The organism is Kitasatospora sp. NPDC057692 (assembly GCF_042799475.1).
Lineage (GTDB): Bacteria > Actinomycetota > Actinomycetes > Streptomycetales > Streptomycetaceae > Kitasatospora.
The window spans coordinates 1-53,571 of the sequence record NZ_JBHVIV010000063.1; the positions used below are offsets into that span (position 1 = coordinate 1).

A 53,571-nucleotide genomic window follows, 5' to 3' on the forward strand; every position below is an offset into this window, starting at 1 on the left:
AACATATCTGGCGTTGACTTTTGGCACGCTGTTGAGTTCTCAAGGAACGGACGCTTCCATCAGGCGGCTTTCACACCGGCCCTCCGGGCGCTTCGTTCTTTCGTGTCTCCAGCTTATCAGATGTTTTCCGTGCCGTTCCCGGCACTTCCTTCATCCAACTCGCTGGTGTCTTCTGCGGCTTAACGCCCCGTCCGACGTTTCAAACTCTAGCCGATCCCCGCTCCGAAAAGCGAATCCGGCCGCAATCCCCAAAAATGCACACGCCAAATAAACCCCATGCGGGAAGCGTTGGTATTTCCAGAGGATTGGCCGCCCCGGGACCGTCCGCGCCGATGCGTGTCCGGTGCTCCCTGTCGAGCGACTAGAGAACAGTACGCCGGTTCCCGGCCGAAGGCAAACGGCGGGCAAACACCCGGACACGCCGTAGGCCGGCCCGCAGGTGAGCGGGCCGGCCTACGGCGGTGGTGCGTGTCAGCTGTTGGTCGGGAAGCCGAGGTTGATGCCGCCGTGCGACGGGTCCAGCCAGCGCTGGGTGACGGCCTTGCCGCGGGTGAAGAACTGCACGCCGTCCTGGCCGTACGCGTGGGCGTCGCCGAACAGCGAGGCCTTCCAGCCGCCGAAGGAGTAGTAGGCGACCGGAACCGGGATCGGCACGTTGATGCCGACCATGCCGACCTCGACCTCGTACTGGAAGCGCCGGGCCGCGCCGCCGTCGTTGGTGAAGATGGCGGTGCCGTTGCCGTACGGGTTGGCGTTGATGAGGGCGAGGCCCTCCTCGTAGGAGGCGACCCGCACCACGGAGAGGACCGGGCCGAAGATCTCGTCGGTGTAGACGGACATGCCGGGCTTCACGTGGTCGAACAGCGTGGGGCCGAGCCAGAAGCCGTCCGCGGTCGGGGTGCCGTTGCGGTCCTCGGCGGTGACCGGGTGCTTGCGGCCGTCGACGGCCAGCTCGGCGCCGTCGGCGAGGCCGGACTCCACGTAGGAGGCGACCTTGTCCCGGTGCTGGCCGGTGACCAGCGGGCCCATCTCCGACTCGCCGTTGCAGCCGGGGCCGACGGTGAGGGTGGCCATCCGCTGCTTGATCTTCTCGACCAGCTCGTCGCCGATCGGGTCGACGGCGACCAGGACGGAGACGGCCATGCAGCGCTCGCCGGCCGCGCCGAAGCCGGCGTTGACGGCGGCGTCCGCGCTCAGGTCGAGGTCGGCGTCGGGCAGGACCAGCATGTGGTTCTTGGCGCCGCCGAGAGCCTGGACGCGCTTGCCGTAGCGGGTACCGGTCTCGTAGACGTAGCGGGCGATCGGGGTGGAGCCGACGAAACTGACCGACTTGATGTCGGGGTGCTCCAGCAGGCGGTCCACCGCGACCTTGTCGCCGTGCACGACGTTGAAGACGCCGTCGGGCAGACCGGCCTCCTTCCACAGCTCGGCGAGGAAGTTGGCGGCGGACGGGTCCTTCTCGGACGGCTTGACGACCACGGTGTTGCCGGCCGCGATGGCGATCGGGAAGAACCACATCGGCACCATGGCCGGGAAGTTGAACGGCGAGATGATCGCGACCGGGCCGAGCGGCTGGCGGATCGAGTAGACGTCGATGCCGGTCGAGGCCTGCTCGGTGAAGCCGCCCTTGAGCAGCTGCGGGATGCCGCAGGCGTACTCGACGACCTCGAGGCCGCGGGCGATCTCGCCGAGCGCGTCCGAGTGCACCTTGCCGTGCTCGGCGACGATGATCGACGCCAGCTCGTCCTTGCGCGCGTTGAGCAGCTCGCGGAAGGAGAAGAGCACGGTGGCGCGCTTGGCGACCGAGGCGGTGCGCCACTCGGCGAAGGCGGAAGCGGCGGCGGCGACCGCCTGGTCGACCTCCACGACCTCCGCGAAGTCGACCTGGCCCGTGACCTGGCCGGTGGCCGGGTCGAAGATGTCACCGCGGCGGGGCGCGGTACCGGCGGTGGCGACCGGCCGTCCGCCGATCCAGTGGGTGATGTGCTTGCTCAAGGTCCGTCTGCCTCCGAAGTCGGGGCGGCCTGACGCCACCGCGCTCACGGTCCAGTCTGCTGTCCGGTCCGGGCGGTCTCAACGAACAGGCTGACGGGGATCGGGGATTCAGCCTTACAGGTCGTCGGCGGGTGGGCCCGGCCGGGTGAACCCGGCGGGAAGGGCGACGGCTCAGGCGTCGTCCTGGTCCTCCGGCCGGTCCTCCAGATAGGGGTCGTGCAGACCGTCCGCCGCCTCCTGGGTCTCCAGCAGGTCCAGCCGCAGGTCCTGGGCCCAGGCCAGTGCCCACCGCTTGAGCTCGTCGACGTCCCCGGCGGGCAGGCCGCGGGCCCGGAACCGGCCGTCGGCGGCCTCGGCCAGCGTCTCCAGCCGCTCGGCGAGCGCGGTGGGCTGGAAGTCCGCGTCCAGCCCGGTGGCCAGCGCGAGAAGTTCGCCCTCTCGGTAGCAGGCGGTGAGCGCGTGCACGTCGATGAGGTCGCGGGGCAGCGCGCGGTCGACGAGCAACGCGGTGGTGAGGGCGGCGGCGTCCTCCAGGGCCACGGCGGTCACCGCCGACGGGGTGCCGTCCGGCCCGCCGAGGCCGATCCGGACCGGGCGGTGGCCCAGCGGCTCCTTGCGCAGCTCGACGGTGTGCGTCCGTCCACCCAGGACGAGCCGGACGGAGAGCTGCTCCAGCCGGGGCGTACCGGGGCGCTCCGCGGCCTCGCCGCCCGCCGCCCGGTAGGCGGCGGCCAGGTCGGCCGCGGCCTGCGGCAGGTCGGTGGCGCCCTCGGCGACCAGGGTGAGCCCGTCCTGCTCGCAGGCCGGGAGGCCGTGGGCACGCAGCGCGTGCCCGCCGGCGAGGGCGAGACCGTGCCGGTCGCACACGGGCCGGGCCAGTTCGACGAGGCGCAGCTGGGCCCGGTCCGGGTGGAGGGACGGGCCGACGGCGTCCGGGGCGGTGGTCACCCCTCCAGTCTGGCGCGCCGTGGGCGGCGGCGCGCCCGGCGGACCGGCGCGGGACGGGTGGCAGGGGTGGCAGGGTCCAGCGGGGTGCTCACCAGTCGCCGAGTGCGGCGGCCGCCTCGTGCAGGGCGAGCTCCAGCCTGACCGGGTCGTTGAGCCGTCCGGTGCCGTCGGGCGGGACGAGCCAGCGCACCCCCCGGCCGCGGCGGTCGGGATGGGGGACGACGATCCAGGTGCCCTCGCCCGTGCAGCGCACGCCGGTGCCGATCCAGCGGGCGGCGGTGCCGACGGGCACCAGGAAGCCGACGTGCTCGTCGCCGAAGTCGGCGAGGACCGGTCCGCAGGCGCCGGCGCCGAAGAGGTCGACGGCCGGGCGGCCGAGCCGGCCGGGGACGGAGAGGACGTCCCAGCGCCGCCCGGCCGGGAGCAGCACCAGGCCGAGGCCGCTGCGTTCCCACTGCTCCCGGAAGGCCGCCGGGTCGGGTGCGGCCTGGGCCAGCCAGTCCAGTCCGGTGATCTCCATGTGCTGTCCCCGCTCTGCGCGTCGGTGCGTTCGGTGGCGGCGGGACACGCTGAGACCCGCCGTCACCAACGAGAGGCGGACGGCGGGTCTCTCTTACACGGTTCGACCGATCGCCACCCTCGTGGCGCCGGCGGGGGTCAGCTGTCGAAGCCGAGCCCCATCCGGTCGAGGGTGCGCAGCCAGAGGTTGCGCCGCCCGCCGGTGCGGTCGGCGTGCTCCAGCGAGCGGGTGGTGATCCCGATGCCGGCCCAGCGGACCGGCTCGGGCGGGAACGGCAGCGGCTTGCGGCGGACCATCTCCAGTTCGGTGCGCTCGGTGCGCTCCCCCGCGAGCAGGTCGAGCATGACCTCGGCGCCGAACCGGGTGGCGCCGACGCCGAGGCCGGTGTAGCCGACGGCGTAGGCGACCCGGCCCTGGTGGGCGGTGTCGAAGAACGCGGAGAACCTGCTGCAGGTGTCGATCGCGCCGCCCCAGGCGTTGGTGAAGCGGACGCCCTCCAGTTGGGGGAAGCACTGGAAGAAGTTCCGCGCCAGGGTGCGGAAGGTCTCCGGCCGCTGGTCGTACTCGTGCCGGACGTGTCCGCCGAAGCGGTAGACGGCGTCGTAGCCGCCCCAGAGGATCCGGTTGTCCGCGGAGAGCCGGAAGTAGTGGAACTTGTTGGCGCTGTCGCTGAGTCCCTGACGGCCCCGCCAGCCGATGGCCGCGAGCTGCTCGGCGGTGAGCGGCTCGGTCATCAGCGCGTAGTCGTACACCGGGACGACGTAGGGACGGACCCGCTTGAGCAGGGAGGGGAAGGCGTTGGTGCCGAGCGCGACCTTGCGGGCGAGGACCCGTCCGTAGGGGGTGCGCACGGTCATGCCGCCGCCGTGCTCGCTCAGGCTGCTCGCCGGGGTGTGCTCGTAGATCCGCACGCCCTGGCCCAGGCAGGCCTCCTTGAGGCCCCAGGCCAGCTTGGCGGGGTGGAGCATGGCCACGCCGTCCTTGTCCCAGATCCCGCCGAGGAAGGTCGGCGAGTCGACCTGGGCGCGCAGTTCGTCGCGGTCGAGCACGGTGACGTCGAGGCCGTACCGGGCGACGGCGTCGGCGACCTCCTGGAGTTCGTCGACCTGGTGCGGCTGGGTGGCGATGTCGATCTCGCCGGTGCGCTCCCACTCGGCGTCGATGCCGTAGCGCTCCAGGGTGGCCTCGATGCCGTCCAGGTTGGCGGCACCGAGGCGCTCCAGCTGTCCGAGTTCGGCGGGCCAGCGCTGCAGGCCGTTGCCGAAGCCGTGGGTCAGGCTGGCCGCGCAGAATCCGCCGTTGCGCCCCGACGCGGCCCACCCCGCCTCCTTGCCCTCGACCAGGACGACGTCCAGTGAGGGGTCGCGCTCCTTGGCGACGAGGGCGGTCCAGAGGCCGGAGTAGCCGCCGCCGACGACCAGCAGGTCGCAGGTGGTGTCGCCGACCAGGGCGGGCAGTGCCGCCGGCCGGCCCGGGTCCTCCAGCCAGAAGGGGGTGGGCCTGGCGTCACTGAGTGCGCGGGCGGAATCCATGCATTATCAGCCACTTTCTACACATTGGCGGTGGTGGTCGGCCCCCTCCCGACGGTACGACGGGAGGGCGGCCGGGTCGGTCAGGCGGTGGCCTTGCGGCGGTTCCCCAGCCACTGGCCGGCGACGGTGAGCACGACGGCGGCGATGAACATCGCGGTGCCGATGACGTTCACCTGGACCGGGATGCCGCGCTGCGAGGCGCCCCAGACGAACATCGGGAAGGTGACCGTGGTCGGGCCCGAGTTGAACTGGGTGATGATGAAGTCGTCGAAGGAGAGCGCGAAGCTGAGCAGCGCGCCGGCCGCGATGCCGGGGGCGGCGAGCGGCAGGGTGACCCGCAGGAAGGTCTGGGCGGGGGTCGCGTAGAGGTCCTGGGCGGCCTGTTCGAGCCTCGGGTCCATGCTCATCACGCGGGCCTTGACCGCCGTCACCACGAAGCTGAGGCAGAACATGATGTGCGCGATGAGGATGGTGGTGAAGCCGAACGGGATGCGCATGTTGAGGAAGAGGGTGCCCAGCGAGGCGGCCATCACGACCTCGGGCATCGCCATCGGCAGGAAGATCATCGCACTCGTGGCGGCCTTGCCGCGGAAGCGGTAGCGGGCCAGGGCGAAGGCGACCATGGTGCCGAGGACGGTGGCGCCGACGGTGGCGGCGACCGCGATCTGCAGGCTGAGCGAGAGCGACCGGCACATGTCGGCCACGCCGCAGGGGTCGGTCCAGGCGTCGGTGGAGAACTCGTTCCACTCGTAGTTGAACTTGCCGACCGGCTTGTTGAACGAGAAGGCGAGCACGACGAGGTTGGGGAGCACCAGGTAGGCGAGGGCCAGCAGGCCGGCCAGCACCACCAGGTTGCGGCGCACCCAGGCGATCACTCGGGACATCAGACCAGTTCCTCCGTCCCGGCCTTGCGCATGTAGACCGTCACGATGCCCAGGATCAGGGCCATCAGGATGAAGCTCAGCGCGGCCGCGGTGGGGTAGTCGAGCACGTTCAGGAACTGCTTCTGGATGCCGTTGCCGACCATCTGCTCGCTCGGCGAGCCCAGCAGCTGGGCGTTGATGTAGTCGCCGGAGGCGGGGATGAAGGTGAGCAGGGTGCCGGCGACCACGCCGGGCAGCGAGATCGGGAAGGTCACCTTGCGGAAGGTGGTGAACGGGCGGGCGTAGAGGTCGCCGGCGGCCTCGTGCAGGCGCGGGTCGATCCGTTCCAGCGAGGTGTACAGCGGCAGGATCATGAACGGCAGGAAGTTGTAGGTGAGGCCGCAGACCACGGCGAGCGGGGTGGCGAGCACCCGGTCCCCCTCGGTGAGGCCGAGGGCGGCCGTGACGTCCAGGACGTGCAGGGCGTCGAGCGCGCCGACCACCGGGCCGCCGTCCGCGAGGATGGTCTTCCAGGCGAGGGTGCGGATCAGGAAGCTGGTGAAGAACGGCGCGATGACCAGGATCAGCATGACGTTGCGCCAGCGCCGGTTCACCTTGAAGGCGATGGTGTAGGCGAGCGGGTAGCCGATGGCGAGGCAGAGCACGGTCGCGGTGGCGGCGTAGCCGAACGAGCGGACGAAGTGCCACTTGTACTCGACCAGGGCGTCCCAGTAGGTGGCGAGGTGCCAGGTGACGCGGAAGCCGTCCTCCAGCGAGCCGGTCTGCAGCGAGGTGGAGGCCTGGTAGACCATCGGCACCGCGAAGAAGACGACCAGCCAGGCGATGCCGGGCAGCAGCAGCCAGTACGGGGTGAGCCGGCGACGGGGCCCGGGGGCGGCCGCGGGCAGGGGGACGACCTGCGGCGGCGAGGCCGGGGTGGTGGTGGTCATGCCGCGTCCTCCCCGGTGCCCGCGTCGATCGCCTGGGCGGCGTCCAGGGCGAAGGAGTGGGCCGGGTTCCAGTGCAGGACGACCGGGGCGCCGGGGACGATCCGGGCGTCGCGCTCCATGTTCTGCTCGAAGACGGTGACCTCCTGGCCGCCGTCCGTGCGGACCAGGTACTGGGTGGAGACGCCGATGAAGCTGGAGTCGACGACGGTGCCGGCGAGCCGGTTGCGGCCGTCGGCGACCTCGGCGGAGCCGTGCTCGATGGTGATCTTCTCCGGCCGCACGCCGAGGTGGACCCGGGTGGCGCCGGTGGCGCAGCGGGCCCTGGGGACGGTGAGCCGGGTGCCGGCGGCGGTGAGCAGCAGGTCCTCGCCGGCGCCGCCGGTGACCTCGGCGGCGAGCAGGTTGGACTGGCCGAGGAAGTTGGCCACGAAGGTGGTGGCGGGGTTCTCGTAGAGCTCCGCGGGGGCACCGAGCTGTTCGACCCGGCCGCCGTTCATCACCGCGATGGTGTCGGCCATGGTCATGGCCTCCTCCTGGTCGTGGGTGACGTGCACGAAGGTGATGCCGACCTCGGTCTGGATCCGCTTGAGCTCCAGCTGCATCTGGCGGCGGAGTTTGAGGTCGAGGGCGCCGAGCGGCTCGTCGAGGAGCAGCACCTGGGGGTGGTTGATGAGCGCGCGGGCGACGGCGACGCGCTGCTGCTGGCCGCCGGAGAGCTGGTGCGGCTTGCGCCGGGCGTACTGGCCGAGCTCGACCAGGTCGAGCATCTCGTCGACCTGCTTCCTGACGTCCTTCCTGCCGCGGCGGCGCAGGCCGAAGGCGACGTTCTCGAAGATGTCGAGGTGCGGGAAGAGCGCGTAGCTCTGGAAGACGGTGTTGACGGGCCGCTTGTACGGGGGGAGCCGGGTGACGTCCTGGCCGCCGATCAGGACGGTGCCGGCGGTGGGTTCCTCCAGGCCGGCGATCATCCGCAGGGTGGTGGTCTTGCCGCAGCCGGAGGCGCCGAGCAGGGCGAAGAAGGAGCCCTGGGGGACGGTCAGGTCCAGCGGATGGACGGCGGTGAAGGAGCCGTAGGTCTTGCCGATGCCGGTGAGGCGGACGTCGCCGCCGGCGGCCGCGGAGCTCTGCTGCTCTGTCATGGGTGGTGTCTCTCTGGTTTTCTCTGCCGTCGGTGGGGGTCAGGCGCCGATGAGCTTGGAGAACTTCTCCTCGAAGTCGCTCTCCTCGGTCTCGGTGAGGGTCCGGAAGACGTGCGCCTTGGCCGCCATCTCGGGGGTGGGGACGACCAGCGGATTGGCCGCGCTGTCCGGGGCGATGGCGGCCAGTTCCTCCTTCACGCCGGTGACGGCGGAGACGAAGCCGATGCCTGCGGTCAGCTGCGCCGCGATCTTCGGCTGATAGTAGAAGTCGATCAGCTTCTCGGCGTTCGTCTTGTGCTGGGCCTTGGCCGGGACCAGCAGGTTGTCGGTGCTGCTCACGAAGCCCTTCTCGGGTATCGCGAACTCGATGTCAGGGTTGTCGGCGCGTAGCTGGATCAGGTCGCCGCCCCAGGCGACGCAGGCGGCGATGTCCCCGGAGGAGAGCTCCTGGCCGTAGTCGTTGCCGGTGAAGCGCCGGATCTGCTTGTTGTCGACGGCCTTCTGCAGCCGGGCGACGGCCGCCGCGTAGTCGTCGGCGGTGAACTTCGCCGGGTCCTTGCCCATGTCCAGCAGGGTGATGCCGACGCTGTCGCGCATCTCGGAGAGGAAGGTCACCCGGCCCTTGAGGTCGGGGTCCTCCAGCAGCTGGGCGACGCTGGTGACCTCCTTCCCCCTGGTGGCCTTCCGGTTGTAGGCGACGACCACCTGGATGCCGGCCCACGGGTAGCTGTAGAGCCGCCCCGGGTCCCAGTCCGGGGCGCGGAAGCGGGACTCGACGGTGGTGATCGCGGTGGTGACGTTGGCCGGGTTGAGCTTCTGCGCCCAGCCGAGGCGGATCATCCGGGCGGCCATCCAGTCGGTCAGCACCATCAGGTCGCGGCCGGTGTCCTGGCCGGCCGCGAGCTGGGGCTTGACCTTGCCGAAGAACTCGACGTTGTCGTTGACGTCCTCGGTGTACCTGACCTTGATCCCGGTGGCGGCGGTGAAGGCCTCCAGGGTGCCGTGCTTCTCCTTGTCGTTCTCGTCGGTGTCGACGTAGAGCGGCCAGTTGGAGAAGTTCACCTCCCGCTCGCGGTCCGAGAGGTCCTCGGCGGCGTTCGCGGCAGAGTCGCCGGTCCCGTTGGCGGTCCTGGCCGGCGGGATGCCGCAGGCGGCCAGCGAGCCCGCGCCGGCGGTGAGGGCGGCGGCGCGCAGCACGGTGCGCCGGCTGAGGGCGGCCCGGCCACTGGTCAGACTGCGTTCCCAGGCCTTGCGGACCGGTTCCGACAGTCCGTCGGTGAGCTCGTTGAACGCCATGGGACGGGCCTCCTGGGGGGCGAGGGGGGTGTGGGGGACCACCCGGTCCGGTTATCTGTCTCCGAAGACGGTGCGGTGCCAGTCCTTGCGGGCGACCGCGGTGGTGTCGAACATGACGTGCTTGACCTGGGTGTACTCGTCCAGCGAGTACTGCGACATGTCCTTGCCGTAGCCGGAGGACTTGTAGCCGCCGTGCGGCATCTCGCTGATGATCGGGATGTGGTCGTTGACCCAGACGCAGCCCGCCGCGATCTCGCGGGTGGCGCGCAGCGCGCGGTGCACGTTGCCGGTCCAGGCCGAGGCGGCCAGTCCGTAGGGGGTGTCGTTGGCCAGCCGCAGGCCCTCGTCGTCGCCGTCGAAGGGCAGCACGGCCAGGACGGGGCCGAAGATCTCGCCCTGGACGACCTCGCTGTCCTGGGCGGCGCCGGTGATCAGGGTGGGGCGGTAGTAGGCGCCGCGGCCCAGGTCGGTGCCGTCGTGGCCCTTCCCGGGGGCGGCACCGCCGGTGACCACGGTCGCGTAGCCGCGGGCGCGATCGACGAAGCCGGCCACCCGGTCGCGGTGGGTGAAGGAGACCAGCGGGCCGAGGTCGGTCCGCGGGTCGAGCGGGTCGCCCAGCCGGATCGCGCCGTACAGCTCGGCCACGCCGGCCACGAAGGCGTCGTAGAGCGGCCGCTGGACGTAGGCGCGGGTGGCGGCGGTGCAGTCCTGGCCGCCGTTGATCAGCGAGGCGGCCACCGCGCCGTGCACGGCGGCGTCCAGGTCGGCGTCGTCGAAGACCACGAACGGGGCCTTGCCGCCGAGCTCCAGGTGGGTGCGCTTGACGGTCGCGGTGGCGAGTTCCGCGACCCGCCGGCCGACCGCGGTGGAGCCGGTGAAGGAGACCATCGCGACGTCCGGGTGCGCGACCAGGTGCTCCCCGGCGTCCCGTCCCGCTCCGGTGACGACGTTGACCACGCCGTCCGGGATGCCGGCCAGGGTGCAGGCCCGGGCGAACATCAGCGAGGTCAGCGGGGTCAGCTCGGCCGGCTTGAGGACGATGGTGTTGCCCGCCGCGATCGCCGGCAGGATCTTCCAGGCGGCCATCTGCAGCGGGTAGTTCCACGGCGAGATCGAGCCGACCACGCCGATCGCCTCGCGCCGCACGTACGAGGTGTGGTCGCCGGAGTACTCGCCCGCCGCCTTGCCCTCCAGGTTGCGGGCGGCCCCGGCGAAGAAGGCGGTGTTGTCGACGGTGCCGGGGACGTCGAACTCGGTGGAGAGCCTGATCGGCTTGCCGGTCTGCGCGGTCTCGACCCGGGCGAGGTCGGCGGCCGCGTCGTCGAGGACGGCGGCCAGCCGGGTCAGGGCCTCGGAGCGGGCACCGGGGGTGGCGCCGGCCCACTCGGGCAGGGCGGCCCGGGCGGCGGCCACCGCCTCGTCGACCTGCCCGGTGGAGGCCAGGGCGACCTCCTCGACGACGCTGCCGTCCGCCGGGTTGACGACCTGGAAGGGCGCACCGCTCCCCCGGCTCCACCGGCCCGCGATGTACTGCGCGCCGGCTCCGAAGTCGGTCAGGTCCATTGCTTCCTCCAAGTCCCGGTGGTTCAGGTGCCGCACGGACGGCCGTGCCGGCCCCGCCGTGCCGCACGCGTCGGCGGGCCGGGGCCGCACCGGCGCCGTCCGACCGATCGGGTCGTGCGCGGGGGCGCGGGGTGCGGGGTCCGGTGCGGGGCATCCAACGGCTGATCACCGGTGATGTCCAGGTCTCGCCAGTGCCGACCCGCTGACCATGCCCGCTGCCGCCGGGGCGTGACAAGGGCCACTGCGGCAACCTCGGCGCGAACCGCCTTACAGGGTGGAAGGCTTCGGAGAGGGCAACAGGTCGTCGCCGCGATGGATGATTTGCCTGACACTCTGAACCCTGGAGGCCGCGATGCTCCCCACCGTCGCCCATGTGCTCGACCTGGAGGTGATGCGCCGCGGCCTGCCCCAGGTGGTGGCCGGCGCCGACCACCTGGAACGCCCGGTCCGCTGGGTGCACGTCAGCGAGCTGCCCGACGTCGCGGGCATGCTGCGGGGCGGCGAGCTGGTGCTGAGCACCGGCATCGCCCTGCCCGAGGACCGCGAGGGCCTGGCCCGCTACGTGCGCGAGCTCGCCGACATCGGCGTGGCCGGGCTGGTCATCGAGTACGGCCGGCGCTACTTCGACACCCTGCCGCGCGCCCTGGTGCACGCCGCCGAGCAGCGCGGCCTGCCGCTGATCGCGCTCCGCCGTGAGCTGCGCTTCGTCGCCGTCACCGAGGCGGTGCACGCCCTGGTGGTCAACGCCCAGCTGGAGCAGCTGCGCACCTCCGAGGCGATCCACCAGGTCTTCAACGAGCTGGTCGTGGAGGGCGCCGAGCCGGCCGAGGTGGTCCGCCAGGTGGCCCGGATCGCGGGCGCCCCGGTCGTCCTGGAGAACCTCGCCCACCAGGTGCTGACGCACGACCCCGCCGGGCGGCCCGAGACCGAGCTGCTGGAGGACTGGGAGCGCCGCTCGCGCGGGGTCCGCCCGCCCGGGCGCACCGGGCACGACCCGCGCAGCGGCTGGCTGGTCACCACGGTCGGCGCCCGCGGCCAGGACTGGGGGCGGCTGGTGCTGGTGCAGGAGCCGGGAGCGCTGCCGGAGAGCGGCCCGCACCCGTTCACCATGCTGCTGGAGCGTGGCGCCTCCGCGCTGGCGCTCAACCGGCTGGTGGTCCGCGACCGGGAGAGCCTGGAGCGGCAGACCCACCGCACCCTGCTCTCCGGCATCCTCACCCACGCGCTGACCGTCTCCGAGGTCGCGCTGCGCGCCCAGGCGCTCGGCGTCCCGCTGGAGGGACGGCGGCTGGTCGGCGCGGTGCTGCGCCAGCGGCGCGGCCCGATCCCCGCCGCGCTGGAGGCGCAGGCCCGGCTGCGCGACTTCACCGAACTGGCGGCGAGCGCCGTCCGCGCCTGCCGGCTCTCCGCACTGGTCGGCGCGCTGGACGACGAGGGCGTCGGCGTGCTGATCGCGCTCGGCCCCCAGCAGGACGAGCACGCCGCGCTGGACGCCTTCGCGGCGGCGCTGCGCCGGCTGGCCGCCGAGGCGGCCCGGGACCCCGCCGCGCCGGCGCCGGTGGTCGCGGCCGGCTCCTCGGTCGGCTCGGTCCGCGACGCGCGGCGCACCCTGCTGGAGGCCACCCAGGTCGCCGACGCCGCGCTGCACGACGGACCCGGCGGCCGGACGGCGTCCTACTACCGCCTCCCCGACGTGCGCCTGCGCGGCCTGCTGCACCTGCTGCGCGACGACGCCCGGCTGCAGACCTACGTGGAACGCGAGCTGGGCCCGCTGCTCGCCTTCGACGCCGAGCACAACAGCCAGCTGGTGCAGATGCTGCGGATCTACCTGGAGCAGGGCCGGAACAAGTCCGCGGCCGCGGACGCCGCGCACCTGTCCCGGCCGTCCTTCTACGACCGGCTGCACAAGGTCGAGCGGATCCTCGGGGTCGACCTCGACCAGGTGGAGTCCTGCCTCTCCCTGCACGTCGCCCTGCTCGCGCTGGACGCGGTGCGCCGGTAGCCCGCGGCCCGGCGGAGCGCGCCGCCGCCGGCTACACGCCGGTGATCCGGGTCCAGACCTTGTGCAGGGCGGGCCGCTCGGCGGAGGTGACGTCGCGCATGGTGTGCAGCCGGGCGCGCATCTCCTCGGTCGGGAAGACCAGCGGATGCTCCGCCAGCTCGGCCCGCTCCCGGTCGCCGCCGGCCGCCAGCACCTCGCGGGCGGCCGGCACCGGGCAGATGTACTGCACGGCGGCGGCCAGCTCGGCGGCCACCTCGGGCTGGTAGTAGTGGTCGATCAGCAGCTCGGCGTTGCGCTTGTGCACGGCCCGGTTGGGGATCAGCAGGCTCTCGGCCCAGAGCTCGCCGCCCTCCTCGGGCACCACGAAGGCGATGTCCGGGTTCTCGGCCGTGAGCTGGACGGCGTCGCCGGAGTACGCCTGGCAGGCCAGCGCGGCACCGGAGGCCAGGTCGCCGGTGTAGTCGTTGCCGGTGAACCGGCGCACGTGCCGGCTGTCGACCATCCGCTGCACCAGGTCCATCGCCCGGTTCGCGTCGTCCTCGGTGAAGGCCGTGATGTCGGCGCCGTGCGCGAGCATCAGCAGGCCGAGCGCCTCGTCCAGGCCGGCGAACAGGGTGACCCGGCCCTTCAGGTCGGGCGCCCACAGGTCGGAGACGGACCTCAGCTCGCGGCCGAGCTCCTTGCGGTTGTAGGCGATGCCGGTGATCCCGGACTGCCAGGGCACGCTGTGCCGGCGTCCGGGGTCGACCGCCGGGTCGGCCAGCTGCGGGTCCAGCTGCGCCGTGACGTTGGGCAGGTTGGCCCGGTCCATCGCCTGCACCCAGCCGAGCCCGATGTAGCGGCCGACCATCCAGTCGCTGACCACCATCAGGTCGCGCCCCGGGTCGGTGCCCTGGGTGAGCACCGGCCCCATCTTGCCGAAGAACTCGTCGTTGTCGTTGATGTCCTCGGTGTAGGTGACCTTGATCCCGGTCCGCTCGGTGAAGCCGTCCAGGGTCGGGCGTCCGCCGTCGTCGTCGACGTCGATGTACTGGGTCCAGTTGGAGAAGCCCAGCCGCTTCTCGTCCTCCGAGCGGTCGGGGGCGGAGCGGCGGTCCTCGTCCACGTAGGCGGACGGGATGCCGCAGCCGGTCAGGGCGGCGGTCCCGAGCAGTCCGGCGGTGGCGCCGAGCACCCGGCGGCGGGTCGGGCGGCGGAGCCCGTTCGGACGGCGGGTCGGGGTGGTGCTGGGCATGGTGGGGCCTCCGGGGCGTGGAACGGCCCCGGACGCACGGGGGAAGCGCCCGGGGCCGTCCTGTCGGTGTGTCAGACGGTGTGCGCGTCGGTCAGCGACAGCACCTCGTCGAGGACGGCGAGGCCGGTCTTCGCCTCCTCCTCGGTGACGGTGCACGGCGGGACGACGTGGAAGCGGTTCATGTTGACGAACGGCCACAGCCCGCGCTGCTTGCAGGCGGCGGCCAGTTCGGCCATCGGCGCGTTGGCGGCGCCGGCCGCGTTGTACGGCACCAGCGGCTCGCGGGTGGCGCGGTCGCGGACCAGGTCGAGCGCCCAGAAGACGCCGAGCCCGCGCACCTCGCCGACGGACGGGTGGCGCTCGGCCAGCTCGCGCAGGCCGGGGCCGAGCACGGTCTCGCCGATGTGCCTGGCGTTCTCGACGATGCCCTCCTCCGCCATCGTGTTGATGGTCGCCACCGCGGAGGCGCAGGCCAGCGGGTGTCCCGAGTAGGTGAGGCCGCCGGGGAACGCCCGCTCGGCGAAGGTAGCCGCGATCTCGGCGCTGATCGCCACGCCGCCGAGCGGGACGTAGCCCGAGTTGACGCCCTTGGCGAAGGTGAGCAGGTCGGGGGTGACGCCCCAGTGGTCGGCCGCGAACCACTCGCCGGTGCGGCCGAAGCCGGCCATCACCTCGTCGAGGATGAACACGATGCCGTAGCGGTCGCAGATCTCCCGGACGCCGGCCAGGTAGCCGGGCGGCGGGACGAGGATGCCCGCGGTGCCGACGACGGTCTCCAGGATGACCGCCGCGACGGTGCCGGGGCCCTCGAAGGCGATGACCTGCTCCAGGTGGGCGAGCGCGCGCTCGCACTCCTGGGCCTCGTTCTCGGCGTGGAAGTTGGAGCGGTAGGCGTACGGGCCCCAGAAGTGCACGATGCCGGAGACGCCGGCCTCGTTGGCCCAGCGGCGCGGGTCGCCGGTCAGGGCGATCGCGTTGGCGGTGGCGCCGTGGTACGAGCGGTAGGTGGAGAGCACCTTCTGCCGGCCGGTGTGCAGCCGGGCGAGCCGGATGGCGTTCTCGTTGGCCTCGGCGCCGCCGTTGGTGAAGAAGATCTTGTCGAGGTCGCCCGGGGTGCGCTCGGCGATCAGCCGGGCGGCCTCGCTGCGCGACTCCACCGCGAAGCCGGGGGCGATGGTGCAGAGCTTCGCCGCCTGTTCCTGGATCGCCGCGACCACCTTCGGGTGCTGGTGCCCGATGTTGGTGTTGACGAGCTGGGACGAGAAGTCGAGGTAGCGGTTGCCGTCGTAGTCCCAGAAGTACGAGCCCTCGGCGCCGGCCACCGCGAGGGGGTCGATCAGCGCCTGGGCGGACCACGAGTGGAAGACGTGCGCGCGGTCGGCGGCCTTGACGGCCTGGCCGGCGGCTGAGTCGGCGGTGGGGATGCTCATGCGGAAAGGCTAGGGACTTCGCGGCCCGAAATGCAGGTCCATCCTGTCAGCCGGTCGCACCGACCGCCGACAGGGTGCAAAGACGCAGGGCCCGGGTCGCGAGGACCCGGGCCCATGATCCGATCAGATCAGACCGCCGTCATACACCACCTGATGGCCATGACCCGCTCAGATCGCGGTCATACACCACCTCATGGCCATGACCCGCTCAGATCGCGGTCATGACGTGCTTCACCCGGGTGTAGTCCTCGAAGCCGTACGACGAGAGGTCCTTGCCGTAGCCCGACTTCTTGAAGCCACCGTGCGGCATCTCGGCGACCAGCGGGATGTGGGTGTTGATCCAGACGCAGCCGAAGTCCAGGCGGCGCGACATCCGCATGGCGCGGGCGTGGTCCTTGGTCCACACCGAGGAGGCCAGCGCGAACTCCACACCGTTGGCGTAGCCGACGGCCTGCTCCTCGTCGGAGAACTTCTGCACGGTGATGACCGGGCCGAAGACCTCGTTCTGGATGATCTCGTCGTCCTGCTGCAGACCGGAGACGACGGTCGGGGCGTAGAAGAAGCCCTTGTCGCCGACCCGGTGGCCGCCGGCCTCGACCTTGGCGTGCTCCGGCAGGCGCTCGATGAAGCCGGAGACCTGCTTCAGCTGGTTGACGTTGTTCAGCGGGCCGTACAGCACGTCCTCGTCGTCCACGCCGCCGGTCTTGGTCTCGGCGGCGGCCTTGGCCAGCGCCTCGACGAAGGCGTCGTGGATCGACTCGTGCACCAGCACGCGGGTGGCGGCGGTGCAGTCCTGGCCGGCGTTGAAGAAGCCCGCCACCGAGATGCCCTCGACGGCCTCGGCGATGTCGGCGTCCTCGAAGACGACGACCGGGGCCTTGCCGCCCAGCTCCAGGTGGACGCGCTTGACGTCCTTGGAGGCGGACTCGGCGACCTGGATGCCGGCGCGCACCGAGCCGGTGATGGAGGCCATCGCCGGGGTCTTGTGCTCGACCATCAGGCGGCCGGTCTCGCGGTCGCCGCAGATCACGTTGAAGACGCCGGCCGGCAGCTCCAGCTCGGCCAGCACGCCGCCGATGATCTCGGCCAGCAGCACGGTGGAGGCCGGGGTGGTGTCCGAGGGCTTCAGCACCACGGTGTTGCCGGCGGCGATGGCCGGGGCGAACTTCCAGACCGCCATCATCATCGGGTAGTTCCACGGCGCGACCTGGGCGCAGACCCCGACCGGCTCGCGGCGGACGATCGAGGTCATGCCGTCCATGTACTCACCGGCGGCCTTGCCCTCCAGCAGGCGGGCGGCACCGGCGAAGAACCGGATCTGGTCGACCATCGGGCCGATCTCCTCGGAGAGGGTCAGCGCCCGCGGCTTGCCGGTGTTGCGACACTCGGCGTCCACCAGCTCGTCGGCGCGGGTCTCGACCGCGTCGGCGACCTTGAGCAGCACCTTCTGCCGGGTGCTCGGGGTGGTGTCCCGCCAGATCGGGAACGCGGCCGCGGCGGCGGCCATGGCGGCGTCGACGTCGGAGGCGCCGGACAGCGGGGACGTCGCGTAGACCTCGCCGGTGGTGGGGTCGACGATGTCGAGCGTGCGGCCGTCGGCCGCATCGACGAACTCACCGTTGATGTAGTTGCGCAGCGTGCGAAGGTCGCTCACGGGTCTCTCCTCGGTCTCGGCCTGCGGCGTTGCAGATTCCGGCGCCATGGTACGTCGGCCGGTACGGCCGACGAAGGGCGCCGAGTGGCCGCGCCGCAAGCGCCGCGGTCCACTGGATTGGCGGAATGCACGCAGCGCTGCGGGGCCGCGCGCGTACCGCAGCCAGGGTAGCCCGACGACTGCCGGTATCGACAGGCCGACGGCTCACAGGCGATGAAATCCGCACCCGTTTTTCAAGATCGCGACGAAATCAGCAGCTCCCGCGCTTGCGAACACCGGATCGATCGGGCACAGTGGCGGCGTGGCCAACCGCGACCGGAACGCCAGCGTTCCCCTCGACGCCGCCTCCAAGGCGATCATCGAGCAGCTCCAGGAGGACGGGCGCCGCCCGTACGCCGCCATCGGCAAGGCCGTCGGCCTGTCCGAGGCCGCCGTACGGCAGCGCGTCCAGAAGCTGCTCGACCAGGGCGTGATGCAGATCGTCGCCGTCACGGACCCGCTCACCGTCGGCTTCACCCGCCAGGCGATGGTCGGAATCCGGGTCGAGGGCGACATCGAACCCGTCGCCGACGCGCTGGCCGCCCTCGACGAGGTCGACTACGTCGTCTGCACCGCGGGCTCGTTCGACCTCCTGGCCGAACTGGTCTGCGAGGACGACGAGCACCTGCTCGAACTGATCAACAAGCGCATCCGCGCGCTTCCCGGCGTGCGGAGCACCGAGAGCTTCGTTTACCTGAAGCTCCGGAAACAGACCTACACCTGGGGCACCCGATGACAGCCGACCCGGCGCAGAAGGACCTTTCCAAGACCGCCTACGACCACCTGTGGATGCACTTCACCCGCATGTCGTCGTACGAGAACTCTCCCGTGCCGACGATCGTCAGGGGCGAGGGCACCTACGTCTGGGACGACAAGGGCCGCAAGTACCTCGACGGCCTCGCCGGCCTGTTCGTCGTCCAGGCCGGCCACGGCCGCGAGGAGCTCGCCGAGGCCGCCGCCAAGCAGGCCAAGGAGCTCGCCTTCTTCCCGGTGTGGAGCTACGCCCACCCGAAGGCCGTCGAGCTGGCCGAGCGCCTGGCCAACTACGCCCCGGGCGACCTGAACAAGGTCTTCTTCTCCACCGGTGGCGGCGAGGCCGTCGAGACCGCCTGGAAGCTCGCCAAGCAGTACTTCAAGCTGACCGGCAAGCCGACCAAGTACAAGGTCATCTCGCGCGCCGTCGCCTACCACGGCACCCCGCAGGGCGCCCTGTCCATCACCGGCCTGCCGGGCCTGAAGGCCCCGTTCGAGCCGCTGGTGCCGGGCACCCACAAGGCGCCGAACACCAACATCTACCGCGCCCCGGCCTTCCTCGCCGGCCCCGACGGCACCGTCGACCCCGAGGCCTACGGCCGCTGGTGCGCCGACGAGATCGAGGTGGCCATCCTCAACGAGGGCGCCGAGACCGTCGCCGCCGTCTTCGTCGAGCCGGTCCAGAACGCCGGTGGCTGCTTCCCGCCGCCGCCCGGGTACTTCCAGCGCCTGCGCGAGATCTGCGACCGCCACGACGTGCTGCTGGTCTCGGACGAGGTCATCTGCGCCTTCGGCCGCCTGGGCACCATGTTCGGCGCCGACAAGTTCGGCTACCAGCCCGACATGATCACCTGCGCCAAGGGCATGACCTCGGGTTACTCCCCGATCGGCGCCACGATCATCTCGGACCGCATCGCGGAGCCGTTCTACAAGGGCGACAACACCTTCCTGCACGGCTACACCTTCGGCGGCCACCCGGTCTCCTCCGCGGTGGCGCTGGCCAACCTCGACATCTTCGAGCGCGAGGGCCTGAACCAGCACGTGCTCGACAACGAGTCCGCGTTCCTGGGCACCCTGAGCAAGCTGCGCGACCTGCCGATCGTCGGCGACGTCCGCGGCAACGGGTACTTCTACGGCATCGAGCTCGTGAAGGACAAGGTCACCAAGGAGTCGTTCAACGACGACGAGGTCGAGCGCGTCCTCTACGGCTTCCTGTCGAAGGCCCTCTTCGACAACGGCCTGTACTGCCGCGCCGACGACCGTGGCGACCCGGTGGTCCAGCTGGCCCCGCCGCTGATCTCCGACCAGTCGACCTTCGACGAGATCGAGCAGATCCTGCGGACCAGCCTCACCGACGCGTGGGCGAAGCTCTGATTCCCGGACTTTCCTCCCCACCCTCCGCCGCAGGGCGGTCCCGCTTCGGCGGGGCCGCCCTGCGGCGTTCCTCCGGACCGCTCTTCGGATCAAACACGCCTGATTACGGGCGATTTGCCCCGGATGGCGCAGTGTGCCGCGCCCGCGCCCAGGCCCGATCGTTCTAATCTGACGACTGTCATATCCCTGCGGCCCCCCAGGACGGAACCTCATGGCAGCGGCCCCTCCTGACAATGACGTGCTGTGGGCCCGGGGGATCGTCAAGTCCCATCACGGCACCCCCGCCCTGCGCGGCGTCTCGCTCGGGGTCCGGGAGGGCGAGGTCCTCGCCGTCACCGGCCCGCGCGGCTCCGGAAAGAGCACCCTGCTCGGCTGCCTCTCCGCCCTGCTCCCCGTCGACGAGGGCGAGGTCTGGTTCAACAGCTCCCCCGTGCACACCCTCGGCCGGGCCGGCCGGGAACGGCTGCGCCGCGACCGCTTCGGCTTCGTCGGCTCCGAGCCGCACCTGGTGCCCGAACTGACCGCCCGGGAGAACGTCGCCCTGCCGCTGCTGCTGGCCGGCGCCGGCGGCAAGGCCGCCCACACCGCCGCCGACGAGTGGCTGGAGCGCCTGGACATCGGCGAGATCGCCAAGCTCCGGCCGGACCGGCTGGTGCAGAGCCAGCGCCAGCGGATCGCCGTCGCCCGGGCCCTCGCCCCGCTCCCCCCGGTCGTCTTCGCCGACGACCCCACCGCGCCGCTGCACCGCGAGACCGCCGAACAGGTCCTGCGGATACTGACCAGCGCGGCCCGCTCCCACCAGCTCACCCTCGTGCTGGCCACCCACGACCCCGAGCTCGTCCGGTACGCGGACCGCGCCGTCTCCCTCGTCGACGGACGCCTCACCGGCCCCGTGACGCCCGTGCCGCGCGGCACCACCACCCCCGGCACCGCCGGGGCCGCCGCCGTCCCGGCCGCCGGCCGCTGAGGGGGTCCGACGTGTTCTACCTCCGTCTGGCCCGCGGCTACCGGGCCCTCGACCTCGGCCGCTGGCTGCTGACCGCCCTGGCCGGCGCCGTCGTCGCCGCCTTCCTGCTGCGCGCCCTCGGCCGGGCGATGAGCGATCCGGCGGCCGACTCCGACACGCTCGCCCGACTCCTCTGGTGCCTGCCGCCGCTCGCCGCGGTCGCCTGGTTCGCGGCCGTCGCCGCCCGCGCCCTGCCCGCCCGGCGGGCCGAGCGGATCACCGGCCTCACCACCGCCGGAGCCGGGGCCGGCCGGATCCGCGCCCTGATCGCCGGCGAGGTCGCGCTCGCCTGCGGCACAGGCGCCGGCCTCACCCTGCTGCTCTTCCTGGTCCTGCGCAACGACATCGCCGGGCCCGCGCTCGCCGACGAACTCGGCATGGGCGTGGCCCTCCCGGCCGCCGCCCCGGTCGCCCTGCTCGCGCTCGTCCCGCTCACCGCCGGCCTCGCCGCGGCCGGTGCCGTCCCGCACGCCGAGACGCTGCCCGGCCGCCCCCGGCCCGAGCCCACCGGCTTCGGCCCGTGGCGGCTGGCCCTGCCGATCGGCCTCGCCGTCATCGGCCTCGCCCTGGAGCTCATCGCGCTGCGACCGGGCGCCGCGGTCGACGGGCGCCCGATCCACCTGCCGGCCGGACTCGGCACCACCAGCACCGCCGCACTCGGCGGCTGGGCCGCCTCCGCACTCGGCCTCGCCCTGCTCACCGGCCCGCTGCTCGGCGCGGCCGGCCGACTGCTGGCGGTCGGCCGGCCCACCCCGCTGCGGCTGCTCGCCGGGCGCGGCCTCACCGCGCAGGCCCGCCGGCTCGGGGCACCGCTGGCCGTGCTCGCCCTGGCCGTCGCGGTGGTGCTCACCACCATCCGCTACTGGCTCGGCGAGCCCGGCAGCGCCGATGTGCTGCCCGCGATCGAGGCCGCCCTGATCCTGGGCTGCGCGGCGGGTGCGGTGGCCGTCCGGCTCGCCGAGCTGCGCACCGCCCGCCGGGGCGTCGCCGAGGCGCTGCTGCGCCTCGGCGCGGCGCCCCGGCTGCTGTTCGGCGCCGTCGTGCTGCGGACCCTGATGGCCGGCACCGTCCTGCTGGTCACCGGCGGGGCGACCGCGGCCCTGGCCGCAGCCGGCCTGCGCTGACCCGTCCGGTCAGCCGGCCGCCGCGAGCTGGCCGCAGGCGCCGTCGATCTCCTGGCCGCGGGTGTCGCGGACCGTGGTCGGCACCCCGTGCGACTGGAGCCGCCGGACGAACTCGCGCTCGTCCTCGGGCCGGGAGGCCGTCCACTTGGAGCCCGGGGTGGGGTTCAGCGGGATCAGGTTGACGTGCACCCGGTGGTTCTTGATCAGCCGGCCGAGCAGGTCGGCCCGCCACGCCTGGTCGTTGATGTCCTTGATCAGCGCGTACTCGATGGAGATCCGGCGGCCGGACTTCTCGGCGTAGTTCCACGCCGCGTCCAGCACCTCGGCGACCTTCCAGCGGGTGTTGACCGGCACCAGCTCGTCGCGCAGCTCGTCGTCCGGCGCGTGCAGCGACAGGGCCAGTCGGCAGCTGAGCCCCTCCTCCGCGAACCGGTTCATCGCCGGTACCAGGCCGACGGTGGAGACGGTGATGCCGCGCTGGGAGAGGCCGAAGCCGTCCGGCGCCGGGTCGGTCAGCCGGCGGATCGCGGCCAGCACCCGGTTGTAGTTGGCCAGCGGCTCGCCCATGCCCATGAAGACCACGTTGGAGAGCCTGGCCTCGCCGCCCGGGATCTCGCCGGCCTTCAGCGAGCGCATCCCGGCGGCGATCTGCTCGACGATCTCGCCGGTGGACAGGTTGCGGGTCAGCCCCGCCTGGCCGGTGGCGCAGAACGGGCAGTTCATGCCGCATCCGGCCTGCGAGCTGATGCACATGGTGACCCGGTCCGGGTAGCGCATCAGCACCGACTCAACGAGCGTGCCGTCGAACAGCTTCCAGAGCGTCTTGCGGGTGGCGTCGTCGTCGCAGGACACGTGCCGCACCACCGACATCAGCTCGGGCAGCAGGCTGCCGGTGAGCTTCTCCCGGCTGGCGGCGGGGATGTCCGTCCAGCTCGCCGGGTCGGCGGACATCCGGCCGAAGTAGTGGTTGGAGAGCTGCTTCGCGCGGAACGGCTGCTCGCCCAGCTCGGCGACGGCCTCCTTGCGCTCGGCGGGGCTCAGGTCGGCGAGGTGTCGCGGGGGCTTTGCGCCGCGCGGCGCGACAAAGGTGAGTTCTCCGGGCTTAGGCATGGTTGTTCCAGTGTCGCAGACGCACGGAGGCCCCGGACGCCGTGCGTCCGGGGCCCCTGTGCGCGAGGAGGGTGGCTCAGCTGCCGACGAAGGCCGCCAGCAGCAGCCAGACCACCGGGGCGGTCGGCAGCAGCGAGTCCAGCCGGTCCATGATGCCGCCGTGGCCGGGCAGCAGCGTGCCCATGTCCTTGATGCCCAGGTCGCGCTTGATCATCGACTCGCCCAGGTCGCCCAGGGTCGCGGTGACCGCCGCGCAGCCGCCCAGGATCAGGCCCTGCCACCAGCTGCCGCCGTCGATGATCAGCTCCATCAGCAGCGCGCCCGCCAGCATCGACAGGCCGACGCCGCCGGCCAGGCCCTCGCGGGTCTTGCCCGGGCTGATCGTCGGCGCCAGCTTGTTCCTGCCGAACTTGTAGCCCACCGCGTACGCCCCGGTGTCACTGCACACCGTGACGATGAGGAAGAGCACGATCCGCTGCGGACCGTCGTCGGCCGCCAGCATCATCGCCACGAAGGTGGCGAGGAACGGGACGTAGAAGGCGGTGAAGATGCCCGCCGTTATGTCCCGCAGGTAGTTCTCGGGGGGCTCGGCCATCCGCCAGACCATCACCGCGAGCCCGGTGAGCGCGAGCGAGGCCGCCGCCCACTGGATCCCCGACCAGTAGCCGGTGGCGACCATCGCGACGCCGCCCACGACCAGCGGGACCAGCGGCGCCTTGATCTCCTTGCGCTCGGCCAGTCGGCTGGTCAGCTCCCAGACGCCGACCGACACCGCCGCGATCACCACGACCAGGAACAGCGCCTTGACGACGAACAGCGAGGCGACGATCACCGCGCCGAGACCGACGCCCACGCCTATCGCGGCCTGGAGGTTGCGACCACCGCGCTGTTTGCGCTGCGGAGGCTGAGGCTGCGGATCGGCCTGGGCCACGGGTGTCTCCTGCCCTGGGTGGGACGACGGCACGAGGAAGGGCTGCCCCGCCGCCGGTCCACCCGGCGCGCCGGGGTACGGCCCGCCGGGGTACGGCCCGCCGGCCGGGGCGGGCGGGGCGGCGTCGGTGATCGCGCGCAGCACGACCGTCTCCGACGCGCCCGGCTCCGCCGCTCCGGGCCGCTCGTCGCGGAACAGCGGTCCGCTCAGCCGACCCGCCTCCCGGGCCGGCCCCTCGGCGGGGTCGGCGCCGGGCGGGGGCGCGGGCTGCGGGCCCGGGTCGGCCGGTACGGGAGGCATGACCTGAGTCTCCTCCGCGTCCGGGTCCCAGTACACCGGAGGCTGCTGGGAGTGACCCGTTCGGTGGCCGGGGTCGTTCGCGCCGTACGACCCGTACGGCGCGGGCCGGCCGGGCGGCTGCGCCGGGTGCCCGGGTATGCCGCCGGCCTGCGCAGGAGCGGCGGGTCCCTGCGCAGGCTGGTACGGCTGGTACGGCTGGTACTGCTGGTCGGACGGGCCCCAGTAGCCAGGGGCGTCAGGGGCGTCGTTCATCAGACCTCGAGCAGCTCGGCTTCCTTGTGCTTCAGCAGCTCGTCGACGGAGGCCACGTACTTGGCCGTGGTGTCGTCGAGCTCCTTCTCGGCGCGGCGGCCATCGTCCTCGCCGACCTCGCCGTCCTTCACCAGCTTGTCGATGGCGTCCTTGGCCTTGCGGCGCACGGCGCGGATCGAGACCTTGGCGTCCTCGCCCTTGCCGCGGGCGATCTTGATGAACTCCCGGCGGCGCTCCTCGGTGAGCTCGGGGAGCACGACCCGGATGATGGAGCCGTCGTTCGACGGGTTGACGCCCAGGTCGGAGTCGCGGATCGCCTGCTCGATGGCCTTCAGCGCGGTCTTGTCGAACGGCGAGACGACCGCCATCCGGGGCTCCGGCACGGAGAAGGAGGCCAGCTGGTTGATCGGCGTCACGGCGCCGTAGTACTCCGCGACGATCTTGGCGAACATCGCCGGGTGCGCACGGCCCGTGCGGATGGCGGCGAAGTCGTCCTTCGCGTGGGCGACGGCCTTCTCCATCTTCTCCTCGGCGTCGAGGAGGGTCTCTTCGATCACTGTGATCTCCCTGTCCGGTTCATCTGCTGTTGTCCCGACCGGTGTCGGCGCCGGGGCCTCGCGGCGACGGCGCCGTCCGGTGCGGCTGGTTGCTGCTCAGGCCCGGACAGAATCCTGGCTGATGAGTGTGCCGATCTTCTCACTCTTCACCGCCCGCGCGATATTGCCCTCCGCGAGCAGCTCGAAGACCAGCATCGGGAGGTTGTTGTCCTTGCACAGCGTGATCGCGGTGAGGTCGGCGACCTTGAGGTCGCGCGCGATGACCTCGGAGTACTCCAGCGCGTCGAACTTGACCGCGTCCGGGTTGGTCCGGGGGTCGGCGTCGTAGACGCCGTCCACGCCGTTCTTGCCCATCAGCAGGATGTCGGCGTGGATCTCCAGGGCCCGCTGCACGGCGGTGGTGTCGGTGGAGAAGTAGGGCATGCCCATACCGGCGCCGAAGATCACCACACGGCCCTTCTCCAGGTGCCGGACGGCGCGCAGCGGCAGGTACGGCTCGGCGACCTGGCCCATCGTGATGGCGGTCTGGACCCGGGTCTCGATGCCCTCCTTGACCAGGAAGTCCTGGAGCGCGAGGCAGTTCATGACCGTGCCGAGCATGCCCATGTAGTCCGAGCGGGCCCGGTCCATGCCGCGGACCTGGAGCTCGGCGCCGCGGAAGAAGTTGCCGCCGCCGATCACCACGGCGACCTCGGTGCCCGCGCGGACGACCGTGGCGATCTCGCGGGCGATCGCGTGCACGACGTCCGGATCGACGCCGAGCCCGCCGCCGCCGGCGAAGGCCTCACCGGACAGCTTCAGCAGCACCCGGCGGCGAGCGCCGTCGTGGGTGTCCTGTGCGGTCTCCTGCGTCTCCTGCATGGACTTCTCCTTCTACACCTACTGGTTCACAGGCGCGGACGTGCGGATCCCCGGCCTGCGCGTACACGAGAGGAGGCCACTGCCGCGGGAACCGGTTCGGTGTCCTGCACGGCAATGGCCTCCTCGTCGTTCATGCTGCCGACGCGGCTCGCCCATGGACGGATGGCGCTGGGTGAGCCCGTACGGCGCGTTCCCTGCCGCCCTGGTCAGCGGGCGGGGACGGTTTCCAGCCTACGGCCGGAAGCCCGGATGGAACGTGGCTCAGGCGCCGACGCGGAAACGGGCGAAGCGCTTGAGGGCGACGCCGTTCTCCTCGAGCACCTTGGCGACGGTCTTCTTGCTGTCCTTCGCGAAGGCCTGCTCCAGGACGGAGTTCTCCTTCACGAAGCCGGTGACGCGACCCTCGACGATCTTCGGCAGGGCGGCCTCCGGCTTGCCCTCCTCGCGAGCGGTGGCCTCGGCGACGCGGCGCTCGTTCTCGAGCTCCTCGGCCGGGATCTCCTCGCGGGACAGGTACTTCGGGGCGAAGGCGGCGATGTGCTGCGCGACGTCCTTGGCGACCTCGGCGTTCTCCTTGTCCAGCTCGACCAGGACGCCGACGGCCGGCGGCAGGTCGGGGCTGGTCTTGTGGAGGTAGACCGCGACGAAGCCGTCGCCGTCGAACTGCGCGAAGCGACGGAAGACGATCTTCTCGCCCAGGGTCGCGTTGGCCTCGTCGACGTACTGCTGGACGGTCTTGCCGGCCTCGATCTCGGAGGCGAGGGCGGCGTCCAGGTCGGCCGGGGCGCTCTTGGCCACGTGGGCGGCGATGGCGTCGGCGACCTTGACGAAGTTGTCACCCTTGGCGACGAAGTCGGTCTCGCAGTTCAGCTCGACCAGCACGCCGGACTTCTTGTCCTCGGCGATGAGCGCGGCGACGGCACCGTTGGAGGCGTCGCGGCCCTCGCGCTTGGCAACGCCCTTCTGGCCCTTGATGCGAAGGAGCTCGACGGCCTTCTCGACGTTGCCCTCGGCCTCGTCCAGGGCCTTCTTGCAGTCCATCATGCCGGCGCCGGTGAGCTCACGGAGCTTCTTGACGTCCGCGGCGGTGAAGTTCGCCATGGTGTGAATCTCTTCTCGCGTCTCGCGTGTCTGCGTGGGGTAGCGCCGGGGCCGATGGTTCGGCCCAGGCACGGGAGAGAGGGGCACCGACCGGTGTCGTACCGGTGGGTGCCCCTCACCCTTGGTACGTCAGGCCTGCTCGGCCGGAGCCTCGGCGGCCGGCGCCTCGGCGGCGGGGGCCTCAGCAGCCGGAGCCTCGGCAGCGGGGGCCTCGGCGGCGGCCTCAGCGGGAGCCTCGGCGGCCTTCTTCTCGCCCTCCAGGAGGTCCTTCTCCCAGTCGGCCAGCGGCTGGTCGGCGCCCGGCTCGGCCTTGACGTCGCCCTTGGCGACACCCGCGCGGGCCTTGAGGCCCTCGGCAACGGCGTCGGCGATCACACGGGTCAGCAGGGTGACGGAGCGGATCGCGTCGTCGTTGCCCGGGATCTTGTAGTCGACCTCGTCGGGGTCGCAGTTGGTGTCGAGGATGGCGACGACCGGAATGTTGAGCTTCCGGGCCTCGCCGACCGCGATGTGCTCCTTCTTGGTGTCCACGATCCAGACGGCGCTGGGAACGCGCTGCATGTCGCGGATACCGCCGAGGGTCTTCTCCAGCTTGTCGTGCTCGCGCTGGAGGACCAGGAGCTCCTTCTTGGTGAGGCCGGAGCCGGCCACGTCCGCGAAGTCCAGCTCGCCGAGCTCCTTGAGGCGCTGCAGGCGCTTGTAGACGGTCGAGAAGTTGGTCAGCATGCCGCCGAGCCAGCGCTGGTTCACGTAGGGCATGCCCACGCGGGTGGCCTGCTCGGCGATGGCCTCCTGGGCCTGCTTCTTCGTGCCGACGAAGAGGACGCTGCCGCCGTGGGCAACGGTCTCCTTGATGAACTCGAAGGCGCGGTCGATGTAGTTCAGCGACTGCAGGAGGTCGATGATGTAGATGCCGTTGCGCTCGGTGATGATGAAGCGCTTCATCTTCGGGTTCCAGCGGCGGGTCTGGTGACCGAAGTGGACGCCGCTCTCCAGCAGCTCCCGCATCGTGACGACGGCCATGGCCGTGCTCCTCAGGTGTTACGCCCGGCTCCGGCGCAGCGGCGTCGCGGTCGGCGCGCGGTGGCGCTCCCCGCTCGGCGCGTGCGAACGGCCGGGTCAGGCTCGGTTTGTCCGTGGCGGCCAGGTGACAGCCACGCCTGACGCCCCGAACGTGCCGAGCCGCTTCGGCCCGGTGGTCCTGGGACCGGCCGGGCTCGGCGGACCGAGCGGCACTCGCACCTGGCGGAGGTGGCGGCGAGGCCGCTTCCGTCCACCGGTGGCGGGGCGTGCGAAGTCGACCCGGCGGACCAGGTCGCGTGTGAAGTGTACGGGAAGCGCCGAGCGCGGGGCGACTCCGCGGCGGGCGGGCGGCCGGGGACAGGCCTGGTCCGGGGCGCCCGGACGGCCCTGTTGGGCCCCTGTAAACCCTGCGGGGTACACCCGTTGGAGGGACAGCCACGGTCCACAGGGGCCGGTTGTCCACAGGAATCGGGGCGGGGGTGGCCGGGTCGGCGCGGGCCGGGGAGCCTCGGCGGTATGAGTGCTGCTGCGCGGGTTGCGGGCGGCCCCGGGGGGTCGTACGGGTGCCGACGGTCGTCCTGTTGTTCGTCGGGCCGGTCGCCCTGCTGTTCGTCGGTCGGATCGCGGGTCCGGCCGCGGGTCCGGCCGCGGGTCCGGCCGCAGGTCCGATCACCGTCCGGACGGCGGGTCCTGGTGGTCGTCCTGGTGGTGCTGGTCGCGCTGCTGCCGGCCGGGTGGGCCGGGGCGCTCGGGCCCGGGGCGCGTGCCGACGGCGGGGACGGCGGGCACGGCGGCGGGAGCGGTGGTGTCGGCGGCGAGCGGGCGTGGCCGGTGGACGGGCCGGGCGGCGGGCCGGGAGCCGTGGTCCGCCGCTTCGAGGCACCGGCGCGACCATGGGGCGCCGGGCACCGGGGCGTCGACCTGGCCGCCGTCCCCGGCGCCGAGGTCCGGGCCGCGGCTCCCGGGGTGGTGACGTTCGCCGGGCCGGTGGCCGGACGGCCGGTGGTCACCGTCACCCACCCGGCGGCGGGCACTCCCCCGGCGCCCCCGCTGCGGACCACCTACCTGCCGGTGACCGGCACCGTCCCGGTGGGCACCGCGGTGGCGGCGGGCCGGGTGGTCGGACGGCTCGCCGACGGGACCGGTCACTGCGCCGAGGGCGCCTGCCTGCACTGGGGGCTGCTGCGCGGACGGCGCTACCTCGATCCGCCCTCCCTGTTCGGTACCGGCCGGGCGCGGCTGCTGCCGCTCACGGACCCGCCCTCTCAGGACCCGCTCCCCTCGGACCCACTGTCTCAGGACCCGCCGTCCCAGAACCCGCTCCCCTCGGCCTCGGCCCGGCCGGTCAGCTCGGGCCGAGACCGTGCAGCGCGAGGGCGACGGCGGCGTCCGCGATCACCTCGGGGCTCTCGGCCCTGCCGCCCGCCGCCCGCTGCTCGGACTGCCGGACGGCCGCCTCCACGATGCCCTGGAGCAGGGCGGCGGCCAGCCGGGGCTGTTCGTGGCCGAGGTCCTCCAGGGCCTGGACCACCAGCCCGACGAGCGTCCCGTGCGCCGCCCGGATGCGCTCGCGGGCCGCGTCGTCCAGCTCCAGCGCGGAGATCGCGGCCACCGCCCGGTGGCGCGGGTCGGCGGCCAGCGCGAGCTGGCCGCGGACATAGGCCTCGATCCGCTCGGCCGCGGTGTCCCCGCTCGCCATCCCGGCCTCGATCTCGGCCGCCCAGAGCGGGAAGTCGGTCTCGCAGAGCGCCTCGACCACGGCCGCCCGTGAGCGGAAGTACTCGTACACCGAGGAGCGCGCGAGCCCCGTGCGCGCCGCGAGCGCGGGGAAGGTCAGGGCTTCCATGCCTCCCTCGGTGAGGAGACTGCGGGCAGCGTCGAGGAGGGCTGCCCGCTGCATCTGACGGTGCTCGGCCACACTGGCCGCTCGGATCTTCGGCACGCACTCCACTGTACGGAGCCCTACATCCCGGCGGTACGGTGCCGCGCACCGCTGCGATGCGGAGGGTTGCGTACCGGGGCGCGGGGTGCGGGCCGGGCGTGCGCGGCGCACCCCGGTCGGGGTCCCGCACCGCCGGGCCGCTACCGGATGTCCGACAGCTTGGCGCGCAGCTGGAGGACCGACTTGGTGTGGATCTGGCTGACCCGGCTCTCCGTCACCCCGAGCACCTGGCCGATCTCGGCGAGGGTCAGGCCCTCGTAGTAGTAGAGCGTGACCACGGTCTTCTCCCGCTCGGGGAGGGTGTTCACGGCCTGCGCCAGCAGTCGGCGCAGCTCCCGGTCCTCGGCCACCTCGACCGGGTCGTCGGCGCCGTGGTCCTCCAGGGTGTCCATCAGGCTGAGCCGGTCGCCGCCCTCGCCGACGGGGTGCAGCAGCTCGTCCAGCGCCACCACGTTGGCGAGCGAGAGCTGACTGAAGATGGCGTGCAGGTCCTCGATGGCGATACCCATCTCGGCCGCCACCTCGGGCTCGTTCGGCGTCCGCCGCAACCGGGCCTCCAGCGTTGCGTACGTCCGCTCGACGGCCTTCGCCTTCTGCCGCACCGAGCGCGGGATCCAGTCGAGCGCCCTCAGCTCGTCGATGATCGCGCCGCGGATCCGGCTGATGGCGTACGTCTCGAACTTGATGGCGCGTTCGATGTCGAACTTCTCGATCGCGTCGATCAGCCCGAAGACCCCGGAGGAGACGAAGTCGGCCTGCTCGACGTTGGAGGGCAGACCGACCCCGACCCGGCCCGCCACGTACTTGACGAGCGGTGAGTAGTGCAGGATCAGCTGCTCCCGCAGCCGCTGGTCGGCCGTCTCCTTGTAGGCGCGCCAGAGTTCCTCGAGCGCCGTGCGCTCCCGGCCGGCCGCCTCCCGGCGGGGGCCCGGCGCCTCGGCCGGCGCGGGGGCGACCGTGTCGGCGGACGCGCCGGGCGCGTCCGGCCGGTCGTCGTGAGCCCCCGGGTGCGCCGGTCGGCCGCCCTGCCGCGCGAGGGCCCCCATCCCGCCCGCGGCCTTGGGCGGGATCTCGGTCACGGTGCGCCGCTCGGTGCGCGGCCCTCCCGAGGACCGGGCGCCACCGGTCACTCGGTGTCCGGGAATGTGTGTGGGCATACGTTGGTCTGCGCCGTTCTGCCGAGTCATGTGCTGATAGGGAAGGCATGGCGAGCGTAGCGTGACCGACTCGCTGCACAGTGCTACCGCCACCCGGTCGTCCCCCGATCCGGTGGCGTTCCTGTCACCGCCCCGGGGTACTCGCGGGACGGACGAACCGGGTGCCGGGCCCCGGCGTACGCCCTTCCGACTCCCCGGACCGTCAATCCCCGCTCCTCCTCCCACTCGTCCGAGTGGCCGTCCCGCGCCGTCGACCCCCGGCGGCCGCCGTCACCTCCTGCGCACCAGGCGCCAGTGCGCACCGTGCCGCTCGACATGGCCGAGCGAGCCCAGCTCGTAGAGCCGCTGGAGCACCTCGTCCGGCGGGAGCCCGGACTGCCGGGCCAGCCGCTCCACCGGCGCGCCGTCCGGGGTGGCGGGCACCGCCTCCAGGACCCGGGCCGCCGCCGGCTCCAGGAGGTCCCTGGGCAGCACCGGCCCGCTGCGGTGCGGCGCGAGGTCGTCGCCGATCGCACCGATCAGCTCGCCGACCTCGGCCGCGTCGGTGACCACGGTGGCGGCGCCGCTGCGGATCAGGGCGTGCACGCCCGCGGACAGCTCCGATGTCACCGGTCCGGGCACGCCCATGGTGTGCCGGTTGAGGTCGCGGGCGCGTCGGGCAGTGCTGAGCGCCCCGCTGCGCAGCGCCGCCTCGACCACCACGGTGCCGCGGGTCAGCGCCGCGATCACCCGGTTGCGCAGCACGAACCGGAACCTGGTCGGGTGCTCCCCCGGTGGGAGCTCGCTCAGCAGCAGCCCCTGCTCGCCGATCCGGCGGATCAGCCCGGTGTTGCCCCTCGGGTAGGCGACGTCCACCCCGCAGGCGAGGACGGCGACGGTCGGGGCGCCGACCGCCAGTGCGCCCCGGTGGGCGGCCGCGTCGATGCCGTAGGCCCCGCCGGAGACGACGACCCAGCCGCGTTCGGCGAGCTGGGCGGCGAGGTCCCCGGCGACGTGCGCGCCGTACGCCGTGCAGGCGCGGGCGCCCACCACCGCGACCGAGCGCAGCGCGAGCAGTCGCAGCGAGCCGGTGCCGACCACCCAGAGGCCGGTGGGCCGGCTCTCGCCGAGGTCGTCCAGCTGGCTCGGCCACTCCGTGTCGCCCGGAATGATGAAGCGACCGCCGGCCGCCCGCACCCGCTCCAGGTCGGCGACCGGGTCGAGCCCGGGCAGCCGGGCCCGGTAGGCCGCCAGCCGGGCGTCCTTTGGCCCCGGTCGGCCGGTGGCCGTGCCGTCCCGGATCGCCCGGACCACATCGAGGGCGTCGGAGTCGGCGAGCCAGCGGCCGAGCGCGGCGTCCCTGGGTTCGCCGAGGCGGCTGAGCACCGCGCGGGCGAGGCGCTCGGGTTCGGGTTCGGGCTGTGCCCCGGACCCCGGGGCGGCCCCCGGTGCGGTGGGCGGGCCGGGGGTGAGGTCGTTCGCAGTACGGCTCACGGGGCGGCCTCCTCGGGCTCGGATGCGGACAGGGGGCGCGGACCGGCGATCCTGCGGGCGGGCCGGGAACGCGCTGCGCGGGACTCGGCCCCGGTCGCGGCCCCGGCCCCGCCCGGTCCGTCGCCGTCGCCCGTCCGCTCCGCGGCGGTGTCCGGCCGGCCGAAGAAGCGCTCCGTCAGCGGGAGCCCCTGCTCGACGCCGGTGCGCAGGACGAGGGCCGTCCGGATGTCGCGCTGTTCCGGGCGGTCCCGGCCGGCCAGGTCGGAGACCGTCCAGGCGACCCGCAGCACCCGGTCCAGACCGCGGGCCGTCAGCAGGCCCCGCTCGAGCTGGCGCGCGGCGTCGTTCAGCGCGCCCGGCGCCAGCTGCCAGCGGGTGCGAAGCTCGTGGCCGGGGACCTCGGCGTTGGTCCGCCACGGTGTGCCGGCCAGTCGGGCCGCCGCGCGCTCGCGGGCCGACAGCACCCGGGCCGCGACGACCTCGGTGGTCTCCGCCGAGGTGTCGCGCTGCATCAGCTCGGCCCTGGTCACCGGGGCGACCTGGACCTGGAGGTCGACCCGGTCGAGCAGCGGCCCGGAGAGCCGGCCCTGGTACCGGCTGACCATGGCGGGCGTGCACTCGCAGCCCTCGCCCCGCCGCGAGTGGCGCCCGCACGGGCACGGGTTGGCGGCCAGGCAGAGCAGGAACCGGGCCGGCAGCCGCATCGATCCGGCCGACCGGGCGATCACCACCTCTCCCGATTCGAGCGGTTGGCGCAGCGCGTCCAGCACCCGGACGGGGAACTCCGGCGCCTCGTCGAGGAACAGGACGCCCCGGTGGGCCAGCGAGACCGCACCCGGTCTCGGCAGCCCACTGCCCCCGCCGACGATCGCCGGCATGGTGGTCGAGTGGTGCGGGGCGCAGTAGGGCGCCCGGTCGACCAGCGGCCGCCCGGCCGGGAGCAGCCCCGCCACCGAGTGGACCGCGGTGACCTCCAGCGCCTCCTTCTGGGTGAGCGGCGGCAGCAGCGACGGCAGCCGCTCCGCCAGCATGGTCTTGCCCGCGCCGGGCGGTCCCTTGAGATAGAGGTGGTGGCCGCCGGCGGCGGCGATCTCCAGGGCCCGGCGGGCCTCGTACTGGCCGGCGACGTCGGCGAGGTCCATCCGGGCGGCCGCCTCGTCGGGCAGACCTCGCACCCCCGCGCTGGGGAGCATCAGGCCCGCCATGAGCGGATCCGGGTGACCGGCGGAGCGGTCGGCGGGCTCCTCCGGCTCGGGGGCGCCGGTGAGCAGCGCCATCAGCTGCCGCAGGCTGCGCACGCCGAACACGGTCACCCCGGGGACCAGCTCGGCCTCGGCGGCGGTCTGCTCGGCGACCACGACGCGCCGGTAGCCGGCGTCGGCGGCGGCCAGCACCGACGGGAGCACCCCGCGCACCGGGCGCACCCGCCCGTCCAGCCCGAGCTCGCCGATGAGCAGCAGGTCGGCGATCGCGGACGGGTCGAGCCGTTCGGCGGCCGCCAGCACGGCGCAGGCCACCGCGAGGTCGAAGCCGCTGCCGCTCTTGGGCACCGAGGCCGGGCTCAGCCCGACGGTCAGCTTCCGCTGCGGCCAGGCCTCGCCGCTGTTGACGACCGCCGCCCGCACCCGGTCGCGGGCCTCGGAGAGCGCCTTGTCGGGCAGGCCGACCAGGGTGAACGCCGCTACCCCGGGCTCCAGATCGGCCTGGACCTCGACGATCACCCCGTCGACGCCGACCAGGGCCACCGAGCACGTCCTGGCGAAGGCCATCTCAGACCACCCCCCGCAGGTGGTCGACCGAGGCGGCGCCACGGGTCCGGTTGATGACGGCGACCAGGTCGATCCGGACGCCGCCGGGCGGTACCGGCGCCCACGGCGGGTCGGTGGCTCCGGGCCGGTACTCGGGGCCGGCCAGCCGGGCGAAGTGGCCGGGCCAGCGCTCGGTCATCCAGCGCTCGGCCAGTCGGCGCAACCGGTCCGCCTTGGTCGGGCCGATGGCCTCACTGGGCTGCTGGAAGCCCCGCTCGGAGCGGGTCTTGACCTCGCAGACCGCCACCGTGTCGCCGTCGAGGGCGACGATGTCCAGCTCGCCCTCGACGCAGCGCCAGTTGCGGTCGAGGATGCGCAGCCCGTCCTCGGCGAGCCGGCGGGCGGCGACCTGCTCGCCGTAGCGGCCGAGGCCGGTGTTGGTCGGCCGCCCCGGTCCCGGCGCGGCCGCCGGGGGCGGGCCGTCCGCCGGGGGGCGCGCCGCCCTCCGGCGCGGCTTCCCGTCCTGCCGGGCCTTCGCGGTCTGCTTGCGTGTGGCGTGCTCGATCTCCTGCACGGTGACCACCTCCGCCGGGGAGGTTGCCGTGCGGTCCGGGATCGGGCCGGGGAGTTCTTTTTCCCTGTGGACAACTCGGGCCTGTGGATAACTCCTGTCACCCTCGGGAGTGATAAACCCGGAATACCCGGAAATCCCCTGGACATCCGGGGACCGGGCGGTCCAACGTCAGTTCCCGAAGCCGGACTCGTCCGAGGGCAGCTCCAGGTCGCTCTTCGCGAGTTCCTCGATGTTCACGTCCTTGAAGGTCAGCACCCGGACCTTGCGGACGAACCGGGCCGGCCGGTACATGTCCCAGACCCACGCATCCGCCATCGACACCTCGAAGAACACCTCGCCCTGTACCGAGTGCACCTGCAGCTCGTAGTCATTGGTGAGGTAGAACCGTCGCTCGGTCTCGATCACGTACTTGAACAGGCCGACGACGTCCCGGTACTCCCGGTAGAGCTTGAGCTCCATCTCGGTCTCGTACTTCTCGAGATCTTCGGCACTCATCCAGGTGTCCCCTCAACTTGTCACGTCCACCCATTGTGGACCACCGCACTCACCCTCAGAGCCTTACCGGGACGGCCGGCGGACCTTCGGCCAACAGCCGCTCCAGAAAGTCCACCAACCCGAGCGGATAGACCGTCTCGGTGGTGGCCCGCAATTCCCCGACCGTCCACCAGCGTGCCGCGAGCAGTTGGGCGTGCTCGTCCTCGCCCATGCCCGAGTGGTCCAGCGCCGTCTCCGACGTGCGGGCCAGATGGAACCACTGCTCCTGCTCGTAGCGCCGCCCCCGATAGGAGAACGAAGCCGTGCCGTACGCCACCACCGGTCCCAGTTCCACGCCGCGCAACCCGGTCTCCTCCAGGAGCTCGCGCTCGGCGGCGTCCCGGAGGTCCTCCCCCGGTTCCAAGCCGCCGCCGGGGGTGAACCACCAGGTGACGCCGGAAACCGCCGGGTCCGACCCGTGGAAGAGCAGCAACCGGTCCCGCCCGTCGAGCAGCAGGATCCGCGAGGCCCTGCGCCGCTGTGCCGCCATGACGAGCCTCCACGTTCCCTTCGTCCGCCCCGGTCGTTCCCCCGATCCTGCCACCCGGCGCGGCCGTCCGGGGCGAGGTTGGGCAGAGCGGTCCCGGTGCGCACCGCGCCGACCGGGGTCAGGCCCGGCGACGGCGGCGGCGCGCCAGCCCCGCCACCCCGCTCACCACCGTGGTCACGAGGATCGTCGCCGCGCCTACAACGCTCGCCCAGAACGAGGGCTCCAACGGTCCCGGGCCGGCCGGGCGCTCCCCGCCGACCACCTCGAACGCCGAGGTGCCGGCCAGCAGGCCCGACCTGCCGAGCGGAAGCACGGTGGCCTCGACCCTGGCCTGCACCTCGGCGGCCGGGACGGTCCCGCCGTCGACCTCCAGGTGGACGCGGGAGTCGAGCGAGCCGAGCCGGTTGTCGCCGAGCAGGAAGAGGCGGCCGGGCGGCACCTCCACGCTGAAGGCCGCACCCTGGGCGCCCTGGGCCGCGAGGTAGGGCTCGTCCACCGGCTTGCCGTTGACGATCAGCCGCTGGTCGCCGGTACCGACCGCGACGGTGTCGCCGCCGACCGCGACCACGCGCTTGACCATGAGCCGGCCGCCCCAGGCCTGGTCGCGGAAGACCACCACCTCGCCGCGCCGGACGTCCGCGCCGTCGGTCTTGCGGGCCAGGACGGTGTCCCCGGCCCGGACGGTGGGCTCCATCGAGCCGGTCGGGATGCCGTAGGGCCGGTAGCTCACCGCGATCACCGCGAAGCCTCCGATGAGGAGGACCAGCCCGAGGGCGAGCAGCACGCCCTGGACGACGGCACCGGGCCCGCGCCGGGGGCGGGCGGCGGTCGGCGGATCTCCGGTCGGCCGTTCCGCGACACTGCTCATCGACACCGTCCAAACCCTGACCGACCCGGAAACGCTCACGGCGGCGCGCCGGGGCCGCGGGCGGAAAACCCGGCGGGCCGTGGCACGTCCGAGCAGATTACTCGTCGGTACCACGGCCCGCGCAAGACCCGGGAGCCCCCGGTACGGCTCAGGACCGCCGGTCGCGGTCCGGCCGGTTCCGCAGTCGGCGGACCAGCGGGAGCAGGGCGACGGCGCCCACGGCACCGGCCGTGGCCGGCACCGCCGGCACGGCCGCCGCCAGGCCCTTCTGATCGAAGGTGTCCGGCACCGGCAGCGTCGACCAGTGGTTGACCGGCCAGGCCACCACGAAGGCCCGCCCGATCACGTCGTCCACCGGAACCGAGCCGCCGCCCGGCTGGTCCATGTGGAAGCGCGAGTCGAGCGAGTCCGCGCGGTGGTCGCCCATCACCCAGATCCGGCCGTCGGGGACCTTCAGCGGACCGAACGGCTTCGTCCCGCAGGGAGTGTTGCCGGGGTAGACGTACGGCTCGTCGAGCGCGATCCCGTTGACCTTCACCGGGCCCTCGCCCTCGCACTCGACGGTGTCCCCGCCGACCGCGATGACCCGCTTGATGAGGTCCTTCTCGTTGTCGGAGGGCATCAGACCGACAAAGCTCAGCACGTCCTGGACACCCCGGACGAAGGCGTTGCTGCTCTCCGTGGTGGGCTCGTCGCCCAGCCAGCCGCCCGGATCGTGGAACACCACGACCTCGCCGCGCTCGGGCTCGGCGCCGAACCACGGGGTGAGCTTGTCCACCAGGACGCGGTCACCGACCTGCAGCGTGTTCTGCATCGACTCCGACGGAATGGAGAACGCCTGGACGAAGAAGGTCTTGATCACCAGCGCCAGGACGAGGGCGATGCCGATGAGGATCGGCAGCTCCTTCCAGAACGAACGCTGCTTGCGCTCCTTCTGCGGCGGCTGCTCCTCGGTACCGTCCGCCGGCCCGGGCTCTCCCGGGAGGGGCGGCGGGGTGTCACCCGTGCCGTCGCCGTGCCCGTCCGCGGACTGGGCCGCCGACTCCTCGGCCGAGGCCGAGGGCGCCGCGGTCTCCGCGGATCGGGCCGCCCGGCCGCCGGAGCCCTCGGGCTCGCCGGCGCCTGAGCGGGCGCCGATCACCAAATCCCCCACAACGTCTCCTCCCTGCTGTGCGGACGCCCGTGCGTCCGCGCTCACAGTGCCGCACAGCGGGCACCACGTTCCACCACCGGCCGTACCCCGCCGGGTCCGACCCGGGACGGGTCCGCCTGACACCGGCACAGCCTTCGGGCGCGGCCCCTCGACAGGAGTCGGCCGCACCCAGCACTTCTCTATCACTCCACGGCATCCGGCTCGCGGTCCCACACGCGCGGTCCGGCGGTCCACCGGCCCTCCCGGGCCTACAACCGGGCCCGTTCCACCCGGCGGCCGATGATCGGAAGGATGCCCAACACACCCATAACGAGCGGCGGTTCCTCAGGAACCGGCCTCCCGTCCGCCGAGTTCGGCGCGATTCCGCCGTCCGCCGGAGCCCGCGCCACCGAGGAGAGTGAAACCGGCACCTCAAGTTGATGAACCCGGCCCGGTGGCCAGGCGATCATGAACGCCCTTCCCACCACACCGCTCACCGGAACGGTGCCCTGCCCCGGATTGCCCATGTGGAAACGGGAGTCGGCGGAAACGTCCCGGTGGTCGCCCATCACCCAGAGGCGTCCCTGGGGCACCTTCACCTTGAACGGCTGCCGGGACGGCGGGTTGCCCGGCGCCAGGTAGGGCTCGTCCAGCGGGCTGCCGTTGAGGCTGACCCTGCCCTGGTCGTCGCAGCACTCCACGGTGTCGCCGCCGACCCCGATCACCCGCTTGATGAGGTCCTGCTCGCTGTCGGAGGGCAGCAGTCCGACGAAGGTCAGCACCTGCTTGGCGGCGCGCAGGACCGGCCCGTCCGTCGAGGCCCCGTGCTCGCGCTCCAGCCAGCCGCCCGGATCCTTGAACACCACCACCTCGCCGCGCTCCGGCTCGGCGCCGAACCAGGGGGTGAACTTGTCCACCAGCACCCGGTCCCCGATCTGGATGGTCTGCTCCATCGAGCCGGAGGGGATCACGAACACCTGCACCAGGAAGGTCTTCATCACCAGCGCCACGACCAGCGCCACCACGACGATCAGCGGGATCTCGCGCAGGCGGGAGCGCCGGCGGCGACGGGCGGCCCGGCGGGCGGTGCGACGGCGCTCGGCGCGCCCGCGCACCGCGGGGGCGGGGCCGGCGTCCTCCTCCGCCCCGGTCGCGAGGCCGGCCACCGGGCCCGCCACGGGGCCGGGCGGGGTGTCCGGGGCCGGTCCGGCGGGCGGGCGGTCGGCGAGCCGCCCCCTACCTCTGGTCCCCATGGCCACCGGTCCCCCCTGCCGCGGCAAACGCCGCCGACCGGTCCACGGTGGCCCAGCGTCCGACCGGATAGACCACCCAGGCGGCCCGGCCGATCACCTTGGACTCGGGGACGAACCCGCCGCCCGGGTCGCCGAGGTGGTCGCGGGAGTCCCGCGAGGCACGGCGGTGGTCGCCCAGCACGAACAGCTTTCCGGACGGCACCACCACGTCGAAGGCCACGGCGGACGGCTCGTCCCCGGGGAAGAGGTAGCCGGACTCGTCGACCGGCACGCCGTTGACGGTGATCGGGTGGCCCGGTCCCGCACTGGTGACCCGGTCCCCGCCGACGCCGATGACCCGCTTCACGTAGACCGAGTCACCGGCCGGGACCAGCCCGACGTCGCGGCCGAAGGAGCGCAGCGAGGTCCAGAGGCCGTCGCGTTCCAGCGGCTTGCGCAGGAAGGAGCCCGTACCGTCGAACACCACCACGTCACCGCGCCGGGGATGGCCGCCGAAGGCGTAGGACAGCTGGTTCACCACCAGCCGGTCGCCCGGACGCAGGGTGTTCTCCATCGACCCGGAGGGCACCGAGAACGGACGCGCCACGAAGGCGTTCACCAGCAGCAGCACGGACAGGCAGATCCCGGCGAGCAGCAGCAGCTCCCGCGAGCGCGAGCGCCCGACCGACCGCTCCGCGTCATCGGCCTCCGCGTCATCGACCTCCGCGACCAGGGTGTCTTCCGAGCCGGTCACGGAGCCCGCCGCGGATCCGGCCTCGGAGCCGGTCTCCGGGCCGGCCTCGGAGCCGCCCCCGGGGGCGGCTCCTGAGCCTTCCGCGGAAACGACCGCGGACCGCGTCGGCGAGTCCGCACCGGTGGGTGCGGGACGGCCGTCGCGGTCCGCGGGTGGTTCGTGCGTGCTCATCGGGGGCTGAGCCTACCGTGCGGCAGCCCGGCCCCCCAGAGCGATCCGATCCCCCGGCGCTGCCGGGGGCCGGTGGATCAGCGGTCGCGCTTCTCCTTGATCTTCGCGGCCTTGCCGCGGAGGTCACGCAGGTAGTACAGCTTGGCGCGGCGAACCGCACCGCGGGTCACGACCTCGATCTTCTCGACGACCGGGGTGTGCACCGGGAAGGTGCGCTCGACACCGACGTTGAAGCTGACCTTGCGAACGGTGAAGGTCTCACCGATGCCGGCGCCGTGACGGCGGATGACGACGCCCTGGAAGACCTGGACACGGGAGCGGTTGCCCTCGATGACCCGGACGTGCACCTTCAGGGTGTCACCGGCGCGGAAGGCCGGGATGTCGCTACGCAGCGAGGCCGCGTCGACAGCAGCGAGCTTGTTGCTCATGTTGCTCTCCATCGCAGGCGCCACGGGCCGCCCACGGAAGTCGTCACAAATGGGGTCTGCTGCGGGCCGCACCGGCTACCGACGATCCCCCCGTGGCGGGGGCGCCGAACCACGTGACCCCTACGGGAGGAGCCCAGCGACAGACAGCAGCGGCCTATTCTTCCACACCACCGGCCGCGGACCGAAATCGGCCGAGCCCCTCGTCCCAGGCGAGGCCGAGCACGTCGAGCGCCGCACGGTCCTTCTTGTCGAAGTCCGCGTGCCGCCAGCGCGCCACCAGGTCCGGCCGGTTGGCCAGGGTTCGGGCGAAGGCCTGCTCGCGGCGCCAGCGGGCGATCTTGCCGTGGTTCCCGCTCAGCAGGATGTCCGGCACGGTACGGCCGCGCCACTCGGCGGGCTTGGTGTAGACCGGGCCCTCCAGCAGGTCGGCCATCGCGCCGGGCGCGAAGGAGTCGTCGCGGTGGGACTCGGCGTTGCCGAGCACGCCGGGCAGCAGCCGGGCGATCGCCTCGACCATCACCAGCACCGCGACCTCGCCGCCGGCCAGCACGTAGTCGCCGATCGACGCCTCGACCACCGGCATCCGGGTGGCCGCCTCCTCGATCACCCGCCGGTCGATGCCCTCGTACCGGGCCGGGGTGAACGCGAGCCACGGCCGCCCGGCCAGCTCCTGCGCGAGCTCCTGGGTGAACGGCCGGCCGCTGGGGGTGGGCACCACCAGGGTCGGCACCTCCCCCTCCGGCCCCCCGGCGAGCACCGCGTCGAGGGCCTCGCCCCACGGCTCGGGCTTCATCACCATGCCCGGGCCGCCGCCGTACGGGCTGTCGTCGACGGTCCGGTGCACGTCGTACGTCCAGTCGCGCAGGTCGTGGACGTGCACGTCGAGCTGGCCGCGGGCGCGCGCCTTGCCGACCAGCGAGATGTTCAGCGGCTCCAGGTACTCGGGGAAGATCGACACGACGTCGATCCGCATCCCGTGCCGCACGGCGGCCGCCCCCGCGGGCCCCGCCGCCTCCGCAGCCCCTGCCGCCTCTGCGGCGTCCACCGCTTCCACGGCCTCCTCGGAGCTCACTGCGAGTCCTCCGCGTCGTCCTCGTCGTCCGCGCCCGGCTCGGCCTCGCCGCGTGCGACCTCGGCGCTCTCCGGGTCGATCAGCCCGGCCGGCGGGTCGATGACGGCGCGCTGGTTCTCCAGGTCCACGGTCGGAACGATCCTGGTGACGAACGGCACCAGCACCTCCGTCCCGTCCGGCTTCGTCACGGTGAGCAGGTCCTGGTAGGGCAGGTGGACGACCTCGGTGAGCTCACCGACCGGGGTGCCGTCGAGCAGGACCACGTCCAGGCCGATCAGCTGGTGGTCGTAGTACTCCTCCGGGTCGTCCGGACGCTCCTCCGGGTCGACCTCGGCGATCAGGATCGTGCCGCGCAGCGCCTCGGCGCCGTTGCGGTCCTTGACGCCGGCGAAGCGCAGCAGCAGCCTCCCGCTGTGCACCTTGCCGGACTCGACGGTCAGCGGACCGGCCGAGGCCGGGTCGGTCAGCAGGACGGCACCGGGGCCGAGCCGGAGCTCCGGCTCGTCGGTGCGCACCTCGACGCTGACGTCCCCCCTGATGCCGTGGGCGCGGCCGATCCTGCCGACGACGAGCTGCACGGTGATCGTTCTCCTGACGAGTGCTGCGGAGCGCTGCTGAGAGCTATGGAGTGCTGCGGAACCACCACGGAACCGCAGCCGGGAACGGCGAAGGCCGGCCGGGACGACATGCGTCCCGACCGGCCTCGAAAACCCTGACGGCTGAACGAGCAGCCTGGTCAGCGAATGTTGTCCACGTCGACCAGGTCGACCCGGACGTTGCGACCGCCGAGGGCGCCGACCACGGTGCGCAGGGCGCGCGCCGTGCGGCCACCACGGCCGATCACCTTGCCGAGGTCATCGGGGTGCACCCGCACCTCGATGGTGTTGCCCCGACGCAGGTTGCGCGAGCGCACCTGCACCTCGTCGGGGTGCTCGACGATGCCCTTCACCAGGTGGTCGAGGGCGTCCTCGATCACGCTCAGGCCTCGGCGGCGGCGTCGGCCTCAGCCTCGGCCTTGTCCGACTTCTTGGCCTTCGGGGTGATGGCGACACCGGTGGTGGCGTCCTCGAAGCCGGCGACGGCCTTGGCGAACAGGTGCGAGAAGTCCTCGACCTTCGGCTCGGCGACCTTCAGCGGCTCCGGAGCCGGCAGGCCCTTGAACTTCTGCCAGTCACCGGTCAGCTTGAGGATGGCGAGCACCGGCTCGGTCGGCTGGGCGCCGACGGACAGCCAGTACTGGGCGCGGTCGCCGTCGACCTCGATCTTCGAGGGGTTGTAGGTCGGCTGGTAGATGCCGATCTCCTCGATCGCGCGGCCGTCACGCTTGGTGCGGGCGTCGGCGACGATGATGCGGTAGTGCGGGGAGCGAATCTTGCCGAGACGCTTCAGCTTGATCTTGACTGCCACGGGAGTGGATTCTCCTGGTGTTGACGTGGGTGAGCGGCCGCGTCCTCGCGTGGGGTTGCGCGGTGGGCCGTTCAAGGGACACGCCAGCCGAAGGAGAGAGGGGTCCTGCCCGGCTGCCGAGTACTCAGCGGTCCATTCTGCCACACGGGGCGCCCACCCCCGAAAACAGGTCGACCGGGAGCCCCCGCTCCCGGTCAGCCCAACACGCGCACCTACGCGGTGCACCTCACTGGCGAATCATCGGTGGATCAGTGTGGATCGGTGTGGATCAGTGGTGCATCAGGTGGAACTGTGTGGATCTGTGGATCTGTGCATCTGCGTGGATCGGTGGTGCATCGCTCCGGCCGGCCACTGCCCGCACAGCCGCCCGCCGGTTCTCCCCCGGTTCCCCGAGCCGTGAGGCTCCCCGGGTTGTCGCGACGAGACGCGAGCCGAGCTACGCGATCTTGAAAGGCTGCTGGCACGCACCGCAGACGATGGACGCCTGCGCGAGCACCGACGGCACGACCCGGACGTTGCGCCCGCACCCGCAGACCGCCTTGACCCGGACGCCGCCCCCGGAGGAGCCGTGCCGGGCCGCCGGGCCGCGGAAGGCGCGCGAGGCCCCCTCGCCGGCCACCGCTTCCTGGTGCGCGCCGAGGGCGCGATCCAGGCGCTCGATGGTCTCGGCGTACCGCTCCCGGGTCTCCTTGAGCATGGTCACCTGGGAGAAGCCGCTGCTGGCGTGCGGCTCGACCGGGTGCGCCAGGCCCAGCTCGGAGGCCAGGAGCAGGAAGCGCCGGTTGTGGTAGCGGCCGGCCCGCGAGGTGTCCCGGATGTCCCGGGCCGCGGCCAGACCATGGGCAGCCTCGTGGAGGAGCCGCTCGAAACCGAGCCGGGTGCCACAGGCCGAGGAGGACTCGCCGATCAGCGCCTCGGGCGAGGCGAGGTCGGGGAGGTCCTGGTGGTAGGCCTGGATGTCACTCCAGGCGGCGGCCAGTTCGGCCGCGAGAACGAGGGGCTGTGTCGTGCTCACGCTAGACCAACGATGGAGTAGGAGCTGATGTTCCGCGTGTTCCGGTTCCCCGGGAATTCCCAGGAAACTCTCAGGAATGTGCGGCCGCGCGCGAAATGCGCGTTCCGGATCTGACGCAAGACCAACCCCCTGCAGGTTTGGGGCCCGCCGCCTCGGCGGGCGCCTCGTCATTTCCGTCCAGGGGCGGGCTGTCGCCCCCAGGACGTACGGCCCGTGGTCCTGTCGAGTTGACAGGGCCACGGGCCGTACACCGTACCGCTATTCCGTTAATACCGGCAGTTGACCGACCAGTAGGGATGTCGACATGTGAGACATGTTCGGAACAAGGCCGGTCAACGGCCGTCCGAATTTCCCCTCAGACAGGTCGACAACCGTCAGAACGCGTCACCGAACCTCGTTTTACGGCGACATCCTTCGTGATCGTCCACTGCCCGGGGAACCCGTCGGACGGTCAGTAGGCGCGCGCCACGAGCGCGACGTTGCCCTCCTGGTCGTCCGTCTGCGGCACCGAGCCGTCGGCGGCCACGATGCAGCGCACCGACACGCCCTGCTCGGCCAGCTTGGCCTCGCCCTCCGGACCCAGCTCGGCCCAGGAGATCCGACCCCAGCCGGTGGCGGCGGCCTCGGCGGCCTCGTCGATGGTCTTCACGTCGACCGTGCGGGACTCGCGGCGCTCGCGCGACTGACGCAGCAGCAGGGCCTGGTCCTCGTCGAGGATGCCGGGGAGGGTCGCGGCCAGGGCGTCGATCGAGACCGGCTCCTTGCCGCCCGGGATCCGGCGGGCCAGCATCGCGGTGCCGTTCTCCAGGTCGCGCGGGCCGACCTCGATCCGCAGCGGAACGCCCTTGAGCTCCCAGTCGACGGCCCGGCGGCCGAACGGGGTGTCGGTGCGGTCGTCGACGACCACGCGGATGCCGGCGGCCTCCAGCGCGGCCCCGATCTCGCGGACCTTGGCGATCACCGCGTCGTCGCCCTTGATGGCGAGGACGACGGCCTGGACAGCGGCCAGCCGCGGCGGGACGCGCAGGCCGTTGTCGTCGCCGTGGGACATGATCAGGCCGCCGACCATGCGGGTCGAGACGCCCCAGGAGGTCTGCCAGACGTACTCGCGCTCGGCGCCCTGCAGCTGGTAGGTGGTGTTGAACGCCTTGGCGAAGTTCTGGCCCAGCTCGTGGCTGGTGCCCATCTGCAGGGCCTTGCCGTCGCCCATCATGCCCTCGAGGGTGAGGGTGTTGATGGCGCCGGCGAAGCGCTCCTTGGCGGTCTTGCGGCCGAGCACCACGTCGATGCCGAGCACGTTGGTCATGAAGTCGCCGTAGACCTGGGTGTGGATCATCGAGGCGTAGTCACGGGCGTCCTCGTAGGTGGCGTGGGCGGTGTGGCCCTCCTGCCAGAGGAACTCGGTGGTGCGCAGGAAGACGCGCGGGCGCAGCTCCCAGCGGACCACGTTGGCCCACTGGTTGATCAGCAGCGGCAGGTCGCGGTGGCTCTGGACCCACTTCGAGAAGTACTCGTTGATGATCGTCTCGGAGGTCGGCCGGACGACGACCGGCTCGTCCAGCTGCTTGCCGCCGCCGTGGGTGACCACCGCGAGCTCCGGGGCGAAGCCCTCGACGTGCTCCGCCTCCTTGGTCAGGTAGGACTGCGGGATGAACATCGGGAAGTAGGCGTTCTGGGCGCCGGCCTTCTTGATCCGGGCGTCCATCTCCTGCTGCATCCGCTCCCACAGACCGTAGCCGTACGGTCGGATGACCATGGTGCCGCGCACCGGACCGTTGTCGGCCAGCTCGGCCTTGTTGATGAGGTCCTGGTACCAGCGCGGGAAGTCTTCCGCCTGGGGGGTGAGAACGGGTGCCTTAGCCATGGGCGAATCGTACGGGGAGCGGGCCCCCGACTTCGAATCCGTTGCGGACGACGGACCGCCCGGGGCGCACGCCCCCGACACGCGCGCACCACCCCGCACCCCTCTGGACGCCGCGCCCGAGCCGCTGTTCGCTGGAGTGGGGGCGGGACGTCGAGGGGGGTCGGAGCAGCACACCGAAGGACCGGATGGGAGGCCGCGATGGCTTCAGCGCGGGTGACCGGCACGACCTCAGCACCCCCCGGCGCCGGGCGGACCACCGCCCGGGCCCGGGACTGGGCGGAGATCCAGGAGCGGATGCTGGTGCCGCTCTACGAGGCCGTCCACGACCGCCTGGAGGTCGGTCCGGCGACGAGCCTGCTGGGCCTGGGCTGCCGCTCGGGCCTCGCCCTGCTCCTGGCCGCTGGCCGGGGCGCTCAGGTGGCCGGGCTGGAGCCCGACGAGGAGCTGCGCGGGCTGGCCCGGGAGCGCCGGCTGCGGGTCGGCGCGGAGCATCCGCCGGGGGCGGACGTCGCCCGCTCGGCCTATTCGCTGGTCACCGTTTTCGAGCAGCCGCCGCCGGACACGGAACCGCGCCGGACGGTGGCCGGGGCGGCCCGGCTGGTGCTGCCCGGCGGGCACGTGGTGCTGGCCGCCTGGGGCCCGCGGGAGCGCTGCGAGAGCGCGGCCGTCCTGGACGTCGCCCGGCGGATGGCCCGGCGCAGCGGGGCGCGCGACCCGTTCGAGCTGAGCCCGCCCGGGGCGCTGGAGGACCTGCTCGCCGGGACCGGCCTGCGCCCGGCCGGCGGCGGCCGGGTCGGCTGCCCGTTCGCCTACCCGGACCTGGGGAGCGCGGTGCGCGGGCTGCTCTCCACCGGGCTGTACGACGCGGCGGCGGAGTTCTCCGGGCCGGCGCTGGTGACGAAGGAGCTGGAGGAGGCGCTGCAGCCGTACCTGCGGCCGGACGGCACGGTGCGGATGACGAACGTCTTCCGCTACCTGATCGCCGAACGGCCCCGCTGAACCCCGCCGGCCCCGCCGGGGAACGGCCGCAGCGCGGGACGGCGAAGGGGCGCGCGCCATCACGGCACGCGCCCCTCGCCGCGGGCCGCCGGGCCCGCCGGACATCAGGCCTCGGGCCTCAGGCCTCAGGCCTCGGGCCTCAGGCCTGGTCGAGCGCCTTCCGGGGCACCCCCGCCGCCCGGTAGGCTTCCTCCTCGTCCAGCGTCTCCGCCTCCAGCAGCGCCGCCGCCAGCGCGTCCAGCCGCTCCCGCTGCTCGGTCAGCAGCCGCACCGCCTCCTCGTAGCACTCCGCGACGATCCGCCGGGCCTCCTCGTCCACCGCGTCCAGCGTGGTCGGCGCCGCGGAGAGCCCGTACGCGCCCTGCGGGTCGGACGGGACCGCGGTGAGCCGGCCGACCCGCTCGCTCATGCCCCACCGCCCGGCCATGCCGCGGGCGATGTTGGTGACCTGCTCCAGGTCGCTCTCGGCCCCGGTGGTGATGACCCCGTAGACGACCTGCTCGGCGGCCATCCCGCCGAGCGCGCCGATGATCCGGCCGCGCAGGTAGGGCTCGGTGTAGGAGTACCGGTCGGCCTCCGGGGTGGAGAGGGTGATGCCGAGGGCGCGGCCGCGCGGCACGATGGTGACCTTGCGGACCGGGTCGGCGCCGGGCTGCAGCATGCCGAGCAGGGCGTGGCCGCTCTCGTGGTACGCCGTCCGCTCCCGCTCGGCCTGCGGCATCACCAGCGGCCGGACGGCGCCGAGCTGGACCTTCTCCAGCGCGTCCGAGAGGTCCCGCTCGTTCACCGCGTCCTGGCGGCGCTTGACCGCCAGCAGGGCGGCCTCGTTGACCAGGTTGGCCAGTTCGGCGCCGGTCATCCCGGGGGTGACCTTGGCGAGCCGGTTCAGGTCGGCGTCGCCGGCCAGCGGGACGTCCCGGGAGTGGATGCGCAGGATGGCCGCACGGCCGTCGCGGTCCGGCGGGCTGACGGTGATCCGCCGGTCGAAGCGGCCGGGGCGCAGCAGCGCCGGGTCGAGCACGTCGGCCCGGTTGGTGGCGGCGATGACGATGACGCCCTCGGAGCCGGTGAAGCCGTCCATCTCGGTGAGGATCTGGTTGAGCGTCTGCTCGCGCTCGTCGTGGCCGCCCATAGCGCCGCCGCCGCGCTGGCGGCCGATGGTGTCGATCTCGTCGATGAAGATGATCGCCGGGGCGACCTTGCGGGCCTCGGCGAACAGCTCGCGCACCCGGCTGGCGCCGACGCCCACGATCATCTCGATGAACTCGGAGGCGGAGGCGGAGAAGAACGGCACGTCCGCCTCGCCTGCGACGGCCCGGGCCAGCAGGGTCTTGCCGGTGCCGGGCGGGCCGCTGAGCAGCACGCCGCGCGGCATCTTGGCGCCGAGCCGGCGGTACTGCTGCGGGTTCTTCAGGAAGTCGACCACCTCGGTGAGCTCGGCCTCGACCTCGTCGATGCCGGCCACGTCCGCGAAGGTGGTGCGCCGCCCGGCCTCCGCGGTGACCGGCTTGGGCGGGGCCTTGCGGCCGAGCGCCCCGCCGCCGATCCCGCCGGCCATCCGCCGGGCGAGCAGCACCCAGACCAGGATCAGCAGCAGCATCGGGGCCAGCGAGATCAGCAGGTTGGCGAGGAAGCTGCGCTGCTGGACGACGGGCTCGGCGGTGACCTCGACGCCCTGCTGCTGGAGGGTGGTCCAGAGGTTGTCCCCGGCGAAGACCGGCCGCTGGGTCTCGAAGTCGGTGTACGTCCCCTTGCCGCCGTCCGGCTTCGGCTCGGCGTTCTTGAGGGTGCCCTCGATCGAGTCGCCCTTGGAGTAGATCTTGGTGACGTTGCCCTTGTTCAGCTGGTTGTTGAACTCGGTGTAGGAGATCGTGGTGGCGCCGCCGGGGCCGAAGAAGGACAGCAGCACGTCGCTGATCAGGAACACCACGAGGGCGGTGAGGACGAGGCCCAGCCAACCGCCGGGCATCTTGCGCCGCGGGGGCGGCGGGGGCGGGGCACCCTCGGATCGCCACGGCTGGTCCGGGGTCTGGCGCGGCGGCACGGGATCAGTCACCCATCGGACAATACGGACATCTGCTCGGCTCCTCCAACCGCAACGCCGCGCCGTCCGCCCCGCCCGGACGCGGGCCCGGACGGTGGAGAGACCGGCGGAGAGACCGGCGGAGAGAACAGCCCTCAGGACGCCGGACGGACCCCGGGCGGAGGACCCGCCCCGCCGGATCAGCCCCGTTCCTCCGCGGCGGCCGAGCCCGGCCACTCCTCGGCGGTCAGCGCGAACCGCTCGTGGTCCCGCCAGGAGCCCTGGAGGAACAGCATCCGCGGGGTGAACCCCTCGTGCCGGAAGCCCAGCCGCTTGGCCAGGGCGATCGAGCGGTCGTTGTCCGGCTGGACGTTGATCTCCAGTCGGTGCAGCCCGAGCCCGCCCTCCGACTGCGTGGCGAAGCAGCGGTCCAGCACCAGCCGCAGGCCCTCGGTCATCCTCCCGGTGCCGGCGAACGGCAGGAACGAGTCGTAGCCGAGCGCGCCGTTGCAGAACCGGCCCATCACGATGTTGGCCACGTTGACCTTGCCGACCAGCCCGCCGGTCTCCCGGTCCACGATCAGGAAGGTCCGCAGGGCCGGCCCCTGGCGCTCCATCAGGTCGGGCAGCGCGTCCGGCTCCACCGGGTTCCACCGGCCGATGTGCTCGGCGGACCGCCGGACCGCCTCGGCGTACGCCACCTCGTCCCCGGCCCGCGGGGCCCTGATCGTCACTCGCATCGGACCATCATCTCGGATGACCATCGGGCATGCGAACGGCCCGCCACCCGGAGGCAACCGGGTGGCGGGCCGTTCAGTGCACGTCTCGGCGCACGTCTCCGTACGCGTCCGCTCCGTACGCGTCCGCCCTGTGCGCGTCCGCGGACCGCACGGAGTCCGGACGGACTACAGCAGGTCCTTGAACTCCTTGGGCAGCTCGAAGTCGGCCGGGCCCTTGCCCGCGCCGAGGCCGAACGCGCCGCCCTCGGCGGGCGCCTGGCCGCCGCCGGGGCCGAGCGCGCGGCGCTCGGCGGCCGCGGCCTCCTCCTGCGCCCGCTTCAGCGGGTTGCCGCTCTTGCGCTTGCCCTTCGCGGCCGGGGCCTTCTTGGCGGACTTCTTGCCGCCGCCGCCCATGCCCGGGATGCCCGGCATCCCCGGGACGCCCTTGCCGGAGGCCATCGCCGACATCATCTTGCGGGCCTCGAAGAACCGCTCGACCAGGTTCTTCACCTCGCCGACCTGGACGCCCGAACCCTTGGCGATTCGGGCCCGGCGGGAGCCGTTGATCAGCTCCGGCTCGGCGCGCTCGGTCGGGGTCATCGACTTGATGATCGCGCCGACCCGGTTGACGTCCTTGTCGTCGATGTTGTTGATCTGCTCGCGGATCTGGCCCATCCCCGGCAGCATGCCCAGCAGCTTGGAGATCGAGCCCATCTTCTGGACCTGCTCCAGCTGGGACAGGAAGTCGTCCAGGGTGAACTGCTTCGGACCGCCGCGCAGCTTGGCGGCGATCTTCTCGGCCTCGGCCTGCGAGAAGGTCTGCTCGGCCTTCTCGATCAGCGAGAGGACGTCGCCCATGCCCAGGATGCGCGAGGCCATCCGGTCCGGGTGGAAGGCGTCGAAGTCGTCGACCTTCTCGCCGTTGGAGGCGAACATGATCTGCCGGCCGGTGACGTGCGCGACCGAGAGCGCGGCACCGCCGCGGGCGTCGCCGTCGAGCTTGGAGAGCACCACACCGGTGAAGTCGACGCCTTCGAGGAAGGCCTGCGCGGTGGTGACCGCGTCCTGGCCGATCATCGCGTCGACGACGAACAGGACCTCGTCCGGGTTGACGGCGGCCCGGATGTCGGCGGCCTGCTGCATCAGCTCGGCGTCGATGCCGAGGCGGCCGGCGGTGTCGACGATGACGACGTCGTACTGCTTCTGCTTGGCGTACTCGATCGAGTCCCGGGCCACCTGGACCGGGTCGCCGACGCCGTTGCCCGGCTGGGGGCCGTAGAACGCGACGCCCGCGCGCTCGGCGACGACCTGCAGCTGGTTGACGGCGTTGGGGCGCTGGAGGTCGCAGGCGACCAGCAGCGGGGTGTGCTTCTGCTGCTTCAGCCAGTGGCCGAGCTTGCCGGCGAGGGTGGTCTTACCGGCACCCTGCAGACCGGCGAGCATGATCACCGTCGGGCCGCTCTTGGCGAACCGCACCCGTCGGGTCTCGCCGCCGAGGATGGCGATGAGCTCCTCGTTGACGATCTTGATGATCTGCTGCGCGGGGTTCAGCGCGCCGGAGACCTCGACGCCGAGCGCGCGCTCCTTGACCTGCTTGATGAAGGCCCGGACGACCGGCAGCGCGACATCCGCCTCCAGCAGCGCGATGCGGATCTCGCGGGCCGTGGCGTCGATGTCCGCCTCGCTCAGGCGGCCCTTGCCCCGGAGGTTCTTGAACGTCGCTGCGAGGCGATCGGAAAGGGTGTCGAACACGTCGTCGCGGGTCCTCTGCGGCATCGGTCTGAGTACGGTCGTCGCCCCCAAGGGTATCCGGCCGCCCCGGGGACGGTCTCCACCCGGGTTCGACCGAACCTCCGCGGGCCTCGGGAGCGGTCCCGGGAGCAGCCCGGCGGACGGCTCGGCGGACGGCTCGACGGACGGCCCGACGGACGGCTCGGCGGGACGGCTCGACGGACGGCCTCAGCCCAGCGCCGCCCGGACCGCCGCCGCCACCTCCCCGGCCCGCCGCGCGCCCAGCGGACGGCCCGCCGCGTCGGTCAGGTAGAAGGCGTCGACGGCCTCCGCGCCGAGCGTCGACACGTACGCGGTCCGCACCCGCACCCCGGCGCCGTCCAGCGCCCGGCCGATCCGGTGCAGCAGCCCGGGGGCGTCGTGCGCGCGCACCTCCAGCACGGTCGCGCTCGCCGAGGCCACCGGCGGCGCCACCGAGACCACCGGCGGCGGCACCGGGACGCCGCGCCGACGCGGGGCCGCCGCGTCGCGCTCGGCCAGCCGGCGGGCGACGTCCAGCGAGCCGTCCAGCGCCCGGCGCAGGTCGGCCCGGAGGCGGGCGGCCTCCGGCAGTCCGCCGAACTCGGCGGCCACCGTCCAGGAGAGCAGCAGCACCGGCCCGGCGCCGATCGGGTCCAGCTCGCGCAGGCCCGCCGAGCGGACCGCCAGCCGGTGCAGGGCCAGCACCCCGGCGACGGTGCCCAGCAGGCCCGGCCGGTCCGGGACGGCCAGCAGCAGCCGCACGCCCGTCGACCCGGCGCCGGCCGGCGGTGACGACGCCGGCAGCGACAGCGCCGGTCCACCGGTCCGGGCCGCCTCCACCGCCAGCCGCTCCTGCTCCGCGGTCGGCTCGCTCTCGGCGGCGCCGCGGCATCCGCCTGGCGCCCCGGACAGCCGGGCCGCCGCGCGGTCGGCCAGGGCGTCCACCAGGGAGGCCCGCCAGGCGCTCCACGCGGCCGGGCCGGTGGCCAGCGCGTCCGCCTCGGTCAGCGCCCGCAGCAGCTCCAGCCGCGGTACCGAGCCGACCGCCTTGGTGACGGCCTCCACGGTGGCCGGGTCGTCCGGGTCCCGCCGGGTCGCGGTGTCCACCAGGGTCAGGTGGTGGCGGACCAGCACCGCCAGGGTCTCCACCGAATCCGGGTCGAAGCCCATCCGCACGGCCAGGGCGCGGACGGCCGTCTCCCCCGCCTCGCTGTGGTCGCCCGGCCCGCCCTTGCCGATGTCGTGCAGCAGCGCGGCGACCAGCAGCAGGTCCGGCCGGGCCACCCGACGGGTCATCGCGGCGGCCCGCACCGCGGTCTCCACCAGGTGCCGGTCCACCGTCCAGCGGTGCACCGCGTTGCGCTGCGGGCGGCAGCGCACCCGCTCCCAGTCCGGCAGCAGCCGGGTGATCAGCCCCCGCGCCTCCAGCGCCTCCCAGACCGGCAGGCAGGCCTCGCCCGCGCCGAGCAGGGTGACCAGCTGCTCGCGCGCCTCGTCCGGCCAGGGCACCGGCAGCGGACGGCACTCCGCCGCCAGCCGGCGCACCGTCGCGTCCGCGAGGGCGAGGCCGTTCTGCGCGGCGGCGGCCGCGGCGCGCAGCGGCAGCACCGGGTCCGCGGCCGGGCGGGCACCCTGCGCGAGCACCGCCTCGCCGTCCTGCTCGACCACGCCCTCGGCGAGCGGCCGGCGCTCCACGGCGCCCCTGGCCGCCGCTCCCCCGGCCACCGCGACCGCGCCCCGTCCGGCGGCGAACGGGAAGCGCCGGTGCGGGCGGCGGCCCCGGCCCGACCGCGCGGCCAGCACCCGCTCCACCGACCGCCAGGCGACGTCGGAGGCGTAGGCGACGGTCCGGGCCGCCTCGTAGACCCCGCGCAGCAGGGCGTCGGCGTCCGGCGCGCCCAGCCGCTCGGCGACCTGGTCCTGGTCCTGCAGGGCGAGCCGGTCGGTGGCCCGGCCGGTCACCAGGTGCAGGGCGTCGCGGACGTCCGCCAGCCGGAGCCCGGCTGCGGCCAGGCCCTCCCGGGGCGCGTCGGCCAGCCAGCTCGCGGCGATCGCGCCGAGCGCCACGAGGTCCCGCAGACCGCCGCGGGCCTCCTTCAGGTCGGGCTCCAGCAGGAACGACAGCTCGCCGTGCCGCTCGGCCCGCTCCCGGCCCAGCTCGCGCAGCTCGGGCAGCCGCCGCGGGGCGCCCGCCCGCCAGTCGGCGAGGACGGCGGAGCGCAGCGCGGCGGTGAGCGCCGGGTCACCGGCCACGTGCCGGGCGTCCAGCAGGCCGAGCTGCGCCCTCAGGTCGGCGGCGGCCACCGACCTGGCCTCGGCCGGGGTGCGGACGGCGTGGTCGAGCGCGGCTCCGGAGTCCCAGACCGGGTACCAGAGGCGCTCGGGCAGGGTCGGGTCCAGCCGGCCCTCGTGCAGCAGCAGGACGTCGAGGTCGCTGCGCGGGGAGAGCTCGCCGCGCCCGTAGCCGCCGACCGCGACCACGGCGGCCCCGGCGGGGGCACCGGCCGCGGCGAACAGGCCGGCCAGCCAGTCGTCGGTGAGCGCGGACAGCGCGGCGCGGCGCCCCCGGCCGCCGGGGCCGGGGGCGGCGAGCAGCCGGGCCCGGGCGGCGGCGGGGCCGTCGGGGCCGGGGGCGTTGGCGGCGGGGCCGTCGGAGGCGG

Annotated in this window: 47 protein-coding genes and 1 pseudogene; 7 read left to right on the forward strand and 41 right to left on the reverse strand. The window is 73.0% G+C overall.

Going from position 1 to position 53,571, the window contains the following annotated elements:
* Positions 1–471: 471 nt before the first annotated feature.
* The 9 genes from ACFVFS_RS28955 to ACFVFS_RS28995 all read right to left on the reverse strand — a co-directional run bounded on the left by ACFVFS_RS28955 (position 472) and on the right by ACFVFS_RS28995 (position 10,806).
* A complete protein-coding gene (locus tag ACFVFS_RS28955; protein WP_380627664.1) occupies positions 472–1,995 on the reverse strand; it encodes a CoA-acylating methylmalonate-semialdehyde dehydrogenase in 1,524 nt (507 codons plus the stop codon).
* Between the two features lie 171 nt (positions 1,996–2,166).
* Positions 2,167–2,943 (reverse strand): hypothetical protein, encoded by a 777-nt coding sequence (locus tag ACFVFS_RS28960; RefSeq protein ID WP_380627665.1) that lies wholly within the window; start codon positions 2,941–2,943, stop codon positions 2,167–2,169.
* Positions 2,944–3,031: 88 nt separating this feature from the next.
* Positions 3,032–3,463, reverse strand: coding sequence for a hypothetical protein (locus ACFVFS_RS28965; RefSeq protein ID WP_380627666.1), 432 nt, complete (start codon positions 3,461–3,463; stop codon positions 3,032–3,034).
* 137 nt (positions 3,464–3,600) lie between these two features.
* The gene (locus ACFVFS_RS28970; protein ID WP_380627668.1) at positions 3,601–4,995 is read right to left on the reverse strand and encodes an NAD(P)/FAD-dependent oxidoreductase; all 1,395 of its coding nucleotides are present in this window, start codon (positions 4,993–4,995) and stop codon (positions 3,601–3,603) included.
* An 80-nt stretch (positions 4,996–5,075) separates the two neighbouring features.
* The gene (locus ACFVFS_RS28975) at positions 5,076–5,879 is read right to left on the reverse strand and encodes an ABC transporter permease (RefSeq protein ID WP_380627669.1); all 804 of its coding nucleotides are present in this window, start codon (positions 5,877–5,879) and stop codon (positions 5,076–5,078) included.
* Positions 5,879–6,808 (reverse strand): ABC transporter permease, encoded by a 930-nt coding sequence (locus tag ACFVFS_RS28980; RefSeq protein ID WP_380627671.1) that lies wholly within the window; start codon positions 6,806–6,808, stop codon positions 5,879–5,881. Before ACFVFS_RS28980 ends, ACFVFS_RS28975 begins: the two co-directional genes overlap by 1 nt.
* Entirely contained in the window at positions 6,805–7,947 is a 1,143-nt protein-coding gene (locus tag ACFVFS_RS28985) for an ABC transporter ATP-binding protein (protein ID WP_380627673.1), read from the reverse strand. Before ACFVFS_RS28985 ends, ACFVFS_RS28980 begins: the two co-directional genes overlap by 4 nt.
* Before the next feature lie 39 nt (positions 7,948–7,986).
* Positions 7,987–9,243, reverse strand: a complete 1,257-nt coding sequence (locus tag ACFVFS_RS28990) for a PotD/PotF family extracellular solute-binding protein (protein WP_380627675.1) — start codon at positions 9,241–9,243, stop codon at positions 7,987–7,989.
* Between the two features lie 51 nt (positions 9,244–9,294).
* Entirely contained in the window at positions 9,295–10,806 is a 1,512-nt protein-coding gene (locus ACFVFS_RS28995; RefSeq protein WP_380627677.1) for a gamma-aminobutyraldehyde dehydrogenase, read from the reverse strand.
* Positions 10,807–11,158: 352 nt separating this feature from the next.
* Here ACFVFS_RS28995 and ACFVFS_RS29000 point away from each other — a divergent pair, with 352 nt between their 5' ends.
* The gene (locus tag ACFVFS_RS29000; protein ID WP_380627678.1) at positions 11,159–12,808 is read left to right on the forward strand and encodes a PucR family transcriptional regulator; all 1,650 of its coding nucleotides are present in this window, start codon (positions 11,159–11,161) and stop codon (positions 12,806–12,808) included.
* A 31-nt stretch (positions 12,809–12,839) separates the two neighbouring features.
* Here the strand turns inward: ACFVFS_RS29000 and ACFVFS_RS29005 are convergent, their stop codons facing one another.
* The 3 genes from ACFVFS_RS29005 to ACFVFS_RS29015 all read right to left on the reverse strand — a co-directional run bounded on the left by ACFVFS_RS29005 (position 12,840) and on the right by ACFVFS_RS29015 (position 17,174).
* On the reverse strand, positions 12,840–14,042 hold the full coding sequence (locus ACFVFS_RS29005) for a spermidine/putrescine ABC transporter substrate-binding protein (RefSeq protein WP_380627680.1): 1,203 nt from the start codon (positions 14,040–14,042) through the stop codon (positions 12,840–12,842).
* A gap of 71 nt (positions 14,043–14,113) precedes the next feature.
* Positions 14,114–15,472 carry an aspartate aminotransferase family protein gene (locus tag ACFVFS_RS29010; RefSeq protein ID WP_380627682.1) on the reverse strand — a complete coding sequence of 453 codons (1,359 nt, stop codon included), beginning with the start codon at positions 15,470–15,472 and terminating at the stop codon, positions 14,114–14,116.
* A 208-nt stretch (positions 15,473–15,680) separates the two neighbouring features.
* Complete coding sequence (locus tag ACFVFS_RS29015; RefSeq protein WP_380627684.1) at positions 15,681–17,174, reverse strand: gamma-aminobutyraldehyde dehydrogenase; 1,494 nt, start codon at positions 17,172–17,174, stop codon at positions 15,681–15,683.
* A 253-nt stretch (positions 17,175–17,427) separates the two neighbouring features.
* Between ACFVFS_RS29015 and ACFVFS_RS29020 the strand changes: the two genes are divergently transcribed.
* The 4 genes from ACFVFS_RS29020 to ACFVFS_RS29035 all read left to right on the forward strand — a co-directional run bounded on the left by ACFVFS_RS29020 (position 17,428) and on the right by ACFVFS_RS29035 (position 21,422).
* Positions 17,428–17,901, forward strand: coding sequence for an Lrp/AsnC family transcriptional regulator (locus ACFVFS_RS29020; RefSeq protein ID WP_030243538.1), 474 nt, complete (start codon positions 17,428–17,430; stop codon positions 17,899–17,901).
* A complete protein-coding gene (locus ACFVFS_RS29025; protein WP_380627685.1) occupies positions 17,898–19,292 on the forward strand; it encodes an aspartate aminotransferase family protein in 1,395 nt (464 codons plus the stop codon). The genes ACFVFS_RS29020 and ACFVFS_RS29025 overlap by 4 nt, the downstream gene beginning before the upstream one ends.
* Positions 19,293–19,503: 211 nt before the next feature.
* Entirely contained in the window at positions 19,504–20,259 is a 756-nt protein-coding gene (locus ACFVFS_RS29030; RefSeq protein ID WP_380627687.1) for an ABC transporter ATP-binding protein, read from the forward strand.
* An 11-nt stretch (positions 20,260–20,270) separates the two neighbouring features.
* Entirely contained in the window at positions 20,271–21,422 is a 1,152-nt protein-coding gene (locus ACFVFS_RS29035) for a hypothetical protein (protein WP_380627689.1), read from the forward strand.
* A gap of 9 nt (positions 21,423–21,431) precedes the next feature.
* Here ACFVFS_RS29035 and rlmN read toward each other — a convergent pair whose 3' ends face one another.
* From rlmN to ACFVFS_RS29070, 7 genes are all read right to left on the reverse strand, one after another.
* Positions 21,432–22,532, reverse strand: coding sequence for a 23S rRNA (adenine(2503)-C(2))-methyltransferase RlmN (rlmN, locus tag ACFVFS_RS29040; protein ID WP_380627691.1), 1,101 nt, complete (start codon positions 22,530–22,532; stop codon positions 21,432–21,434).
* A gap of 76 nt (positions 22,533–22,608) precedes the next feature.
* Positions 22,609–24,015 carry a phosphatidate cytidylyltransferase gene (locus ACFVFS_RS29045; protein WP_380627692.1) on the reverse strand — a complete coding sequence of 469 codons (1,407 nt, stop codon included), beginning with the start codon at positions 24,013–24,015 and terminating at the stop codon, positions 22,609–22,611.
* A complete protein-coding gene (gene frr, locus ACFVFS_RS29050) occupies positions 24,015–24,572 on the reverse strand; it encodes a ribosome recycling factor (RefSeq protein ID WP_350568693.1) in 558 nt (185 codons plus the stop codon). Before frr ends, ACFVFS_RS29045 begins: the two co-directional genes overlap by 1 nt.
* Positions 24,573–24,668: 96 nt before the next feature.
* The gene (gene pyrH / locus ACFVFS_RS29055; RefSeq protein WP_380627694.1) at positions 24,669–25,433 is read right to left on the reverse strand and encodes a UMP kinase; all 765 of its coding nucleotides are present in this window, start codon (positions 25,431–25,433) and stop codon (positions 24,669–24,671) included.
* Positions 25,434–25,694: 261 nt separating this feature from the next.
* Positions 25,695–26,534, reverse strand: a complete 840-nt coding sequence (tsf, locus tag ACFVFS_RS29060) for a translation elongation factor Ts (RefSeq protein ID WP_380627696.1) — start codon at positions 26,532–26,534, stop codon at positions 25,695–25,697.
* Between the two features lie 129 nt (positions 26,535–26,663).
* Positions 26,664–27,557 (reverse strand): 30S ribosomal protein S2, encoded by an 894-nt coding sequence (gene rpsB / locus ACFVFS_RS29065; RefSeq protein WP_380627698.1) that lies wholly within the window; start codon positions 27,555–27,557, stop codon positions 26,664–26,666.
* Between the two features lie 669 nt (positions 27,558–28,226).
* A complete protein-coding gene (locus ACFVFS_RS29070) occupies positions 28,227–28,577 on the reverse strand; it encodes a hypothetical protein (RefSeq protein WP_380627700.1) in 351 nt (116 codons plus the stop codon).
* Between ACFVFS_RS29070 and ACFVFS_RS29075 the strand changes: the two are divergent.
* Positions 28,479–28,706: pseudogene (locus ACFVFS_RS29075) on the forward strand (M23 family peptidase); the annotation flags it as partial. The gene ACFVFS_RS29070 and the pseudogene ACFVFS_RS29075 overlap by 99 nt on opposite strands.
* A gap of 196 nt (positions 28,707–28,902) precedes the next feature.
* On the opposite strand, the gene ACFVFS_RS29080 reads toward ACFVFS_RS29075, so the two are convergent.
* From ACFVFS_RS29080 to proS, 18 genes are all read right to left on the reverse strand, one after another.
* Positions 28,903–29,475: a TetR/AcrR family transcriptional regulator gene (locus ACFVFS_RS29080; protein ID WP_376093970.1), complete on the reverse strand. Its 573-nt coding sequence runs from the start codon at positions 29,473–29,475 to the stop codon at positions 28,903–28,905.
* Between the two features lie 164 nt (positions 29,476–29,639).
* On the reverse strand, positions 29,640–30,545 hold the full coding sequence (gene whiG, locus ACFVFS_RS29085) for an RNA polymerase sigma factor WhiG (protein WP_380627729.1): 906 nt from the start codon (positions 30,543–30,545) through the stop codon (positions 29,640–29,642).
* A 381-nt stretch (positions 30,546–30,926) separates the two neighbouring features.
* Positions 30,927–32,129 carry a DNA-processing protein DprA gene (gene dprA, locus ACFVFS_RS29090; protein ID WP_380627702.1) on the reverse strand — a complete coding sequence of 401 codons (1,203 nt, stop codon included), beginning with the start codon at positions 32,127–32,129 and terminating at the stop codon, positions 30,927–30,929.
* A complete protein-coding gene (locus ACFVFS_RS29095) occupies positions 32,126–33,898 on the reverse strand; it encodes a YifB family Mg chelatase-like AAA ATPase (RefSeq protein WP_380627704.1) in 1,773 nt (590 codons plus the stop codon). The genes dprA and ACFVFS_RS29095 overlap by 4 nt, the downstream gene beginning before the upstream one ends.
* A gap of 1 nt (position 33,899) precedes the next feature.
* Complete coding sequence (locus ACFVFS_RS29100) at positions 33,900–34,451, reverse strand: YraN family protein (RefSeq protein WP_380627706.1); 552 nt, start codon at positions 34,449–34,451, stop codon at positions 33,900–33,902.
* A 168-nt stretch (positions 34,452–34,619) separates the two neighbouring features.
* A complete protein-coding gene (locus ACFVFS_RS29105) occupies positions 34,620–34,946 on the reverse strand; it encodes a DUF2469 domain-containing protein (RefSeq protein WP_030056781.1) in 327 nt (108 codons plus the stop codon).
* A gap of 55 nt (positions 34,947–35,001) precedes the next feature.
* Positions 35,002–35,475, reverse strand: coding sequence for an NUDIX hydrolase (locus ACFVFS_RS29110; protein WP_380627708.1), 474 nt, complete (start codon positions 35,473–35,475; stop codon positions 35,002–35,004).
* Positions 35,476–35,593: 118 nt separating this feature from the next.
* Positions 35,594–36,343, reverse strand: a complete 750-nt coding sequence (lepB, locus tag ACFVFS_RS29115; RefSeq protein ID WP_380627710.1) for a signal peptidase I — start codon at positions 36,341–36,343, stop codon at positions 35,594–35,596.
* 148 nt (positions 36,344–36,491) lie between these two features.
* Positions 36,492–37,496, reverse strand: a complete 1,005-nt coding sequence (gene lepB, locus ACFVFS_RS29120; protein ID WP_380627712.1) for a signal peptidase I — start codon at positions 37,494–37,496, stop codon at positions 36,492–36,494.
* A gap of 248 nt (positions 37,497–37,744) precedes the next feature.
* Positions 37,745–38,728 carry a signal peptidase I gene (gene lepB / locus ACFVFS_RS29125; protein WP_380627713.1) on the reverse strand — a complete coding sequence of 328 codons (984 nt, stop codon included), beginning with the start codon at positions 38,726–38,728 and terminating at the stop codon, positions 37,745–37,747.
* Positions 38,712–39,461 (reverse strand): signal peptidase I, encoded by a 750-nt coding sequence (gene lepB / locus ACFVFS_RS29130; RefSeq protein ID WP_380627715.1) that lies wholly within the window; start codon positions 39,459–39,461, stop codon positions 38,712–38,714. Before lepB (ACFVFS_RS29130) ends, lepB (ACFVFS_RS29125) begins: the two co-directional genes overlap by 17 nt.
* Before the next feature lie 248 nt (positions 39,462–39,709).
* Positions 39,710–40,060 carry a 50S ribosomal protein L19 gene (rplS, locus tag ACFVFS_RS29135; RefSeq protein ID WP_030306736.1) on the reverse strand — a complete coding sequence of 117 codons (351 nt, stop codon included), beginning with the start codon at positions 40,058–40,060 and terminating at the stop codon, positions 39,710–39,712.
* Positions 40,061–40,214: 154 nt separating this feature from the next.
* Entirely contained in the window at positions 40,215–41,033 is an 819-nt protein-coding gene (gene trmD / locus ACFVFS_RS29140) for a tRNA (guanosine(37)-N1)-methyltransferase TrmD (protein WP_376093964.1), read from the reverse strand.
* 95 nt (positions 41,034–41,128) lie between these two features.
* Positions 41,129–41,710 carry a ribosome maturation factor RimM gene (gene rimM / locus ACFVFS_RS29145; RefSeq protein ID WP_380627717.1) on the reverse strand — a complete coding sequence of 194 codons (582 nt, stop codon included), beginning with the start codon at positions 41,708–41,710 and terminating at the stop codon, positions 41,129–41,131.
* A gap of 158 nt (positions 41,711–41,868) precedes the next feature.
* On the reverse strand, positions 41,869–42,108 hold the full coding sequence (locus ACFVFS_RS29150; protein WP_030056773.1) for an RNA-binding protein: 240 nt from the start codon (positions 42,106–42,108) through the stop codon (positions 41,869–41,871).
* Between the two features lie 2 nt (positions 42,109–42,110).
* A complete protein-coding gene (gene rpsP, locus ACFVFS_RS29155) occupies positions 42,111–42,539 on the reverse strand; it encodes a 30S ribosomal protein S16 (protein WP_344337896.1) in 429 nt (142 codons plus the stop codon).
* A gap of 436 nt (positions 42,540–42,975) precedes the next feature.
* The gene (locus ACFVFS_RS29160; RefSeq protein WP_030306744.1) at positions 42,976–43,554 is read right to left on the reverse strand and encodes a hypothetical protein; all 579 of its coding nucleotides are present in this window, start codon (positions 43,552–43,554) and stop codon (positions 42,976–42,978) included.
* A gap of 451 nt (positions 43,555–44,005) precedes the next feature.
* Complete coding sequence (gene proS, locus ACFVFS_RS29165; protein WP_380627719.1) at positions 44,006–45,418, reverse strand: proline--tRNA ligase; 1,413 nt, start codon at positions 45,416–45,418, stop codon at positions 44,006–44,008.
* A gap of 198 nt (positions 45,419–45,616) precedes the next feature.
* On the opposite strand from proS, the gene ACFVFS_RS29170 reads away from it, so the two are divergent.
* Positions 45,617–46,417 (forward strand): class I SAM-dependent methyltransferase, encoded by an 801-nt coding sequence (locus ACFVFS_RS29170; protein WP_380627721.1) that lies wholly within the window; start codon positions 45,617–45,619, stop codon positions 46,415–46,417.
* A gap of 139 nt (positions 46,418–46,556) precedes the next feature.
* Here the strand turns inward: ACFVFS_RS29170 and ftsH are convergent, their stop codons facing one another.
* From ftsH to ACFVFS_RS29190, 4 genes are all read right to left on the reverse strand, one after another.
* Entirely contained in the window at positions 46,557–48,473 is a 1,917-nt protein-coding gene (gene ftsH, locus ACFVFS_RS29175) for an ATP-dependent zinc metalloprotease FtsH (RefSeq protein WP_380627723.1), read from the reverse strand.
* Between the two features lie 167 nt (positions 48,474–48,640).
* Positions 48,641–49,180 (reverse strand): GNAT family N-acetyltransferase, encoded by a 540-nt coding sequence (locus ACFVFS_RS29180; protein WP_380627725.1) that lies wholly within the window; start codon positions 49,178–49,180, stop codon positions 48,641–48,643.
* Between the two features lie 165 nt (positions 49,181–49,345).
* The gene (ffh, locus tag ACFVFS_RS29185) at positions 49,346–50,911 is read right to left on the reverse strand and encodes a signal recognition particle protein (protein WP_380627731.1); all 1,566 of its coding nucleotides are present in this window, start codon (positions 50,909–50,911) and stop codon (positions 49,346–49,348) included.
* A gap of 207 nt (positions 50,912–51,118) precedes the next feature.
* A partial coding sequence (locus tag ACFVFS_RS29190) for a [protein-PII] uridylyltransferase (RefSeq protein WP_380627727.1) occupies positions 51,119–53,571 on the reverse strand: 2,453 nt, incomplete at its 5' end.

What these genes read in the sequence shown, in the direction of transcription:
- ACFVFS_RS28965 (WP_380627666.1), bottom strand. Translation starts at nt 3,463, where the DNA reads ATGGAGATCACCGGACTGGACTGGCTGGCCCAGGCCGCACCCGACCCG.
- ACFVFS_RS28970 (WP_380627668.1), bottom strand. Translation starts at nt 4,995, where the DNA reads ATGGATTCCGCCCGCGCACTCAGTGACGCCAGGCCCACCCCCTTCTGG.
- ACFVFS_RS28975 (WP_380627669.1), bottom strand. Translation starts at nt 5,879, where the DNA reads ATGTCCCGAGTGATCGCCTGGGTGCGCCGCAACCTGGTGGTGCTGGCC.
- ACFVFS_RS28980 (WP_380627671.1), bottom strand. Translation starts at nt 6,808, where the DNA reads ATGACCACCACCACCCCGGCCTCGCCGCCGCAGGTCGTCCCCCTGCCC.
- ACFVFS_RS28985 (WP_380627673.1), bottom strand. Translation starts at nt 7,947, where the DNA reads ATGACAGAGCAGCAGAGCTCCGCGGCCGCCGGCGGCGACGTCCGCCTC.
- ACFVFS_RS28990 (WP_380627675.1), bottom strand. Translation starts at nt 9,243, where the DNA reads ATGGCGTTCAACGAGCTCACCGACGGACTGTCGGAACCGGTCCGCAAG.
- ACFVFS_RS28995 (WP_380627677.1), bottom strand. Translation starts at nt 10,806, where the DNA reads ATGGACCTGACCGACTTCGGAGCCGGCGCGCAGTACATCGCGGGCCGG.
- ACFVFS_RS29000 (WP_380627678.1), top strand. Translation starts at nt 11,159, where the DNA reads ATGCTCCCCACCGTCGCCCATGTGCTCGACCTGGAGGTGATGCGCCGC.
- ACFVFS_RS29005 (WP_380627680.1), bottom strand. Translation starts at nt 14,042, where the DNA reads ATGCCCAGCACCACCCCGACCCGCCGTCCGAACGGGCTCCGCCGCCCG.
- ACFVFS_RS29010 (WP_380627682.1), bottom strand. Translation starts at nt 15,472, where the DNA reads ATGAGCATCCCCACCGCCGACTCAGCCGCCGGCCAGGCCGTCAAGGCC.
- ACFVFS_RS29015 (WP_380627684.1), bottom strand. Translation starts at nt 17,174, where the DNA reads ATGGCGCCGGAATCTGCAACGCCGCAGGCCGAGACCGAGGAGAGACCC.
- ACFVFS_RS29025 (WP_380627685.1), top strand. Translation starts at nt 17,898, where the DNA reads ATGACAGCCGACCCGGCGCAGAAGGACCTTTCCAAGACCGCCTACGAC.
- ACFVFS_RS29030 (WP_380627687.1), top strand. Translation starts at nt 19,504, where the DNA reads ATGGCAGCGGCCCCTCCTGACAATGACGTGCTGTGGGCCCGGGGGATC.
- rlmN (WP_380627691.1), bottom strand. Translation starts at nt 22,532, where the DNA reads ATGCCTAAGCCCGGAGAACTCACCTTTGTCGCGCCGCGCGGCGCAAAG.
- ACFVFS_RS29045 (WP_380627692.1), bottom strand. Translation starts at nt 24,015, where the DNA reads ATGAACGACGCCCCTGACGCCCCTGGCTACTGGGGCCCGTCCGACCAG.
- pyrH (WP_380627694.1), bottom strand. Translation starts at nt 25,433, where the DNA reads ATGCAGGAGACGCAGGAGACCGCACAGGACACCCACGACGGCGCTCGC.
- tsf (WP_380627696.1), bottom strand. Translation starts at nt 26,534, where the DNA reads ATGGCGAACTTCACCGCCGCGGACGTCAAGAAGCTCCGTGAGCTCACC.
- rpsB (WP_380627698.1), bottom strand. Translation starts at nt 27,557, where the DNA reads ATGGCCGTCGTCACGATGCGGGAGCTGCTGGAGAGCGGCGTCCACTTC.
- whiG (WP_380627729.1), bottom strand. Translation starts at nt 30,545, where the DNA reads ATGGGGGCCCTCGCGCGGCAGGGCGGCCGACCGGCGCACCCGGGGGCT.
- ACFVFS_RS29095 (WP_380627704.1), bottom strand. Translation starts at nt 33,898, where the DNA reads ATGGCCTTCGCCAGGACGTGCTCGGTGGCCCTGGTCGGCGTCGACGGG.
- ACFVFS_RS29105 (WP_030056781.1), bottom strand. Translation starts at nt 34,946, where the DNA reads ATGAGTGCCGAAGATCTCGAGAAGTACGAGACCGAGATGGAGCTCAAG.
- ACFVFS_RS29110 (WP_380627708.1), bottom strand. Translation starts at nt 35,475, where the DNA reads ATGGCGGCACAGCGGCGCAGGGCCTCGCGGATCCTGCTGCTCGACGGG.
- lepB (WP_380627710.1), bottom strand. Translation starts at nt 36,343, where the DNA reads ATGAGCAGTGTCGCGGAACGGCCGACCGGAGATCCGCCGACCGCCGCC.
- lepB (WP_380627713.1), bottom strand. Translation starts at nt 38,728, where the DNA reads ATGGGGACCAGAGGTAGGGGGCGGCTCGCCGACCGCCCGCCCGCCGGA.
- rplS (WP_030306736.1), bottom strand. Translation starts at nt 40,060, where the DNA reads ATGAGCAACAAGCTCGCTGCTGTCGACGCGGCCTCGCTGCGTAGCGAC.
- trmD (WP_376093964.1), bottom strand. Translation starts at nt 41,033, where the DNA reads ATGCGGATCGACGTCGTGTCGATCTTCCCCGAGTACCTGGAGCCGCTG.
- proS (WP_380627719.1), bottom strand. Translation starts at nt 45,418, where the DNA reads ATGGCTAAGGCACCCGTTCTCACCCCCCAGGCGGAAGACTTCCCGCGC.
- ACFVFS_RS29170 (WP_380627721.1), top strand. Translation starts at nt 45,617, where the DNA reads ATGGCTTCAGCGCGGGTGACCGGCACGACCTCAGCACCCCCCGGCGCC.
- ACFVFS_RS29180 (WP_380627725.1), bottom strand. Translation starts at nt 49,180, where the DNA reads ATGCGAGTGACGATCAGGGCCCCGCGGGCCGGGGACGAGGTGGCGTAC.